Origin of the sequence: Dyadobacter flavalbus (genome assembly GCF_006149045.1) — a bacterium.
Taxonomy (GTDB): Bacteria; Bacteroidota; Bacteroidia; order Cytophagales; family Spirosomataceae; genus Dyadobacter; species Dyadobacter flavalbus.
On the sequence record NZ_VBSN01000006.1, the window covers coordinates 57,672 to 115,342 of the forward strand.

Consider the following 57,671-nt stretch of genomic DNA (forward strand, 5'->3'; position numbering starts at 1 on the left):
CCCGAAGAAATTTATACCTTACTGCCTGCAGACAGACTGAAACCTTATGACATGCTTCCCGTTCTGGAATGCATTGCGGATGGCTCCGAACTGGACGAGTACAAGCCGGATTATGGAAAAACTTTAATTTGCGCTTATGCACGCGTGGATGGCTGGGCTGTCGGGATTGTAGCCAATCAGCGGAAAATGGTGCGGTCCGGAAAAGGTGAAATGCAGATGGGCGGCGTTATTTACAGCGAATCTGCAGATAAGGCTGCCCGTTTTATCATGAATTGCAACCAGAAAAAAATCCCGCTTATCTTTTTTCAGGATGTAACCGGATTTATGGTCGGGAGCCGGGCAGAACAGGGCGGGATTGTGAAAGACGGTGCTAAAATGGTCAGTGCGGTTGCCAATTCGGTTGTTCCCAAATTCACTTTTATTGTCGGAAATTCTTACGGAGCAGGCAATTATGCCATGTGTGGGAAAGCGTATGATCCAAGATTGATATTTGCATGGCCAACGGCTCAAATGGCAGTCATGAGCGGAGCCACGGCGGCCAGAACACTGCTTCAGGTGCAGACGGCAACGTTGAAAGCCAAAGGTGAAATCATCTCGCCGGAAGCAGAAAAAGCCTTGCTGGAAGAAATCACAGAACGTTACAACCGCGAACTGTCTCCGTATTATGCAGCCGCACGGCTCTGGGTTGACGGCATTATTGATCCGGCTGAAACCAGAAGAATCATTTCTGCAGGCATTGCAGCCGCAGATCAGGCCCCGATTGAAAAGAAATTCAATATGGGCATCATGCAGGTTTGATTTTTTAGGAAAATTTCAGACAGATTTTTATACTTCAGACTTCAATTTACTTCAACCCGATATTATGTCCGAAAAAATAGCATTTCTGGGTTTGGGAAACCTGGGAACACCCATTGCCGAACGCCTGATCAATTCCGGCTACGAACTGACCGTATGGAACAGAACGATTTCCAAAACCGAGGAACTTGCCAGACTTGGCGCCAAAGTGGCTCAAACTCCGGCGGAAGCTGTTACGCCCGGCGCTTTTGTAATTTCCGTATTGTCCAATGATGCGGCCGTAGAAAAAACTTTCACAAACGAACTTCTTGAAAAACTGGGCAAAGGCGGCATTCATATTTCCATGAGCACAATTTCACCCGAAACATCAAGAAAGCTGAGCGGGAATCATCAGGAGTACGGCGTTGCATATGTGGCAGCACCTATTTTCGCAAGGCCCGAAGCTGTAAGATCCGGCGTCGGCAACATCTGCATTTCCGGAAATGCAGATGCAAAAGAGAAAGTAAAGCCTGTTGTGCAGACACTCGTTAAAGGCGTTTTTGATTTTGGCGAAGATCCCGGCGCTGCCAACGTCATCAAGCTTGCAGGAAATTTTATGATCGCGGCAAGTATGGAAATGATGGCCGAAGCATTTACGATGGCTGAAAAAAACGGTATTCCGCGCCAGAACATTTATGAAATGCTTACGCAGACTTTGTTTGCAGCTCCTATTTTCCAGAATTACGGCAAGATCGTTGCGCAGCATACGTACGAACCCGCTGCTTTCAAGCTGCCGCTTGGACTTAAAGACATTAACCTTACCTTGCAGACTGCAGCAAGCGTGAATGTTTCCATGCCCATTGCCGATCTGCTTCGCAACCGCTTTGTATCCGCTCTGGCAAAAGGCCGCGAAAACCTCGACTGGGGAGCACTTGCCATGGGCGCTTCCGATGATGCCGGATTATAACAAAACAAAAAAGCTGCTTTTTAGCAGCTTTTTTGTTCATTAAAACACTGAATAGAACTACTCTCTTATTTCAAGCAACATCTCATCAGTAATATTGTTCTTTGCCTTGAAGTCGGCAACCGTTTCCGTAAATGAAGTCTGAAGATCTTCTACATGCTGAAGGTTCTGATATACGCCGTCGTAAATATCATTTAAGGATTTATCAAGATTTTCAACATTCAGATTCATGTTTTCTGTCTCAATCTGTCCGATTTTCTTGATGACCGCAGTCTCGCTGTTTTTCAGGTCTTCAATTTCACGGAGAATCTTCTCCATGCTTTTATACTTTTCTATATTGTTCATAAAATCTGTTTGAGGTTCTCAAATACGAGTTCAATTATCGTACCAATGCCAAATGACCAATCGGTAAATCATGCCGGAATACTGCTTTGACGTTGTATGAAAACGAATCGTAAAATCTGGTTTTGTGCCCTGATGCTGTGGATTGCAGGAAATCCGGTGTTTGCACAGCTGCAAGAAAATATTTCAAAATGGAAAGGGTTTGATAAAGTCGAATTCACTTTTGAAAACAGAAAAGCCTGGTTTGTAAAGCCGCGGAAAGTCGTTGCAGGCAATCCGTGGGTATGGCGCGCACATTTTCCCGACTGGCATACGGAAATGGACAGCATCCTGCTTTCCAGAGGATTTCATATCGCTTACGTAAATACAAATGATCTTTTTGCACATCCTTCGGCCATGCAGGTCTGGGATTCTTTCTATGATTATCTTGTAAAAGAAAAACAGTTTTCTCCAAAACCGGCATTGGAAGGCGTAAGTCGCGGCGGATTATATGTGTACGGCTGGGCAAAGCGAAATCCCGATAAAGTAAGCTGCATTTACGCCGAAGCGCCGGTTTGTGATCCGAAAAGCTGGCCCGGCGGCAAAGGAAAAGGGCTGGGTTCGGAAAAAGACTGGGCGGCATTTCTGAAAATTTACGGATTGTCGGAAGAAGAAGCTGTAAAGTTCAGTGATATTCCGCTCAACGATCTGGCAGGACTGGCTGCATTTAAAGTACCGATTCTGCATGTTATTGGTCTAAACGATAAATATGTGCCTGCGGCTGAAAACAGCGATTTGCTTGTGCAAAATTACATGAAGCTTGGCGGCCCGATCAGTGTATACCCGATGACGCGCGGCGAACAGACACTGGAAGGCCATCATTTTCCGATTGAGCATCCGGAGTTCTTTGCCAGTTTTATTGAACAAAACAGCGTTCCTGTAAAAAAGCCATTACCGCATTTGCCGTATATTGAAATCAATAAAGGTTTGGGCAATGCGTACGAAAAATTCAGAACGTTGAAAAAAGGGACTGTCGCATTTCTGGGCGGTTCCATTACGCATAATCCCGGCTGGCGGAACAAGACTTCACAATATCTGCAGGAACATTTCCCTAATACTGAATTTACTTTCATAGCTGCCGGGATTCCTTCGCTTGGCAGCACGCCGCATGCATTCCGTTTCAGCAGGGATGTTCTGGCAAAAGGAATCCCTGATTTGCTTTTTGTGGAAGCGGCCGTAAATGACCGTGTAAACGGATTCGGTGAAAAGGCGCAGGTTCGCGGATTGGAAGGCATTCTTCGCCAGATGTATGCTGCAAACCCAAAGGCAAATGTTGTCATGATGGCCTTTGCAGATCCGGATAAGAGCGCTGATTATGAAGCTGGCAAAGAGCCTGTTGAAGTTGGAGTGCATCAGAAGTTGGCAAAGTATTACGGAGCTGCTTACATGAATCTGGCGCGTGAAGTTTACGACCGGATAAAAACGGGAGAATTTTCATGGGAATACGATTTTAAAGACCTGCACCCTTCGCCATACGGGCAGGAATTATATTTTCAGACGATAAAAGAACTGCTGAAAACAGAGCCGTCTGCCGCATTTAGTGACACAAAGCTGCCTGTTCCGCTGGATAAATTCTCGTACGAAAAAGCAGGTTATCATTCCATTAGCGAAGCCAAAAGTCTGAAAAGATTTACGCTGATTCCGGCATGGAAGCCTGAAGATAACGTTTCTGCAAGAGAAGGATTTGTAAATGTTCCGATGCTCGTCGGTGAAAAAGCAAATGCAGCATTAACGCTCGATTTCAAAGGCCGGGGAATCGGCATTGCCATTATTTCAGGGCCGGATGCAGGAAAAATTACTTATACGATTGATGGCAAAAACCTGCGTACGCTCGACTTGTTTACGGAATGGAGCACGCAGCTGCATCTGCCGTGGTATCTGATGCTTGACGATGAACTCAAAGCCGGACGGCATACGTTGCAACTGACCATTTCCAGTGACAAAAATGAAAAAAGTACCGGTACCGCATGCCGGATCGTGCATTTTCTGGTCAATGAGTGAATTGCAAATCGCTTTGAACTTTCGGCACGACAATCGGTTAAGCGTAAAAGAAGCCTGTATGTTTGTTGATGAAGTTTTAGGTTGGCTAGCCTTTGGATAACTCTGAAGACCGGATTTGTGCCGCAATAATTCCCTGTTTCAGGGTTTCGTCCAGCTTTCCGGTTTCAAATTGTTTCAGAGCTGCTTCCGTCGTTCCGCCTTTGGAAGCCACTGCTTTTATAAGCTCGTCCAGCGACTTGTCGGCAGTATTTATCAGATGAAAGGAGCCGAGCATGGTTTGTTTTACGAGTAAAGCCGCAACGGATTCTTCAAAACCCATTTGTTTTCCGGCTTCGATCATGGCTTTTACTACATAGAAGAAATAAGCAGGCCCGCTTCCGCTCAGCGCCGTAACGGCATTCAGTTGTTCTTCATCTTCCAGAAATACCGAACGGCCCGTCGCATTGATCAGGTTTTCTATTTTCCTTAATTGATTGATATCTACTTCCGGAGAAGCGGAGTAGGCGGTAATGCCCATTCCCAGCATGGCCGGCGTATTGGGCATCGCGCGGATCACGGCTTTATGGTCCAGCGCATTTTGTATGATCTGAATTGTAACACCAGCCATAATGGAAAGCACAACCTGATTTGGCCGCACAACTTCGCGCAAAGCCTGAGAAACGGATGTGAAATCCTGTGGTTTTACAGAAAGGATAATCAGGTCGTAACTGCTGATCTGCGGGCCGATAATGCCGGTAATTACGCCGGGCTGAAAGCTGTTGAGGCTTTCCATACGATCTTCACTTTTCTCGACAAGCAGAAAGTCTTCTTTCTTTACAAGATCAAATTTCAGGAAAGCGCGGGCAAAGGCCATGCCCATATTGCCGCATCCGATGATTGCAATTTTCATTTCAGATAAGATTGGTATTTCAGGTTTTAAGCGAATTACGCAACTTTTAAACAAATATTAACGGAAAGATCGCTTAATATAATTTGTTCCGAAATCACCGGAAAGATCGCTTAATATAATTTGTTCCGAAATCACCGGAAAGCTGCTGACTCGCTTGTTCCGATGTAATACTTCTTGCATCAAGAAATGTCAGGATTGCTTTGAAAACGTGAAATGCTTGTTCAAAATGGGAAATTCGGAAGTAAGCAGGCACATGACAAGCAGGAATTTCATGACGCCTCTCCGGAAAGTATACTCAATGTTCATCAGACTGAAATGATGCAGCATGATAAAGAAGCAAATGTAAATAAGCAACGGCCAGCCAAGATTCGCCCATGCTTTTCCATTGCGGGAAATAAAGAAATTGATCAGCCAGAGCAGGATAAAAAGGTACAATGTACATCCCCAGTAATCCATGCTGAAAAGAAAGAAGTTCATGCCATTGAAAATCATGCTGGTTTTCTCGTAAGAGTATAATCCTTTCCAGATAATCTGTTCCCTGACCTGCGGTGTGACGGGGAAATAGAATTTGAAGAAAATGACATTCCATAAAAAAGTAGATGCCGCAGACGCAGCCAGATAAATGGAAGCAAGTTTGATTACTCTGAACTTCATTTCCGAGTACAGCAAAACAGCCAGGACCAATGTAATGGCAGCTACGATGATAATGGTTTCCGTACGCGTCCAGCATGCCGCTGACATAAAAATGGCCGCGAGCGTAAAATGCTGCAGATTTCCTGATCTTAAAAAATTAACCGTAAAGATCATTCCGATGGCAAAGAAAACGGCATTGGAAAAGTCGGTTTGAAGCAGAAAGGTGTATGCGTATAATTCAGGAGCACATAACAGAAGAAGTATGCAGAAACCTGCAATAATTGGATGTACTTTTTCACACATCTTGCTGTAAGCAAACACAAAAAAGCAAACCGTAAGCAGCCCAAGCCAGACTTGTCCGAACGGCAAACCGACAGACCGGTAAATGATCTGCATAAGCATCGTGAACGGCGCATAATAAGGCTGTGTTGACAGATAAGGCCGGAAATCCTCGCGAAAAAACAGGGAAGAAACAATGTGACCTTCTTTAAGCGCCCGCCGGGCAACCAGATCAATGCCGACGATGGAGTCATAAGGCGTAACCGGAATGCTGTATGTCCGCCAGAAGCTGAAAAACAGAAGATATGCAATCGCAGTCAGGAAAATGATTTCATATATTTTAATGGAGACATTTTCCTGAATTACAAGCAGTTTAAGGCTTTTAATAAGTTTGGCCGGATTGTAATTAATAGCCGCAGCAAGTAATGCGTTTCCGGTCATTACAGAAAATGCCGAAATGGGCAGATGCAGTATTTCCAGCACATAAACGGCCAGTGTTGAGAGAAAGAAGCCAATCAGTATGGATAAGGAAATTTTCTGGGCCAACCGCGTAATGACAGAAAACCGGTCAACAATTCCAAAACCGGCCAGAAATTGCAATACCAAAATACAGATGAACAGCATCGGAAAGGGAAAAATTGACAGAAAATGACCGCTTATTTCTTTGGCGTATAAGGAATGTCTTCCAGGAAGAGATTTTTCGCAAAAGCGAGTTCTTCGCTGTTTGTGATCTTCAGCGGATAGCAATTGCCTTCGGCATCGATCAAAATGGTGCAATTTGCTTTGGTATGATCCTTGCTTTCCAGCGAAACCGTCCGGATTTTATCATTCATATAGAACATGTAAACCGGATTGGTAAGTGAAAAAGAGGATGAATTCCTGATGTATTTTTTGGTGTAAGCCGGGGGCGGAGTAAGCAGTATAACCGGCTGGGGCTTCATGATTTCAGTCAGATATCTGGGCAGCAAATAATCCAGACCGAATCTTTCGCCCATCAGCAAATCGGTGTCAATGGCTTTTCTTCTGGCATTGAACTCTTCTTTGTAAAACTTCACTTTTTCAAACACCGCTTTTCCCAGAAAATTCTGAATCAGAAGAAATAAAGCCAGTGCTGCCAATGTAAGCAGGCCCTGAACGGCGTAATGAGATGCATTCTTGTCTGTTTTCGGGTTTACAGAAAGTTCATCTTCGACAAGCACGTTTATCTTTCTATCCGGGTTATCCTTTTTATAGTGTGGTTCAGATTTCATTTGGTCATTGGTTACACCGCCTGGTGCAACAAACAAAACAGAAGATTTCTGATTTATATACAGCCAATGAATTACCGGCTGAAGTCAGTTACCGATTGGTTAAATGAATATGAAAATACAAAGTGCAGTTAATGTTCATTTAATCATAATATTGCACCTGAGCTAATTTCCATTATAAATAAGAATTTTACGAAAATGTATTTGAGTGAAATTTAATAGTACAAAAATCCTGTTATGCAAAATTTAAATACATTATAAGGGTATGTTTTCAAAAAATTTAGTATAATACCATTTTTTCGGCTCTGGCATTTTTCCGGTTCTCAAATCATTCAAGACTATCGTTTTACTCCAATTATGGCTATAAAAGTTGCAATTTCACATAAAACAAAATACCAGTTTGACCGGAGTGTTTCGCTTTCACCGCATATTTTCCGACTTCGTCCCGCGCCTCATTCCCGGACTGCAATTGAAGGATACTCGCTGAAAATCCAGCCTGAAAATCATTTTATAAACTGGCAGCAGGATCCGTTCGGTAATTATCAGGCAAGGGTTGTTTTCCCGGAAAAGACAACAGAACTGAGCATTGAAGTGGAAGTAATTGCCAAAATGCAGGTTATCAACCCGTTCGATTTTTTTGTAGAAGAATATGCCGAAAAATACCCGTTTGATTACGAGCCTACATTAAAAAAAGAACTCGGTCCGTATCTCGAGCCGCGCGAATCGGGCCCGAAGCTGATGCAATGGATTGAAAAAACCAAAGTAAACCGCGACATCAAGATTGTTGATTTTCTTGTTCATCTTAATCAGGAACTTTACAAGGCCATTCATTACAATATCAGAATGGAAGCCGGCGTGCAGACCTGTGAGGAAACGCTGGACATCCAAAGCGGTTCCTGCCGGGATTCGGCATGGCTGCTTGTTCAGATACTCAGGCATCTGGGCATTGCTTCCCGTTTTGTTTCCGGCTATCTTGTCCAGCTTACATCCGATATCAAGTCGCTGGACGGCCCGTCCGGCCCGGAAGAGGATTTTACAGACCTTCATGCGTGGACAGAAGCGTATGTGCCCGGCGCCGGCTGGATCGGGCTTGATCCGACTTCCGGCCTTTTTGCAAGTGAAGGCCATATTCCGCTTTGCTGCACGCCCGATTATGCAAGTGCGGCGCCGGTTTCGGGCGCTACGGATATTTGTCAGGTTACTTTTGAATTTGACAATAAAGTTTTCCGCATCCATGAAGATCCGCGCGTTACAAAGCCATATACCGAAGAGCAGTGGGCGGCTGTCATGGAAGTAGGAAATGCAGTGGAAAAGGATCTGCAGGAAGGCGACGTGCGGCTGACTATGGGCGGCGAACCGACTTTCATTTCCATTGATGATTTTGAATCCCCGGAATGGAACACAGCAGCGGACGGGCCTTTGAAAAGGCAACTCGCGTACGACTTGTCGCTGAGGCTTAAAAAGCGTTTTGCACATGGCGGGCTGCTGCATTTCGGTCAGGGAAAATGGTATCCCGGTGAGCCGTTTCCACGCTGGCAGTATGCTTTGTACTGGAGAAATGACGGCGTTCCCATGTGGCGTAACGATGAACTCGTCGCCAAGGAAAACCAGACAAAATATACTTTCCGCGAGGCAGAACTTTTTACAACGGAACTGACAAAGTATCTCGGAATTGATACCAACAATATTACCCCGGCATACGAAGACCCGATTTACTGGGCCATGGAAGAAGGCAAGCTGCCCGTGAATGTGGACCCGCTGAAAGTGAATCTGAAAGATTCCATTGAAAGAAGGACACTTGCAAAGTTGCTGGAAAAAGGGCTGAACAATCCGGCGGGATTTGTGCTGCCGGTCAAATGGAATGAAAAAGGAAAACACTGGTCAAGTTCTGCGTGGCAGTTCAAGCGGAATCATTGCTTTCTGATCCCGGGTAATTCCGCTATGGGCTTCCGGCTGCCGCTGAAATCGCTTCCTGAAGTAGCCAAGGAAAACCGCGAACAGCCCGTTGAACGCAGCCCTTTTGAAGATTTGCCGGCATTGACGGATTACAAACCGATTGTAGAATCACGTTATGGTTCGGTTGCACCGGCCTATGAACTGCCTGTAAATGCCATTGTGGAAGAAGAGGAAAAAGACGGTAAAAAGAATAAAAAAGAAGAAGCAGAAGATCCGCTGCTGTTTCAGGTTCCGGTTATCAAAACGGCACTCTGCGTAGAAGAGCGCGACGGCATTATTTATGTTTATCTGCCTCCTACGGATTATCTGGAACATTATCTGGATCTGATGGCGTCCATTGAAGCGACTGCGGAGAAACTGCAAATACCCGTTCGCATTGAAGGCTATCCGGCTCCGTCCGATTATCGTGTGCAGAAACTGATTGTTACACCGGATCCGGGCGTGATTGAAGTAAACATCCATCCGGCCAGAAACTGGCAGGAACTCGTTGATAACATCAGTGCGCTTTACGAAGAGGCATTTTTTTCAAGGCTTGGAACCGACAAGTTTATGGTGGACGGGCGCCATACCGGAACCGGCGGCGGAAATCACGTAACCATTGGCGGTGCAAAACCTTCCGACAGCCCGATTCTCCGTCGTCCCGACCTGCTGAGAAGCCTGCTTACTTACTGGCAGCACCATCCGGCACTGAGCTATTTGTTTGCCGGCCCATTTATTGGCCCAACAAGCCAGGCACCGCGCATTGACGAAGGCCGTGACGAAAGGCTTTATGAAGTTGAAATTGCTTTTGAACAGATTCCGGAGGACCGGGAAGTGCCGTTCTGGATGGTGGACAGGATTTTCAGGAACTTACTTGTTGATATTACAGGAAATACGCACCGTTCCGAATTTTGCATGGACAAGCTTTATTCGCCGGATTCTTCGACCGGAAGACTGGGAATACTCGAATTCCGCGCTTTCGATATGCCGCCGCACAAGCATATGAACCTTGTTCAGACGCTGCTTGTACGTGCATTGATCGCCAAATTCTGGAAAGAACCTTACAAACACAAGCTGATCCGCTGGGGAACGGAGCTGCACGACCGGTTCCTGCTTCCGCATTTTGCTTATCTGGATATGGTGGACGTTGTAAATGACCTGAAAGACGCAGGCTATAACTTCGATATTTCTTGGTTTGATCCGTTTTTTGAATTCCGGTTTCCGCATTACGGCGGTATCAAAGTCGATAATATCCAGCTTGATCTTCGGCTTGGGATTGAACCCTGGCATGTACTGGGTGAAGAACTTTCCAATTCGGGCACGGCACGGTTTGTGGATTCTTCACTGGAACGGCTGCAGGTAAAAGTAAGCGGTTTTGTGGAAGGACGACATATCCTGGTGTGTAACGGCTGCCGCGTTCCGCTGCGCAGTTCGGGCATTAAAGGCGAGTATGTTTCCGGGATCCGCTACAAGGCATGGAACCCGCCATCGGCATTGCACCCGACGATCGGGGCGGATGCGCCGCTGGTTTTTGATATTGTTGACACCTGGAACAACCGCATACTCGGCGGCTGTACTTACTTCGTTTCACATCCGGGCGGACGCAGCTTTGACACTTATCCTGTAAACAGTTTTGAAGCAGAATCGCGGAAAATAAGCTTGTTTCAGGGCTTCGGGCATACGCCTTCTGCCAGGCAGGAAGTTCCGGTTCTGGAAAAAACGACCGGAAGCGTTTCCCGTTTCGTAGCCGAAACGAAAAAAGAAATGCGAAGCGACACGCCGATAGAACTGATCAATCCGGAATATCCGAACACGCTGGATTTGCGTAAATTCTGGAAATCTAAAGAACCGCAGAACAGCTGAAATCCTGGTTAAATAAAGTATTTTCCGAAATGTTGCCGGGAATGCCATGCAGTGGTATAATTATCGCATGCGTGCATTCCTGACAATATTTTCTCTTCTTTCAGAACGCACAACCGTTAATCAATTATGCTTGCCGAAGCTTCCGTAAACCTGCTGCAGTCTTATCAAAGCGGACTTAGTTCTTATGACGAAGTCCTGGATCTGAATGGAAGAATCAAACCTTACTGGAAAGCACTTTTTTCCACACTGGAAAAGCTGGGAATTGACGAACTTAAAAACAGGAACAAGGATATTGTAAACAAGCTTCGGGAAAACGGCGTTACTTATAACGTGTACGGAACACCCGACGGCCTGAACCGTCCGTGGCAGCTGGACCCGATCCCTTTTTTAATTGAACAAAAAGAATGGAACGGAATTGCAAAAGGTCTTCAGCAAAGGGCAGTGTTGCTGGATCTGATATTAAAGGATCTTTACGGACCAAGAAACCTGATTAAGGACGGTATCATTCCGGCCGAACTTGTATTTGATAATACCGGATTTTTCAGGCCGTGCACAGACATAAAACTTCCTTCTGATAAACAGCTCACTTTATTTGCCGCTGACATGGCGCGCGGGCCGGACGGACAAATGTGGCTCGTCGATAACCGTACGCAGGCTCCGTCAGGTTCCGGTTATACGCTGGAAAACAGGATTGTCATGAGCAAGCTGCTGCCCGAGCTTGCGGATGGCATGTATGTAAGCAAACTGTCGCCTTACTTCAACAGCCTGCAGAATACAGTCCTGAAACTTTCGGACAAAAACAAGGAAGCGCCCAATATCGTTTACATGACGCCGGGCCCAAATAATGAAGCGTATTTTGAGCATGCATATCTGGCTTCTTATCTTGGATATACACTGGCGCAGGGCGACGATCTGCTTGTGCGCAACGGCTGCGTATGGCTCAAATCCATTGAAGGCTTACAGAAAGTAGACGTCATTATCCGCCGGATTGATGACGACTGGTGCGATCCGCTTGAACTGCGCGAAGATTCCCGTCTCGGCGTTCCCGGCTTGCTTCAGGCCATTCGCATGGGAAATGTTCAGGTCCTGAACTCGCCGGGATCAAGCGTATTGGAAAATCATGCGTTTCATGCCTTTATGGGTAATATCTGTACGTATTTCCTGGGAGAAAAGCTGATTATGCCTTCTGTTGCTACATGGTGGTGCGGCCATACGAAAGAACTGAACTACGTGCTTGCACATATAGATGAACTGATTATCAAGAAGGCGAACCGAAAAACAAAGTTCAGGTCTATTTACGGCCGGCTGCTGTCTGCCGCCGAAAAAGACGAGCTGAAAAAAATGATTTCCCGGCGGCCGCACGAATTCATTGCCCAGCAGGAAGTAAGCCTTTCCACAACACCGTCATTGATCGACGGGAACATTGTACCGCGCTATGCCGCATTGCGGGCATTTATGGTGGCAAATGGCAATGAATATCATGTCATGCAAGGCGGGCTTACAAGAAGTTCGCCGGTTAAAGACCGGTTCGTGATTTCCAATCAGTACGGCGGCTTATCAAAAGATACCTGGATCGTTTCGGACAAAACCGGTGAAGCGCCTGAGAAAGTTGTTTACACAGCACCCTCTTCAGTCAACAAGCATATTTCCCTGCCAAGCCGCAGTGCTGAAAACCTGTTCTGGATCGGTCGTTACTGCGAGCGGACTATGGCAGTGATCAAGTTCATGAACATTACGATCAATGTGCTTAATCTGGACCGGAACTTCGGCGGCTCGGCAAAGCAGGAGCACATTAAAATTCTGCTTCAGTCCTTAACCCATCTTTCTGCAACTTACCCGGGTTTTCTGGAAGAGGAAGAGCTGATGTCGGACCCTTACAAGGAAATTATTGACCTTGTTTCAAATACAAACCGTCCGGGAAGCATTGCATCCAGCATCAGTTCGTTCCTGCATGCTGTGAGCGCGGTACGCAATCAGTGGAATATGGAAACATGGCGCATTGTGGACCTGATCGACAACGGTTTTCAGGAAATCAGGAATGCCGTTCACATGAACAGCAACAACATTCAGAGAATGCTGGACGGATTGTTCAACAACATGTTTACATTTCTGGGCGTAATAGCCGAAAGCATGCCGAGAGACAACAGTTTTTTACTGCTTGAAACCGGAAAGCTGATTGAGCGCATTTTATCAAGAATCAGTGTGATACAATCCAATTTTGGTGTAAAAAATTCGGCGGGAGTTGAAAACGAACTGATCGAGGCAACGCTGATCAATCATCATCTGCTTGTCAATTACCGTCAGATCTACAAATCACATCTGAGTGTGGAGGCCATGCTGGATATGATTTTGCTGGAAAAAACATTGCCGTTTTCACTGGTTTATATGCTGGACGAACTGAAAAACAATCTGGCCAGATTGCCGTCCACAACACGCGGAGAACGGCTGAACGACGCACAGAAATACGTATTGAAAGCATCTACGCTCGTGAAACTTGCAGATATTCCTGCACTCAGCAAAAGCAACGGAGAATACGACAGAACGGAGCTTTTCGAATTGTTGTCAGAAGTATCCAGGCTGATCAGTTCCGTTTCCGTTAATCTGACCAACATGTATTTCAGCCATACAATCATGCATCATTCTTTTTTCGAACCTGTGGATTATAATAAGGATGAAATATAAGCTGATTCATAAAACAGAATACAAGTATGCCGAGCCGGTAAGCAATTATCACAGCTTGCTATGCCTTACGCCAAGAACTTTGCCGGATCAGGTATGCACGGAATTCAGGATAGAAGTAACGCCCGAACCAAGTCAGATTTTTGAAAGAACCGATTTTTACGGCAATAAAACGCACTATTTTTCACTTCATTCCCCGCATAAAAAACTGACTGTGCTCACGACCGGAGTGGTGGAAAGACAGAGCGAAATGACCGGATCTTTGTTCATTCCTTCCGTCGTGACCTGCCGGGAAGCCAGAAACCGCATGCTGAGCGAACGGTCGCTGAAAATTGCCTTTCTGGAATATATGCTTCCAAGTCCTTTTGTAAAATGGGATCAGGAAATAATGGATTTTGCAAAAGACTGCTTTCCGGATGACAGGCCGCTTTATGAATGTGTGGAGCTGCTATGCAGAAAAATATATACCGAATTCAAGTTCGTTTCCGATTTTACTACGATTCATACGCCGATCAAAGAAGTGCTTGCTGCCAGAAAGGGTGTTTGTCAGGATTTTTCGCATCTGGCCATTGCATGTATCCGGAGTTTCGGGTTTGCAGCGCGTTATGTAAGCGGTTATCTGGAAACGCTGCCGCCGCCCGGAAAGCAGAAAATGCAGGGATCGGATGCTTCGCATGCATGGATTTCGGTTTACATTCCCGATTACGGCTGGTGCGATTTTGATCCGACGAATAATGTTGTGCCCGGAGAAAGGCATATTGTTACAGCCTGGGGCCGTGATTACAACGACGTTCCGCCGCTGAAAGGCATTATTTTCAGTTACGGCAAACACACGCTTTCCGTTGAAGTGGATGTAATTCCTTTATAGCAGATAATAAGTTGCCTATTTAATTCCATTTTATTGGAATGCTTACCTTAAAGATTTGAGAATTGGCCTTGTTTCTCTAATTTTACCAGATCATTTTTGAAATAAGCATACAAACCTGTTTTAATAAACCGCACAGGTTTATATCCGTTTGGATATCAGAATTTTGTGATGGTTTCTTCTAGAATTAAATAATTATAAAATTACGGATGAAAGAATTAGCATTCAGAGATGCCATTCGCGACGCCATGTCGGAAGAGATGCGCCTTGACAAAAGTATATTTCTTATGGGCGAAGAGGTTGCGGAATATAACGGCGCCTACAAAGCCAGTCAGGGAATGTTGGATGAATTCGGACCTGACCGTGTCATTGATACGCCCATTGCAGAGCTTGGTTTTGCCGGGATCGCAGTAGGAGCAGCCGGAAACGGACTTCGCCCGATCGTGGAATTCATGACTTTCAACTTTTCTCTGGTTGCCATTGACCAGATTATCAACAGTGCGGCCAAAATTCTTTCCATGTCGGCCGGACAATACGGCTGCCCGATCGTTTTTCGCGGACCGACGGGGAACGCAGGACAGCTTGGAGCACAGCACTCACAGAACTTTGAAAACTGGTTTGCAAACACGCCCGGCCTGAAAGTAGTGGTTCCTTCCAATCCGTATGATGCCAAAGGACTTCTGAAATCTTCTATCCGCGACAATAACCCGGTTATTTTCATGGAATCAGAAGTAATGTACGGCGATAAAATGATGGTTCCGGAAGAAGAATATCTGATTCCGCTGGGAAAAGCAGACATCAAACGTCCGGGTAAAGATGTAACCATTGTTTCATTTGGTAAAATGATCCCGAGAGTAGTAATGCCGGCCGTACTTCAACTGGAAAAAGAAGGCATTGATGTAGAAGTTCTTGACCTCAGAACGGTTCGTCCGATTGATTATGCCGCAGTGATTGAATCGGTGAAAAAAACCAACCGCTGCGTAGTTGTGGAAGAAGCCTGGCCGCTGGCATCCATTTCAACAGAAATTACATATCACATTCAGCGTCATGCGTTTGATTATATGGATGCACCGGTGATCCGGGTTACAAACCGCGATGTGCCGCTTCCGTACGCACCAACATTGATAGAAGAAATTTTGCCAAGTACAAAGCGCGTTGTTGAAGCAGTAAAATCGGTTTTGTACAAGTAGTTCGCTAAATATTCAAGTAAAGCCATAACCGTAAAGGTTGTGGCTTTGTCATTTTATAGAGGTTTAAGCAATTTCAACAGTTACTTTCGGAATAGAAAGCTATATTGATAAAATACTATTTCGAAATAAAGAGAATACTAGTACTTTTGTATTTTAAAACGCTCCTTCATACTGATAACAAATTCAATTAAGATTATGCAAGAAGAACGTACAAGATATTCCGAAGAAGAATTGAAGGAATTTGAAGAGCTCATCCGCGGGAAATTGCAGGCGACAATGAGCGAGCTGAATTATATCAAAGGAGGTTTGAGCAAAAAAAATGACAGCGGTACGGACATTACCGCGGGTTCTGCCAAGCTTGTGGAAGACGGTGCTGATGCCAGTGAGCGTGAGAATTTGAGTCAGTTGGCCGCCAGACTTCAGAAGTATTCCATTCAGCTGGAAAATGCTTTGGTAAGGATTAAAAACGGAACTTACGGAATTTGCATCGATACCGGAAAACTGATCCCGAAAGAAAGGCTGAGAATTGTGCCGCATACGCAGCAAACCATTGAAGCAAAACTGAAAAGAGCGAGTTAAGCATTTTAATATAAATATTAACTGAAAGCCTGAAAGTTGCCTGCATTCCGGACAGCTTTCAGGCTTTTTGTATCCTAATCTTCTTCGCTTCCCAGCACTTCCCTGAACACATCCATTAAACCTTCTGAAGGTTCCTGGCCTTTGTTTTTGCTTTTAAAATATTCAAGAAACAGTTTTTCAACGCTTAACGACAGATCAATTTGTGCAGCGGATTCTGAAAGTTCGTCTTTTTTGATCTGGGGAATAATCTGGATCAGGCCGGAATGCGCTTCTGTCAGCCGCTTTTTATCAGCCGCTTCCAGATAGTGGTCCGAAACAATGGTTAATTCCACCAGGTCTTCCGAATTTTCTTTGAGCCAGACAATGGCTTTTTCAATATCCTGAAAACTTTTTCTGCGCAGTTTCTTTCCATTCTGCAGCTCAATCGGCCTGTAACCGGCCAGTTTTCCGGCTTCTGCTTCTATAATAACGACGTATTTGGATTGATTCGCTTCGGAAAAACTGTAAGCAAGCGGACTGCTGGAATAAATGACCGGAGCCGGATTTGCAGAAATTACATGATAGCGGTGCAAATGCCCGAGCGCGACATAATGAACTTGCTTTGGAAAATTTTCGGTATAAATGGCCTGCGCACCTCCGATATGAAGGATCGGGCGTTCGTCGTCCGGTTCTTCCGGCATCGGCTCGCCTTTCTGCATCACAAACAAATGCGTAGTCAGCAGATTAAAGCCTTCGCTGTCAAGAAACTGATCAGCCAATTCCTGCCAGTGATTCTGAAGATGGATTCTTAACGCTTCCTCTGAATCTTCGGTACCCAGAAAAGTTTTAAGGCGCTGTTCATTCGCATAAGGCGTATGTATGATCCGGAGCGGAATATCGGAATTGGGCAGTTTAAGTTCTATAAATCCTTTTGCTGAACGAATAATTTCCACCTTTTCCTGCGTACAAAAAGGCAGAATTTCTGTATTCGGAAAACCGACGAAAATAATCCCGCAGACTTTCGCCAGCGCATCCGGAACCTGAATGCGCTCTGGAGAATCGTGATTGCCGGCAATGGCTACAACGGCCCTGCTTCCATTGGCCGAAAGTCGATGCAAAGTGCTGTACAGCAATTCAGTAGCTTCGGAAGAAGGATTGAAATTGTCAAACAGATCCCCGGCAACAATAACGGCATCCACCATTTCCCGTTCTGCAATAACGCATATTTCGTCCAGTACAAGCCTTTGTTCGTCAAGACGGGAATAGTTGTCAAGCTTTTTGCCGATATGCCAGTCGGCAGTATGGAGAATTTTCATTTTGTGTAATTAATTTAGCGAAATTAACATTTCGTCCGCTAAGTATTGGAATATTCAACGATAAGGCCGGGGTTCCTGTTTTTCCGGAAAGCCATTTTCCTGTTCATGAGCATGCTGCTGATTTCCTGCCGGGAAAGTTCGGAAAATCATGAAAACAGCGGAATAGCGATTTCTTTTGATGATCATTTTATCAATGAATGGCATGCGCTGCGGCCTTTGTTTCAGAAATACAATGCAAAGGTTACGTTTTTTGTCACCTGCGGAAAAAGCCTGACGAAAGATGAAATTCATAAATTGAAGGAGTTGCAAAATGACGGTCACGAGATCGGCTTTCACGGAACCATTCATGGAAAGTCTACCGAACTTATCGCATCACTGGGCCCCCAAAAGTATGCTGAAACGGAGCTTTTCCCCGGCCTGAAGTATTTATCGGAGGCCGGCTTTTACCCGAAATCCTATGCGCATCCGGGCGGCAACCATAATGATGAAGCGGATTCTGTTCTGTTTGCCAATGGTTTTAAAATACTTCGGGACGTGGCCATTTCCAGACGAAAGTTATACGGAATTCCGGTTTATACGCTGGCTCCAAGAATCATGAGCTGGATTTTTTATCCTTTCGGACATGAACGGAAAGTGGACGCGCTTCTGATTGATACGGATGCGGAGTTGAAAGAAGAAGAAATGAATGAAGCCATTGAAAAAGCAAAACAGACCAATTCGGCTTTAATGCTGTTCGGACATGAGCCTTTACATTCGGCTCCGCAAAACGGAGAATATGGATTTGATGTACGCTTTTTAGAAAAAATACTTAAAGAAGCCAAGCGGCAGAAACTGAGATTTTATACGATGTCACAGCTTCCGGATGTAAACAAAACTGCATTCTGAAATTCAGCGTCCGAACCGTTTGTCTTTAAATGCCAGCAACGGTTTTTCAAGGAAAGAATAGGAAAATGAAGCGACCAGAACAGATCCGGCAAAACTTAAAATATACAGTCCGATCTGATAATAAATTCCGGTAAAATCAGGAAAATAGTTCTTCAAAAAGTTTATAATCAAAACAATGACGAAAACATGATAAATGTAAAGTCCGTATGAAATTTTGCCAAGATGATTCATGACCCGATTTTCCAGACTGACAATCGTGTTTTTATTACAGGAAACATTCAGCACAAAAAAGGCGAAGAAAAAGGCGTAGACTTCCAGAAAACCAAAAAAATGAAGTCCTGAAAAGAACAGAACGGCAAGCATGCTATAAGCTGCAATCTGGATGTCTTTTCTGAAAACAAAATCCAGAAAACGCGTTTTGCGATTGTAGACAAGCCATGCGCAAAATCCGCCTAACGCCATCGTCTGTATTCTGAACTGGCCCAGAAATGTAGTGATCATGGCATTTTGCGTTGGTTCAGGAACATTTACAAGCTGTAATCCCAGAAATAAAAGCCCGGCAGTAATTGCCAGAAACAGCAACAGGATAAAAATGCGCTTTTTGGGATATTTGATCAGCCACGGCCACAGGTAATAAAACTGTTCTTCCACACCGATTGACCATGTTTGCGCGCACCAGTAAGGAAGATCGTAGAGTACAAATGCAAAGTTGGGCAACACAAGGAAAAGCAGCGTAAGCCGTTCGGCAGCGTGCGTCTGCAGTTTTTCGTCTGTTCCGGGAAAGTTGAGCAGCTCTATGTCAGGAAATACAAAAAAGGATAAAATAATGATCAGAAAATAGATCGGCCAGATCCGGAAAACCCTGCGCAGGTAAAATTTTCCTGTATCCACATTTCCAAACCGGCCTTTTTCTTCCAGCAGCAAATAGGTTATCAGGAATCCGCTCAGCACAAAGAAAAGCCCGACGCCCAGCCGCCCGGCATGTTGAACAAGAGCAATTTCGTACAAATTATGAATTCCCATTGCATGCTTGGCCTGTTCCAGATGATGAAAAACTACCAAAAGAGCTGCAATGCAGCGTATGCCGTTCAGGTTTGGGAAGTAACGCTTTTTTTCCACTAATCCGCTTTCCGTTTGCTGCTTACTTCGCCTGATCAAACCATGTCATCCATCTGCCCTGCGCTTTCATCACCTGTTCAATCAGATCGCGGACTGCGCCGTGACCGCCATTTTTCGGAGAAATGTAATCGGCAAGTTCAAGAATTTCATCAACGGAATCAGCCGGACAAGCTTTGAGAACACCGGTCCGCATTACTTCATAGTCGGGCAGGTCATCGCCCATGAAAACAATTTCATCTTCAGTAATGCCGGTTTCTGCCAGGTATTTTCTGAAGATCGGCAATTTTCCGTCGGGAGAAGTTCCTATAAAAATATCTGTAACGCCAAGATATTCGAGACGCTTGCGAACACCAATCTGATTTTGGGCAGAAATGATTGCAACGCGGTAACCCAGTCTGACGGCGCGGTTGATGCCGTAACCGTCTTTAACATTAAAGGTACGCGGCTGCTCTCCGGTTTCAAGCGCAATTACGCTTCCGTCTGTCATTACGCCGTCAATATCAAATATAAAAGTAGTAATACGCCTGAAGCGATCCGTTAATGTAGAATCCATGACCAACCAAATGATGAATTCTGCAAATATAGCCTAACTTTTTTCCGGACTGCAGCCTTAGGATCATTTAGAAATATAGAAGTTCCTGATTTTATCGGTAAGAAGCCTGTAAATTTCAGTCCAGTCCTCATCGGTTTCCTGCAGATACTCCAGATGTCTTCCGGTCGTTTTCCAGTCGCCGCGCTTTGCAGGCCCGGTTTGTCCGAGCGAAGGATCGTCCGACTCCAGTGCTTTCTGGAATGTTGTCTGAATTAGTGGTTTAAGCAGATCGAATTTCAGCTGTTCTTTTTCGAGCAGGCAATGAGAGATGGTCAGAAGGTGATTGGTAAAGTTGCTTGCGAAAACGGCTGCGACATGCAGTATAAACCTTTCATCCGAATCCATCCGGTTTACATTGTTGCTTACCGTCTGCGCCAGCTGAATGAGCTTATTTTCAATCAGTTCGTTTCTGGATTCAATGCAAAAAGGCAGTTCCTTGTAATCCATTTCCACACCTTTTGTAAAAGTCTGAAGCGGATAAAAAACGCCGGTATGAACGTATACGTCGCTGTAAATCTCAACCAGTTTCTGAAATTCCGCCAGTGAACGGGTTCCGGAAGTATGAACAAGGATAACGCCTTCGGGCAGCACAATGCGTTCAATAATGCTTTCGATGGCATCGTCGCTTACTGCAATGACAATCAGTTCCGCTTCGCTTTCTGAGAAATTAAGGTCCGGCTGGATGTCGGTATCATACAAATAAGAAGCAAGCTGACGGGCTTTTTGAGTGTCACGGCTGTAAACTTCGCAAATCCAGTGACCGGCATCTTCAAAAGCCTGAGCAAGATGCCAGGCAACATTTCCTGAACCAACAAAGGAGATTTTCATGTAAAAGGGTTTATAACAGCCCTAAGTTAGATCAGAAAATCAATTTTGCAAATCAATTTACCAAAGGAGCAGTTTGTTCCGCGCTTGTTACGCCATCCGGCAGTTCAAGAATGCGGATATTGCGGAAATGGATTTCGGCACCTTCGGCTTCCAGGCATATGTATCCTCTTTTACGTTCGGAACCGCGCAGCCCGTTCACGAATTTTCCGTTAACGGATAACTTAACTGTTCCGTCCACGCATACGACAACATATTTATTCCATTCACCTTTGCCTTTGCATCTTTTTTCAATGGATTTGCTGCGGGTTCCTCTCGGGTTGTCGGGAATGGCTTTCATGCCCATAGTCGGGAACAGTTCGCCATGCACGTAAGCATCCGTTGCATTATGCTGATTGGCCCAGTCCAGTTCCAGCATTTGTACTTCAATGGCCTTTGTAAGGGGATCGTTTTCGAAAGGAGTGCCTTCGCTCCATATAAAAACGCCCGAATTGCCGCCTGCTTCCATGTGTTTCCATTCAATTTCCAGTACAAAATTCTCGTATTGCCTTTCCGTACGCATGACACCGATCGGTTTTCCGGAACATACAAGCGTACCGTTTTTAACTTTCCAGGTTTCTTTTGAAGTATTTACATCAATCCAGCCGTTCAGGTTTTTTCCGTTGAAAAGCGGTTTGAAAGAAAGTGGTTCGAATGCCTGTGATTTTGCAGACATGCTGTAAAGCATGCAGGAAAGGACAATGGTTAACAGTTTCATAAAGGCTCAGGAAAGGATTTGATTTAAATTTGTATCGAAGATTGTGCGCGGCAGTTGTCTTTTTAAGTTAATGTAAGACGTAAAAAGGACGTATTTACCATGCCTCGGATTAACAGAATTTCTTAACATACTTGTAATTCAATTTGTTAAACTCTATATTTGCACTCCCATTTTGCGATGGACTGTCTTGTTACAGTGTAATATATTGAAAATCAATTAAAATTTTTGTTAATCGTGGATACGTTAAGCTACAAAACCATCTCGGCGAACAAAAACACAGTGAACAAGGAGTGGGTTGTTGTGGATGCTCAGGATGCAATTTTAGGTCGTTTGGCCAGTGAAGTTGCGAAAATTATCAGAGGCAAACACAAGGCAAGTTACACTCCTCATGTGGACTGTGGTGATAATGTTATCATTATCAACGCCGATAAAATCAAGTTGACAGGAAAGAAAATGACGGACAAGATTTATGTTCGCCATACAGGTTATCCAGGAGGTCAGCGTTTTCAGACTCCTCGTGAGTTGCTCGAGAAACACCCGGGTCGTGTAATCGAGAAAGCTGTAAAAGGCATGCTTCCAAAAAACCGTTTGGGACGTCGTTTATTCACAAATCTGTTTGTTTATGCTGATGCACAACATCCGCACAGTGCTCAGCAACCAAAAGAAATCAAGTTGTAATTCATGGAAGTTATCAACACAATAGGTAGAAGAAAAACAGCCGTGGCCCGTATTTATATGACGCCGGGTAAAGGAGATATCAAAGTAAACGGACGCGATTACAAAGAATATTTTCCATTTGAAGTTCACCAGATTGTACTTCAGCAGCCTTTTGCTGTGATCAGCGGAGGAAATGGTTATGATCTTAAAGTAAACGTAAGAGGCGGCGGTATCACAGGTCAGGCGGAAGCCATCCGTATGGCAGTTTCCCGTGCGCTTTGCGAATACAACGGAGAGTTCCGTGGCGCTTTGAAGAAAGAAGGATTTCTTACACGTGATCCGCGTATGGTGGAACGTAAGAAATACGGCCGCGCGAAGGCTCGTAAGAGATTCCAGTTCTCGAAACGTTAATATTGCATTGTCATTTGTGGTCAGTTATAGTCACGAATGGTCAGGTTTAGTCATTTGTTATAACAGTAGTATACTAACGGCAATGACAATCCATGACAACAAATGACAACCTCTGACTAAAAATGACAGAAAGATTGTCCAGACAGTACTTATCGTGCCCGATGTGCTGTGCTGCGTAAATAAAATTATCTTTTTTAAAACTCAAATTTGGCAATGGCACAAATAGAATATAAAGAACTATTGGATGCAGGTGTTCATTTTGGCCACCTTACCCGCAAGTGGGATCCTCGCATGGCTCCGTATATCTTCATGGAGAAAAACGGGATCCACATCATTGACCTGAATAAAACATTGAACTGCATTGATCAGGCAGAAGCCGCATTGAAGCAGATCGTTCGTTCAGGACGTAAGATCATGTTTGTTGCTACTAAGAAACAAGCGCAGGAAATCGTAACGGAAGAGGCAAAACGCCTTAAAATGCCTTACGTAACTGATCGCTGGTTGGGCGGTATGCTTACAAACTTTGGCACGATTCGCAAGTCTTTGAAAAAAATGCAGACTCTTGAGAAGATGCTGAAAGACGAAACCACGGTTAACAACATAGCGAAGAGAGAACGCCTGATGCTTACACGTGAAAAGGACAAGCTGGAAAGAGTACTAGGTGGTGTAGCTGACCTTACTCGCCTTCCTGCCGCACTTTTCATCGTTGATGTAAAACGCGAGCATATTGCGGTTTCAGAAGCAAAAAGACTGAACATTCCTATTTTTGCGATCTGCGACACAAACTCAAATCCGGACCTTGTAGATTTTCCTATACCAAGTAATGATGATGCTTACAAAGCAATTTCATTGATTACACTGGCGATCGGAAAGGCGATTGAAGAAGGTTTGATGGAACGCAAACAAGATAAAGACGATCAGCGCCTTGTTGAGGAAGAAGAAGCCAAACGTCAGGTGGACAGAGGCAATGAAGATGCAGCACCTGCAGCTCGTGCAGAAGTAGCTGAGGAAACAAGCGTAGCTGAAAACACTGAAGAATAATCAGGGCAATATGGACTTGGTTCCAGCAACCTTTCCTGTCTGAACAGATAAAAGTAGCCCATAGCCTTTTTGCTATGGGCTACAGTTTTTTTAATTCAACCGGAAACAGATCAGGACTGTTCATAAACAGGTAACTCCGGTCTTTTCTATCAAACATTAATAAATCATATTTAACCAAATCATGGCAATTACCGCTCAAGATGTAAACAAACTCCGCCAGATGACTGGCGCGGGCATGATGGATTGCAAAAAAGCACTTCAGGAAGCTGATGGCGATTTTGACAAGGCTGTTGATATCCTACGTAAACAAGGTCAAAAAGTTGCTGCGAAACGTGCAGATAATGCTGTTTCAGAAGGAACTGTACTGGTGAAAATCAGTGAAGACGGAACAAACGGCAAACTGATTGCTTTGGCTTGTGAAACCGAACCTGTTTCCAATGTTGAAGATTTCAAAAATCTTGCTCAAAGCATACTGGATAAAGCTGTTGCTGACAACATCGCTGATAAAGAGGCTTTATTGTCTGCTACCTTGGCCGATGGCCGTCCGGTAAGCGAGCATATCGTTGACCTTGTGGGCAAACTGGGTGAAAAACTGGAAATCACTGCTTACGAAAATGTTACAGCGGACCAAGTAGTTCCATATATCCACTCCAATGGCAAACTGGGCGTTCTGGTTGCATTTACAGGCGTAAACGGAACGGATGTGAACGAACTTGGTAAAGACGTTGCCATGCAGATTGCAGCGATGAAGCCGATTGCACTGGATAAAGATGAAGTGGATTCTGTAACGGTTGAACGTGAAATTGAAGTTGGAAAAGAGCAGGCAAGAGCGGAAGGCAAGCCGGAAGCAATGCTTGAAAAAATCGCTCAGGGAAAACTTCAGAAGTTCTACAAAGACAATACACTTTTGAACCAGGAATTTGTAAAAGATTCTTCATTAACTATCCGCCAGTTATTAGAAAAAACTGCAAAAGGACTTACGGTTAAAGCCTTTAAGCGTGTAGCAATTGGTGCCTAGTAATTGCATATAGCAAAATAATATTATCAACGCCTGGTATCTGCTTGTATACCAGGCGTTGTTTTTTAATATTTACAGAAAATTAATTCCGGTTAATTTTTTGAACACACACTATCGGCGACATTGTGAAATCAGAATGGTTAAATCCCAATTAGATAATTATGCACGGCATAATTCAACGGATGAAGAGTTAGTCAAGCTTTTCCTGGAATCGCAGGACAATCGTTATTTTGAAAAGCTTTATGAAAGATACTCCTTTAAGGTGTATCAAAAGTGCCTTTCCCTGATCAAGGACGCTTCAAAGGCCGAAGATCTTACCCATGATGTTTTTCTTAAACTGATATTCAAAATGGATACGTTTAAGGAAGATGCCAAATTCTCAACCTGGCTTTTTTCGATTACTTACAATCACTGTATGGATCTGCTGCGTTCCAACAAAAAGCGGATTGTGACCGTGTATGAAGAAGCAGCCGATCTCGTTGATGACCAGGACATACTGGCTGTTTTTGAAGCGGATGAGGTAAATATGCAAAGTCTCAAACATGCCCTGGATCAGCTGGCTCTGGATGATAAAGCGTTGCTGTTCATGAAATATATGGACGATCTGAGCATCCGCGATATTGCAAAAACATTCAAGCTGACGGAAAGTGCCGTGAAAATGCGGCTGATGCGATCGCGTGAAAAGCTGAAAAGGAAGTATTACGAAGCACTTCTCTTTCAGTGAATATCTTTAAAAAATGAGTGAAAATGTTTTATTTTAGCTGGTTCATGTAACCAGTTTTACATTTACCTGCGAAATTATGGCATTGAATTTTAACGAGCCATCAATTTTGCAAGGCAGGCATGTTCACTAATATTGAAGTAAATGAGTGAGAAAATTCGCAGCAGCTTTCTGTTTATTTTAGTTTTGATTGTTGCAGTTCTACCCGGAAATGCACAACGTATTGTTGATTTTACCAATCCTGTTAATCTTGCCAAGCTCAAAATACAAAAAGATACCGTATGGCAAAAAATAGAATTCGGGGCTAATTTAAATCAGGGATCTTTCAGCTCAAACTGGACGGGCGGAGGTGTAAACTCGGTTGCCGTAGGATTGTTTTTCAATGCATTAAAAGAAAAGAAATCGGGCCGGAATGCATGGCGGAATGACTTTCAGTCGCAATACGGCATTGTCAGGAACAAAGGACAGGAAAGCCGTAAAAATGCAGACAGGATTTTTTTTGATACAAAATATAACCGTGAACTGACTGCAAAATGGAGCTTGTTTACAAACATCAATTTTCTTTCACAATTCGCGCCGGGCTACAATTACTCGGCCGCAACGGATTCTGTTTTTTTCAAAAGAAAAGTTTCCGGTTTGTTTTCGCCGGCCTATGTAACCGAGGCAATCGGTATTGAATTCAGGCCGGCTTCCTATTTTTTTGTTGATTTTGCGCCAGGCGCACTCCGCCAGACCATTGTTATGGACAAAAATTTGTATGTCAATACGCCGGATCAGCAAAATTACGGTGTTCCGATAGGAAAAAGGGTGAGAACGGAAGCTGCATTGTTACAGATCGTCGCCAATTTTGACAAAGACATTGCCAAGAATGTAAACCTGAAATTCAGATACCAGATGTTTTCCGGCTTTGCAAAGCCTTTTAACACGGATAACCGGCTGGATGCCATGTTTACAGCAAAAGTAAACAAATATATAAATGCCAATTTGGGCGCTATTATTGTTTATGATGAAGATCAAAGCCGGAAGATCCAGTTTGCACAAGCACTGAGCATTGGCTTTTTGTACACTTTTAAATAATAATGGTATTCGGGTCGGAAACTTCCAAAAACTGAAATTTGAGAAGCTGATTAACTCAAACTATTTGAAGTCATATATCAAAAAAGTTATCGCGTAAAAACAAACCGGAAAAAAGAGGCGCATTGGCATGTGTCTCTTTTTTATTATAGTTATTCGACAAGAGTAAAAAAAATTTTCTGTAAAAGATTTACCTTCGTATTGAATGATTGTCTTTAACGATTAAATTAAGTCTTGTGCAAAAAAAGGTTATTGTTTTGGGTGGAGGAGAAAGCGGAGTCGGAGCTGCAATTCTGGCCAGAAATAAAGGTTTTGATGTGTTTTTATCAGATCGCGGCCAATTGCACCAGAAATACAGCGATATTCTGACCCGCGAAAATATACCTTTTGAACAGGGAGTCCATTCCGAAGCAAGAATTTTTGACGCAGAACTGGTAATTAAAAGTCCGGGAATTCCGGATACAGTGCCTTTAATCCGGGCATTGAAGGAAAAAGAAATTCCTGTTATTTCTGAGATTGAATTTGCTTCCGGCTATACCGATGCAAAAATAATAGCCATTACCGGCAGTAACGGTAAAACTACTACTACGCTTCTTACTTATCATCTTTTAAAGAATGCAGGCCTTCATGTGGGGCTTGCGGGGAATATCGGAGATAGCTTTGCATGGCAGGTTGCTGAAAAAGATTATGAATATTACGTTCTTGAAATAAGCAGTTTTCAGCTGGACAATATCATTCATTTCCGGCCGCACATTGCCGTTCTGCTCAATATTACGCCGGACCATCTGGACCGGTATGATTATAGTTTTCAAAATTATATTGACTCCAAATTCAATATCATCCGGAACCAGACGGCGGAAGATCATTTCGTTTATTTTCATGACAGTGAAGTTATCAGGAATGAGATTGGAAAGAGGAATATTCCTTCGTCCATGCTGGCCGTTTCTCTGGAACAGGAAATAAAGCAAGGTTCGTATTTTTTTAACAGAAAACTGATCTCGAACATTAGCGGGAAATCTTTTGAAGAGGATTTTGCCGATCTGCCGATTAAAGGTCCGCATAATGCCGTCAATGCACTGGCTGCCATTGCCGTAGCACAGCTTTCGGGATTGGATCCGGTTGCAATACGTGAAGGGTTGCTTACTTTTCAGAATGCTCCGCACAGGCTTGAAGAAGTGGAAACGATCAACAAGGTAACGTATATTAATGATTCCAAGGCAACCAATGTCGATTCCGTATTCTATGCTTTGGGCAGTTTTGAGCAGCCTGTCATTCTAATTGCAGGCGGCGTTGACAAAGGAAATGATTACAGTCAGATTGAAGAACTTGTACGCAACAAGGTTAAAGGGCTGATTATCTTAAGTAAGGATTTTGAAAAGCTTAAAGATTATTTTACGGGGATAGTTTCTCATATATACACCACGCAGGATGTGCAGGATGCAGTGAACAAAGCGCAGGAATGGAGCACTCCGGGCGATGTTGTGCTGCTTTCACCGGCTTGTGCAAGTTTCGATTTATTTAAAAATTACGAAGACCGGGGTAACAAGTTCAAGGCTGCTGTAAGAAATCTTATTCATTCATAATATTTCAGCTTCATCTATTTCAAGCAGTTTGTATGAGTTTTTTGACGAAATCGAGGGAAGATACGCAGGCATGGATCGCAAAGAATCTGAAAGGTGATCCGTGGATCTGGGGAATATGCATTATCATGCTTCTGTGGAGTATTGTAGTAGTATATAGTGCGAGTGTAAAAGATGCGTATAGCCAGATGGGGGGAAATACAGAGTATTATCTTTACAAGCATGTACTGTTGTGTGTCGTTTCCTTGGTTGTGATGTTTTTTGTACACCGAATTCCTTACATACGGTTTGTTTATTTTACGAGGCTGGCTGTATGGAGTTCTATTCTGCTGCTGATTTTTACCATGTTCTTTGGGCGGTCTGTAAATGATGCCGCCAGGTGGATTGAAATTCCGATTATCGGACAGCGTTTTCAACCCTCGGAATGGGCAAAAGTTGCTTTAATTGCACATTTGTCGCTTATTCTGGCACGTCATATCAAAGGTGGCTGGAATACCCGTGAACTTTTCATGGAGCCGCTTGCATTGGTCGGCGTCGTATGCGGACTCATTTTTACCAGTAATGTTTCTACGGCTGTGATGCTTGCGGGTATTTGTTTTCTACTCATGTTCGTAGGAAAAGTTCCTTTGCATTATCTGCTGTTTACGGCGCTTGGATTGGTGTTTTTTGCTACCATTGCAATCCTTCTTAATTCTACGCAGCGCTCGGGAACGGCACAGAGCAGAATTGCCACTTTCTTTGATAAAGATGTTGTCGTTTATCAGTCTCAGCAATCTTACATGGCGATGGCGCGCGGCGGCTTATACGGCGAAGGTGTTTCCAAAAGCAGGCAAAAGCGATTTCTTCCGGAACCTCAGAAGGACTTTATTTTCGCAGTTGCCGTTGAAGAATACGGAACGGTTGGGGGCACGATACTGATTGTATTTTATCTGATTCTGTTATACAGAGGGCTTAAAGCAATTGAAGCTACAAAGAGGCCATTTGGCGGACTTTTGTCTGCTGGCCTGACATTTATTGTGGTTAGTCAGGCGTTTTCTGCAATGGCTGTAACCGTCGGGCTGGTTCCTGTTACCGGTCAAACGCTGCCGTTTTTCAGTCAGGGAGGAACTTCTCTGATTTTTACGGGAATAGCTATGGGAATGATCCTCAGTGTGAGTCGGGGGGAAACGCTTGAAGAAAAAAGGATTTGAAAAAAATGTCAAAACGAGTTATAATCAGCGGAGGCGGAACGGGCGGGCATATCTATCCGGCTATTGCCATTGCAAATGCATTACAGCAGCAGGTCCCTGATCTGGAAGTGCTGTTTGTAGGTGCATTGGGTAAAATGGAGATGGAAAAAGTGCCGCGTGCAGGGTATGAAATTGTCGGGTTGCCCATAGTGGGTATAAAAAGAGAGTTGTCTCTCGACAACCTTGCGTTTCCTTTCAAACTCGTCAACAGCTTGTCGAAAGCCAGGCAGATCATACGCGATTTCAGACCGGATGTAGCAGTTGGCGTTGGCGGCTTTGCCAGTGGACCTTTGCTGATGATGGCTTCGCTCGCCGGCATTCCGACCTTGATTCAGGAACAGAATTCTTATGCGGGAATTACCAACAAACTGTTGGCTAAAAGGGCAAAGAAGATTTGTGTTGCTTATCCGGGAATGGAGGCATTTTTCCCGAAAGAAAAAATTGCGCTTTTAGGTAATCCGGTCAGAAATGATATTGTGGATGTATCCTCCAAAAGAAAAGCCGGATTGGCTCACTTTGGTTTGTCGGATTCAGATAAAACGCTGTTTATCATGGGCGGAAGTCTGGGTGCAAGGTCTATAAACGAAAGCATGGATGCAGGTTTAAGCAAGCTGATTGAAGCCGGACACCAGGTTTTGTGGCAAACCGGCAAAGCATATATCGAAACAGCAAAAGCGGCTGTTGCAAAGCTCGGGACCAATAAAATCAAGGTTTTTGAGTTTATCTATGAAATGGATCTGGCGTATGCCGTTGCAGATGTAGTCATTTCAAGGGCCGGCGCATTGTCCGTTTCTGAACTGTGTCTTGCTGCCAAGCCTGCGATTCTGGTGCCTTATCCTTTGGCTTCGGAAGATCATCAAACCAAAAATGCCTTGACACTCGTATCACAGGAAGCGGCTTTGCTTATCCGTGATTCCAGGGCAAAGGAAGATCTGATTCGGGATGTTCTGGCATTGATGAACGATCTTGTCAAACAGGAAGAACTTAAAACCAATATCAGAAAACTGGCAAGGCCATCAGCTGCGAACGATATAGCTTTGGAGGTATTAAAATTAGTCAAGTAATTATCAGAAATTTAAGTGCTTATGTCATCTTCAATGACGGATTGGAAATATGTTTACTTTGTAGGAATCGGCGGTATCGGAATGAGTGCGCTGGCAAGATGGTTTAAAGCCAACGGCTTTCAAGTTGCCGGGTATGACAAAACACTGACTCCGCTGGTTCAAAAATTGATTGAAGAAGACATAGCAGTTAATCTGGATGATGAAGTTGAAAATATCCCGTCAGCATTTCTGGAAGATTCGGCTCAGACGCTGGTGATTTACACGCCTGCTGTTCCTGTGCAGCACAAGCAGATGAATTATTTCCGTGATGAAAACTTTCTGATCTTAAAAAGATCGCAGGTACTGGGATTGCTCACCAGGAACTTGCGTACGGTCGGTGTTGCCGGAACACATGGAAAAACCACAACTTCATCTCTGGTTGCCCATATTCTTCGCCATGCAAATGTAAACAGCACCGCTTTTCTGGGAGGGATTACACAGAATTATGGTACGAATCTTTTACTCAACGAGCCAACGGACCATTTGGAAGAGGTAATTTGTGTAGTCGAAGCGGATGAATTTGACAGATCGTTTCTGACTCTTTTTCCGGAAATCGCCATTGTAACGTCCACCGATGCGGATCATCTGGATATTTACGGCAAGCACGAAGCGGTACTGGAATCTTTTCGTGAATTTGTGAGCCAGATTGATGATAATGGCATACTATTTATGAAAGACGGGCTTGAAATCGCATCTGCTACCAAAGCGCAGGTTTTTACCTATGGCCTGAACAGCGGTATGTATCATGCATCCAATATTCACATCAGCAGTGCCCGCTTTGTTTTTGATCTTGAATATCCGGACGGCAGGATTGCGGGTATAGCAATGAAAATTCCCGGATATCACAATATTGAGAATTCAATTGCGGCCAGCGCGGTAGCCATGCATCTGGGTGTGAAGCCGGAAAAAATTAAAGAGGCATTAGAGAATTATAAAGGTGTAAAAAGACGCTTTGAGTATCAGGTTGAAAATGATTCTCACATATATATTGACGATTATGCACACCATCCGGCAGAAATTGAAGCGTTTTTGTCCTCCGTTAAAGGATTGTATCCCGGTAGGCATGTTACGGCCATTTTTCAGCCGCATCTTTTTACGAGAACACGCGATTTTGCCGACGGGTTTGCAGAAAGTTTTTCTTTGGCAGACAGGGTAATTTTGCTTGAAATATATCCTGCAAGGGAGCTGCCGATAGAAGGTGTAAATGCCGAGATGTTGCTGAAAAAAATAAGTATTGCAGACAAACAATTAATAGCTAAAGAAAATATTCTTAGTGTTTTAGCTGATTTGAAAACAGATATAGTCGTTACAATCGGGGCCGGAGATATTGATACTTTGGTAGAGCCGGTTAAAAACTTGCTGAATAATCCATTTACGAATAATTAGTGCAAGCATTTTTAATATTACTAAGATGTTACGTAAATTTGACTATCCATGGCTTTTGTTTAAACGTAGTTTGTGGCTCATTATGCCGGTTATAGGCATAGGTATGGCGGAAAATAAGCTTGGTAATCAACGATGTACAAATCTGGTGATAGATATTCAGGGTGATTCGGGTACGCGCTTTTTGAATCAGATGGACGTTCAAATGCTTGTGACAGAGAACGGAGGAGACCCATTGATGGGCAACAAACTGGACGATGTAGCCCTGCATGATCTCGAGAATCGGGTACGTAGAAATAAATTGATAAAGAAATGTCAGGTATTTCGGGATTTAAAGGGTAATATCGTAGTCAAAGTTGAGCAGGAGAGGCCATTAGCACGATGGATCCATACCTCTCAGAACGAAGAATTGCAAAATACATCGGGTTATTATATCAATGAAGAAGGCGTTTTTTTTCCACTTTCAGAAAGTTACTCAGCAAGAACCTTACTGGTATCCGGACCTTTTTTCAAAAATCCTAAGAATCTAGAGACAAAAAAAGGAGCTTCAATGGTAGCTCTGTTACGATTTCTTAATACAGATCCTTTCTGGAAAGCACAAATAGCTCAGCTGGACGTTGACAAAGATGGTGAAATTCATTTTCTGACGGTTTTAGGCGATCAGAAGATAGAATTTGGTACAGCAGAGAATTTTGAGCCAAAGTTCAAAAAACTGAGAATGTTTTATGGAAAAGTACTAAGCCAGGACTGGAGCAGATATAAAAGAATAAGTGTTAAATTTCAAGATCAAATAGTTTGTGAATAATAATTCACCATCAGCATGGCACACGACAAAATTGTAGTTGGAGTAGATATCGGGAGCACGAAAATAGCCGTGGTTGCTGCACAGGGAACATCATCAGGATCTCGCCAAAGCAATATTGAGATTTTAGGTTTCAGCGAAGTTCCTGTGCCTGCAGGAGCGGTCGTTAATGGTTCTGTTGAAAATATAAAACAAGTCGGAAGTGCAATCAGAGAAGCATTGTCAGAAGCATCGTTACGGTCAGATCTTGATATAGGTGTTGTAAATGTCAGCTTCGGAGGTACACAGGTAAAAATCAGTGCCCACAGCGATGGCGTAATACGTCCGTCGGCTTCCTCGGGAGAAGAAGTAACCCAGAGAGATGTAGATCAGCTGGTGGATGATATGTACCGGGCCAAAATCGAACCCAATTACGATGTGCTGCATGTGTTGCCGATGGAATTTGTTGTGGATAATTCCGTGGGTGTTCGTGAGCCTGTGGGAAGAACCGGAATCAAACTGGGCGGAAATTTCCTGATTATATCAGCAAATAACCAGTCCATTCAGCGCACTAAAAAAAGTCTGGCAGATGCGGATCAGAATCTGAAATGCGACAAAATGGTTTTCGGTCCGCTTGCCACAAGTCTTGCAGTTCTTACAGACAATGAAATAAAGGCCGGCATTGCACTGGTTGATATCGGTGATCATACAACGGATCTGATTATTTATCAGGACCGTATAATCCGTCATATTGCATCTTTCCCGATCGGAGGCAGGCATATAACCAGTGATCTGGCCATTGGATGCGGAATTCAGCTTGAAAATGCGGAACAATTAAAGAAAGAGTACGGAGCCGCTGTCTCTGCTGATATTCCTCTGAATATTGAAGTGCTTGTGAATTTCTTGGCCGGCAGGCCGCCAAAGCAGGTACTGAAAAAAAATGTGGCCCTGATCATTGAGGAGCGATTGAAGGAAATCGCTGCAATGGTGTATGCGGAAATTATAAAATCCGGATACCTCGACAAACTTATTGGCGGAATTGTACTTACCGGCGGTTCTGCAAACATTGATGAAATAGAAGTGCTTTTTGAAAAAGTGACCGATATGTCTGTCAGAGTGGGTTATCCGGAAAATCTGGAACGTACCGCCAAGGCAGATGCAGTAAGCAATTCGACATTCAGTACAGCAATAGGGCTTGCGTGGGCAGGCCTTAAACCGATTGATCCCAGAGTAAAATCCGTATGCAAGCCGGCAACTGCTTTCAATACGGGCATTGTTCAGAAAGAAAAACCGAAAGAAGTAAAAGAGCCGGTAAAAAAATCCGGCGGAAGCTTTTGGGATAATATCAACAGCCTTATCGGTAAAAAAGATGACAGCCTGGGAGACTATTGAAAAATATAAAGCATAAGTAGCACCTTATCAACGTCGAAATTATGAATACTAGCTTGTTGCACTCTTTAGATCAGGACTACATTGTGAATGAAATCATAAAAGATCAACCTAATGATGCAAGCCGGAATGAGCCTGCAATCATTAAGGTGATAGGAGTTGGCGGAGGAGGAAGTAATGCGGTTAATTACATGTTCGAGAATAAAATCAAGGATGTGGAATTTGCCGTTTGCAACACAGATCGCCAAGCTCTTGCAAATAGTCCGGTTCCTGTAAAAATTCAATTGGGTGCAACACTGACGCAGGGCCTTGGTGCCGGCACAGATGCGGCCAAGGGAAAGGAAGCCGCTTTGGAAACAATTGAAGAAATCAAAGGTTTGCTGGGAGGTTCTATTCAGATGGTCTTTATTACCGCAGGTATGGGCGGCGGAACCGGAACGGGTGCCGCGCCGGTAATTGCGCAGCTGGCCAAGGAAATGGGTAAACTTACCGTTGCCGTTGTGACTGCGCCTTATACCTGGGAAGGACTTGACAAAAAAGAACAGGCGCTGGAAGGAATTGAGCAGCTTAAGGAGTACAGCGATACCGTTCTTGTGGTTTTGAACGATAAGCTGGAAGAACTGTATGAAGATATGACGCTGACGCAGGCATTTGCCGAAGCAGACGGAATTCTTCTGAATGCAGTCAAAAGTATTTCCGAAATCATTACGACAAACGGAAATATCAATACAGACTTTAAAGACGTTGAAAAAGTTCTGAAAAATGCCGGGCAATCTGTTATGGGAACTTCTGAATCCACCGGAGCTGACCGTGCCCAGACTGCCATCAGGGAAGCACTTGATTCACCGCTGCTTAATGACAGAGACATTCGTGGTGCAAAACGCATACTTGTGACTTTGGCTACCAGCAAGAAAAAAGAAGCGACTATGAAAGAGCAGCGCGAAATCTGGCGTTATGTCCTTTCACAAGTTGGAGGTGAAGCCCGTATGTTCAAGCTTGGAACCATTACGGACGATTCTCTTGGCGATAAATTGAGAGTAACAATCGTAGCAGCAGGTTTTGACAGCATTGAATCTCCGATTCCGGGAATCGAACTGAGAAACGGTAACAAAGGCAAAAAGATCGAGCCGGTTATTGAATTTAATTATGGCACCAAAAACATGATTGATACTGCTGCTCAGGAATTGGTCCTGACCAGTGAGCTGGAAGTAAATACACCCACAAGCACAATTGACCTTGTTATTGAAGAAGATATCGTTTCAACAGGATACAGGCCGGAGAATGTATCTGTTTCTCATCATACCGAAGAGAACAGAGACTGGTCGAATGAAGAAACGGAGAATCTGGAATTAATGATCAAGTCTTTTAAAGACGGACTTGTTAAATACTCGGATCTGGAAGGCCCGGCTTACCGCAGGAGCAGAGTGGAGCTCTGGAAAAGGCCTGCCATCCCGGCCAGCGAAATGGAACAACATTGGTTGAAATAAAAAAAGAGCGCAAGGCGCTCTTTTTTTATTTCAGAAGTGAATTAATTGACCCGCCTGGATTTCCAGCAATTCTTTATACAATGCATTGGAAATAACCTTGTCGCTGTAATGATTACGAATTTGTGCAAGTTTTACCCTAAGCGCTAACGTATTCATGCCCAAATAGCTGAATACATCGTTTAAATGGCTCATGGCAATCGCAGCGCCCTGCATGTTGGAAGATAATCCAACCAATGCTGCTTTTTTGTTTGAAAAACTGTTTGGATAAGGCAATCCATCTATAAATGCTTTTAATACGCCCGGATATGATCCGTTATATTCCGGAACAATAAAAACGAACTTGTCTGTTTGCTCCAGAAGTGATTTCAAGCTGTTGAATTCTTCGTTTTTTCCGGAGTTCTCATACAATGCAGAGACTGTAAAATCGTGCGGAAGGTTGACCAGATCCAGAATTATACTGGGCGCATGAAGCTGATTCAGAATGTCTTGATAATACTCGGCAATTTTTCGCGACATGGAATTCGGTCTGTTTGTCCCGACAATAATCACAATTGGAGAAGTTGGTAATGTCATTTCTGAAATATTGATAAAAGCAGGTATGGTTTATCCGGGTGAGTAGTTATGTTTTAGTAACAATTTATGACCAAATTTGTTCAAACAAAGCCGGATGCTACAAAAACAGAAGTAGATAACACGAACGATAATTGTCATGCTTTCACTTTAGCGAACAATTATTGTTATATTTGAGGTTCTTATTCATTATGAAAATATATTAACGGCTTAGTTTTCAAGCTCTTATTAGTATTAACCCACAGAATAATATGTCCTGGTTTATTCGGAAAGAGAAAGGCATTAATACACCAACAGAAATGAAGCGCGAGGCGCCTGATGGATTATGGTATCAATGTCCCAATTGCAAAAAAATTACACCAACCAGAGAACATAAGCAGAATGCTTTTACTTGTCCGCATTGCAACTATCATGAAAAAGTAGGCTCGGAGGTATATTTCAGCATTCTGTTTGATGATAATCAATTCACCGAGCTGGATGCAAATCTGACTTCCGGAGATCCGCTTCAGTTTGTCGATACAAAAGCGTATCCGGACCGGATCAGGTCAACGATGCAGAAAACAGGCTTGAAAGATGCTGTGCGTTCGGCTTATGGAAAAATGAATGATCTGGAAATTGTAATCGCATGTATGGATTTCAATTTCATTGGCGGATCAATGGGCTCGGTTGTTGGTGAAAAAATAGCTCGTGCCATTACATATGCGCTGGAAAACAAACTTCCGTTTCTGATGATTTCCAAGTCCGGCGGGGCGCGCATGATGGAAGCCGGGTTTTCGCTGATGCAAATGGCTAAAACTTCTGCAAGGCTTGCGCAATTGTCAGAAGCAAAACTTCCATATATTTCTTTACTTACCGATCCGACAACCGGAGGTGTAACTGCTTCTTATGCGATGCTGGGCGATTTCAATATTTCCGAGCCGGAAGCATTGATCGGTTTTGCCGGACCGCGTGTTATCCGCGAGACCATCGGCAAAGATCTTCCGAAAGGATTTCAGAGCGCCGAGTTCGTTCTGGAACATGGATTTCTGGACTTCATTGTTGACCGGAAAGATCTGAAGGATAAACTGACAAGCCTGCTTACCATGCTGCGTTGATATGCGTTTGATTTCTCATCCTGTCCTTTGCAATTACTATGTGACTTACCGCTGCAATGCATCATGTAGTTTCTGTGACATATGGGAAAAACCTTCGCCTTATATTACGGTTGAAAATCTGAGAGAGAACATCCGGGATCTGAAAAGACTCGGCGTCAAGGTTATTGATTTTACCGGCGGAGAGCCTTTGCTCCACCGGCAACTGGATTTACTGCTGAAAGAAGCCAAATCGCAGGGAATGATAACAACCGTTACAAGTAACGGCCTGCTTTATCCCAAGTATGCAGAAAAGCTGAAAGGGCTTGTTGACATGCTTCATTTTTCGCTGGATTCTCCGGATCGCGAGGAGCACGACAAGTCAAGAAACGTGAAGTGTTTTGATAAAGTAATGGAATCCATTGCCGTTGCCAAGTCTCTTGGCGAAAGGCCGGACATTATTTTTACCGTATTTGAAGACAATGTCCATAAAATACGGCAGATGTGGGAAGAAATTTGTCTGCCGAATAACCTGATCTTGATTCTTAATCCGGTTTTTGAATACAATAACGTGGGTTCCAGTCTTTCTCACGAAGCATTGAACGAACTGACATGGTGGGGAAAGCAGAAAAATGTTTATCTCAACGAAGCATTTATCCAGTTGCGGCTCGATGGCGGAAATAAAGTTTCTGATCCGGTTTGCAAGGCAGCCAGTACGACCATTGTAATTTCTCCTGAAAACAAGCTTGTTCTGCCCTGTTATCATTTAGGCTTGAAAGACTTTCCGATTGAAGGAAAGCTTTTCGATCTGTACCATTCTGACGAAGTGCAAAAGCTGGTGGCGCTTGAAGGAAAATTGCCGGCTTGTGAAGGCTGTGCGATCAATTGCTACATGCAGCCGTCTTTCGCCGTAGAAATGAACAAATACTGGTGGAAAGCATTGCCCAGCACAATCAAGTACAACCGTATCAAAGGCACGTGGAAACAAATGGTGCGATTTTAGCTACAAGCATGCTGTTTTTCGGCGTGTATCTTTTATTTCATAAATCTTCCACCCGCTTTTCGTTTTGATCATGGAAAATACATTTACACCGCAATGTGAAAATGTATCGCCAAGATAAAATTTGTACGGAGCCCAGGCCGTTGCCGTCATATCATCCACAAGTATTTTCACATCATAGATTTTTTCATCCCATATTTCCTTGTGCGGCTTTCCTGCTGCTTTGATAAAACTCTCTGCATCACTTCTGTGAATGACAACCGAGTCCTTTTCATTTCTGGAAAAAGAAGTCAGTGAGCAACCGGGATTAAAAACTTTTCGCAATAATGTGGAATCGCCCGTTCTCATCCCGTCAAACAAAAGATCAACGGTCTTGCGCACGTTCGCAGTTTCCTGTGCTTTTGCAACATTTGCAATAAGCATACAGAATAGTACAGGCAGGACAAGGTTCTTTAAAGAACAGGAATGTGTAAATTTCATATGTTGGTATAGTTTTGGCAAAGCGTTAATTTTGCGCCTCTTTGGCTAATAAAGAATTTAATATGTCGGAAAAAATAGTAAAAAAAGTAGATATACGTAACAGACGTGCTTCATTCGAATATTTTTTCCTTGAAGAATTTACCGCTGGAATGGCGCTGACCGGAACCGAGATCAAATCCATACGGCAGGGAAAAGTAAATTTTCAGGATGCTTACTGTCTTTTTATGGACGGAGAGCTGTTTATACGGAGCCTGCATATCTCGCCCTATACAGAAGGAACACATTATAATCACGATCCGATGCGCGATCGGAAGCTGTTAATTACCAAAAGGGAGAAAAAGAGATTGACAGAAAACCTCAAAGATCAGGGTTTGACCATAATTCCCGTAAGGTTGTTTACAAGTGAACGCGGGTTTGCAAAATTGCATATTGCACTGGCAAAAGGTAAAAAGCTTTACGATAAAAGGGATTCTATAAAGGAAAAAGACATTAAGCGGGAGAATGAGCGTATAGGCTACTAAGGTGCAGATTGCCTGATGTTTATTGATAATAATAGAATTTCTGGAGCGTTTTTTATGCTGAAAAATTCTTATATTGTCAGAATTAACACCTAAAGGGCTTATGGGCAAAGTACTGGTTCTTAATCAAGATTATAGTGCGTTAAGTATTTGCACAGTTCCAAAGGCGTTTCTTTTAGTCTATATGAATAAGGCTGAAATGCTCGCCGAATCTCAGAAGCAATATTTGAGAACCGTTAAGGACCAGTATCCGATGCCGGTCGTTATTCGTCTCAACCGTTATATTCACATTCCGTACAGAGGAGTTGTGATGACGCGGCAGAATCTTTTCAAACGCGACGGCAACCGTTGTCAGTATTGTGGAACGCACGACAACCTGACTCTGGACCATGTGATTCCGAAATCAAGAGGCGGCAAAACAACGTGGGATAATCTTGCCACTGCCTGCAAACGATGCAATTCCAGAAAAGGGGATCATACACCGGAAGAAATGGGCATGCCGCTTCGCCAGCGTCCTTTTCGGCCTTCTTTCCTGATGTTTATTCGGGACTTTTCCGGTTTGGCAGACGACGAATGGTTGCCATATCTGGGCGTCAAAGAAAGAACTTACTGATTATCTTTTTCTTCCTCCATGCAGCATTCATCCGAATGCTTTGCTTTTCTGCATAATTTATGTTTTCCCTATCGAAATTATTTGGGAAAAATTGTACCTTTGCACTCTGATTTTTTCAAAAAAAACTTTTTTAACTAATTTTCAGCTATTTAGCTCGGGAGCTGATGTATACAGAGCAATAATTCCTATTTATGTCTAAGGAAATACAAAATCAACCAATTCCTGATTTCGATTGGGATAAAGCAGCAGACAAAGGTTTTGGTACAGGTTATTCAAATGCTGACCGTGACCGTCTGGAACAAATGTATGAAACTACGCTTTCTCCGGTTCAGGAAAAAGAAGTAGTAAAAGGTGTTGTAGTTGGTATTACGGATCGTGAAGTGATCCTTAACATTGGGTTCAAATCTGATGGCATTGTATCATCCAATGAATTCCGTGATTTGCCCGGAATGAAAATCGGTGATGAAGTAGAAGTTTACGTAGAAAACCAGGAAGACGCACAAGGTCAGCTTGTACTTTCACGCAAAAAAGCAAAAGTAATCACGGCATGGGATAATATCCAGAAGTCATTTGACGAGGATGTGGTTATTGATGCGAACGTGAAAAGAAGAACCAAAGGTGGTCTTATTGTTGATATATTCGGCATCGAAGCTTTCTTGCCAGGTTCACAAATTGATGTGAAGCCAATCCGTGATTTCGATATTTTTGTCGGAAAGCGCATGGAGGTAAAAGTGGTTAAGATTAACTATGCAAATGATAACGTAGTTGTATCTCACAAAATACTGATTGAAAAAGATCTTGAAGCACAGCGTCAGCAAATCCTGAACAACCTTGAAAAAGGTCAGGTACTGGAAGGTGTGATCAAAAACATGACCAACTTTGGTGTGTTTATCGACCTTGGCGGTGTAGACGGTCTTTTGCACATTACGGACATTTCATGGGGACGTATCAATCACCCGTCTGATCTGTTGTCACTGGATCAGAAACTGAACGTGGTTGTGCTGGACTTCGATGAAGAGAAAAAGCGTATCTCATTGGGCCTTAAACAACTTCAGTCACATCCTTGGGACTCTCTGGATGAAGATATTCAGGTTGGATCGAAAGTTACAGGACGCATTGTCAATGTTGCTGATTACGGCGCATTCCTTGAAATCAAACCAGGCGTTGAAGGTTTGATCCACGTTTCTGAAATGTCATGGTCTCAGCACCTGCGCAATCCTCAGGAATTCATGAACGTAAACGACGAAATCAGTGCTGTTGTATTGACATTGGATCGTCAGGAGCGCAAAATGTCACTTGGAATCAAGCAGCTTACTGAAGATCCATGGACACAAGGTTCGCTTAAAGAAAAATATGCAATTGGAACACGTCACAAAGGTGTTGTTCGTAACCTTACAAACTTCGGCTTGTTCATCGAGCTTGAAGAAGGTATAGACGGCCTTGTTCACGTTTCTGACCTTTCATGGACCAAAAAAATCAAGCATCCTTCTGACTTTGTAAAAGTGAATGATGAGCTTGAAGTTGTAGTTCTTGAGCTGGACGCAGAAAATCGTCGTCTTGCATTAGGCCACAAACAACTGGAAGAAAATCCATGGGATACTTTCGAAACCATTTTTGAAGTTGGATCTGTTCACAAGAGCACCATTGTAGCAAAAGGTGACAAATTTGCTACGCTTGAACTTCCTTACGGAATTGAAGGTGTTGCAGCAATCAAAAATCTGGCAAAAGAAGATGGAACATTTGCAGAGGTAGGTGAAAGCCTTGACTTTACTGTTCTTGAGTTCCTGAAAGATGAAAAGAAGATTGTTCTTACGCATTCTAAGGTAAAAGCTGCTCCTGCAGTAGAAGAGAAGAAAGAAGATAAATCTGCTAAACCGGCGGCAGCTCCTGCAAAAAGCCCTGCAACAACAGAAAGCTCAAGCAAGGAAGGTGAAAAATCAACTTTCGGTGACCTTAGCGTACTGTCTGCTTTGAAAGAACAGATGGAAGAAAGCGAAAAGAAAGGAAAAAAATAGTTATAAGTGCGGAGTAGAGAAAAATTTTAATACTTTTGCACCCGGATTAGCTGATATCACTGCTGGTAGCAGCTAATCCAAACTGGTTCCGTGGCCGAGTGGCTAGGCAGAGGTCTGCAAAACCTCGTACAGCGGTTCGAATCCGCTCGGAACCTCAGAACGTAAGTATATTCCTGTACTTGCAACGTATATAAAACAAAAGAAAAATGCCATTTGGTAAAAACGGTCTATACGTTTTACAAATGGCATTTTTTCTGTTAAAAGCTTGGCTATAAGGCCTTAAAATGGATAATGTTAATTTAACACAAAGCTCTTAAATTAGACAAATTATAAATAAGTTGGAGGGTCAAAATAGTGCCAAAATACTTTTGTGGATAAAAAATCGTGAGCTAGTTTTGTCTGTTGAAGAATAATGAATAGTTGATTATGTATATACCATTTCGAAAGGACGCTGAGTCTTGTTCCTTCTCAAATTACTCAAAAACTTTTGTAGCTATAGTAATAGCTATGTTATTAAGTTTGCCTGTCTTGGTGCATGCACAAGATAGTACTGCAGCAGCCGGAGCAGCTCCAGCAGGAGGAGCAGGCGGTGGCGATGCTGCAAAAGGTGAAGCTTTATTTAAAAATAACTGTGCGCAATGTCATGCTGTAACGGAGGAGCGGGTTGTCGGACCTGGTCTGAAGGGAGCAAGTGCGCGTCATGATTTTGCCTGGTTGTCAAAATGGGTACGCAACTCTCAGGCTGTAATTGCAGCAGGAGATCCTTATGCGGTAAAAATCTATAATGAATATGCCAAGGCGCAAATGACAAGTTTTCCTAATTTATCGGATGATGATATAAAGGGAATATTTGCTTATATTGATAAAGCAGGAACTGCGGCGCCTGCTGCGGCTGCTGCACCAGCTGCCGGAGGTGCAACTTCCGGTGGTTCTGCCTCTGCTCAAGGTGGCGGGCCCTCTGATTTGTTTGTGCTTGTACTTGCAGCTCTCGTAGTTGTTATGCTATTGGTTCTGGGTGTGCTGCTGGTGATTGTATCCTTGCTTTCAAAAGCGGTTGGTACTGAAACAGAAAATGTTAACAAGGGTGATTTTATGGCAAGGCTAGGCAATTCCCTTAAAGGAATAGCTGGTGATCCTGCTATAAGATCTGCAACCATCTGGATTTTTGTACTGCTGGTGCTTAAAGCGACAATAGACGGCGCTTATAATGTTGGCGTTCAGCAGGGTTATGCCCCGAAGCAACCGATTGCATTTTCACACAAGTTACATGCAGGTGAATATAAAATTGATTGTAATTACTGCCATACAGGTGTGAACAGAGGGAAATCTGCACATATTCCTTCCGCCAACATTTGTATGAACTGCCATGGAGTTATCAAGAAAGAATCTCCGGAAATTCAGAAAATCTATACATCTATTGAAAATAACCAGCCAATCGAATGGGTAAGGGTACACAACCTTCCGGATCTGGCTTATTTCAATCATGCTCAACATGTTAATGTTGGTGGTCTGGAATGCCAGAACTGCCACGGAGATGTTGAAAAGATGGAAGTTATACAACAACGTTCTTCACTGACAATGGGCTGGTGTATTGATTGCCACCGTAAAACTGAAGTAAATACAAAAGATAACAAGTATTACGATAAATTGGTACAGTTGCACTCAGGAGAAAGCAAGGAAGCACTTAAAGTGGCAGATATAGGTGGGTTGGAGTGTTCTAAATGCCATTATTAATTAAAAAATATTAATACCCGAATACAACTCATTGTATTGAAAAGTTTTATGGAAAATACTAATAAAAGATACTGGAGAGGACTTGAGGAGTTGCGCAATGATGAATCGTTTGTTAAAAACGCAAGTTCGGAATTCGGAGACGCTCCTGCTCAAAGCCAGTATAAAAATTTGCTTGACGGATCCGGGACCCACAGACGTGATTTTCTTAAAGTACTTGGATTTGGAATGGCGGCAGTATCATTGGCTGCATGCGAAACACCGGTAAAAAAAGCAATTCCTTACGTTAATAAACCTGAAGGAGAATTTCCAACAATAGCAAACTGGTATGCATCCACTTATTTAGAAGGTGGTGATTATGCCAGCATTTTAGTTAAGACACGTGAAGGCAGACCAATCAAGATTGAAGGAAATGCTTTGTCAAAAATCTCTACCGGAACCAGCGCCAGGGTTCAGGCATCGCTTTTAGGTTTGTATGACAACGAAAAATTAAAAGGCCCCAAAAAAGGCGGTGACATAAAAGTTAGCTGGGATACAGTTGATAAAGAAATTCAGGAACAACTTGGTCAGATTGCAGCAAGTGGCGGAGCGATTCGCATTGTTTCACCAACTGTTGTAAGTCCTTCAACCAAAGCTGTCATTGCAGATTTTACAGCAAAATATCCAACAACGCGTCATATTATGTATGATGCAAATTCTTCTTACGGGATTGTAAGAGGAAATGAGCTTTCATTTGGTAAGGCAGTATTTCCATCTTATGATTTTAGCAAGGCAAAAGTAATTGTTGGCATTGATGCCGATTTCCTTGGTTCATGGGTAATGGCTGACGGATTTGCCAGCAAATATGCAGAAACAAGAAGACTTAGTAGTGCAAAGGACGGCAAAAAGGATATGTCAAGGCATTATCAGTTTGAGACAACATTGTCTTTAACTGGTTCAAATGCAGATTATCGTTCGGGAGTTAAGCCATCACAAATTGGCTCAGTAGTAACTTCTTTATACAATAAAGTTGCTGCTAAATTAGGTGGAAAAAGCATTTCTGGAACGGCACTTCAAATTGCAAATCTGGATAAAGCTGCGACAGATCTGATAGCAGCCAAAGGTCAGGCACTTGTAGTTTGCGGAGTCAATGATCCATCTGTTCAAGTTGTTGTAAATGCATTGAATGCACTGCTTGGCAGCTATGGTTCAACAATCAATCTGGATACTCCATTGAATCTACGTCAAGGTAACGATGTTCAGATGAACGAATTTATTGACGAAGTCAAAGGAGGAAAAGTGGCTGCTGTGATCATATACGGAGCTAATCCGGTTTATGATCATCCACGTGGTGCTGAGTTGGCCAGCTCACTTCCAAAAGTTAAACTGGGAATTTCATTTAATGACCGTGCAGACGAAACTGCGTCTTTGGTCCAATATATCTGTCCGGCACCGCATTACCTGGAAAGCTGGAATGATGCAGAGCCAATGACTGGAATGTACAGTTTAGGTCAGCCAACAATCAGCTTGATTTTCAGTACTCGTCAGGCACAAGCAAGCTTACTTAAGTGGGCCGGTTTGCCTAATGATTATCATGAGTACATAAAATCATACTGGAGAAAAAATATATTTACACAAGGCGGAACCGGTAATTTTGAAGATTTCTGGGTTCAGTCCTTGCATGATGGAGTTTATCAGGCTCAGCAAACGGTAGCTTCTTCCGGAGCTTCATTTGCTGGAAACATTGACGAAGCTGCTGCTGCAATTGCAAGAAATGCCAAACCTTCTACAGGGATTGAACTGGCACTATATGAAAATGTAGCTATTGGAACAGGTGCCTGCGCAAACAACCCTTGGTTACAGGAATTACCTGATCCTGTCACCAAAGCAACTTGGGACAATCATGCTTGTATTTCCCAAAAGACTGCTACTGATTTAGGTTTAGTTCAAGGTGATGTAGTGAAGGTTGATGTTAAAGGTAAATCTGTTGAAGTTCCAGTTATTATTCAGCCTGGACAACCAAGTGGAACTGTTGCTATTTCAATAGGTTATGGCCGTGAGAAATCGGGTAAGTCGGGAGACGGAGTAGGTAAGAATGTTTATCCTTTAGCTGCTATTTCCGGAGGATTCGTTTCACTTTATCCTGGTGAAGCAACAGTAACCAAAACAGGTAATTTCCGTGAAGTTGCACAGACCCAGACGCATGATACGGTTATGGGGCGTAAATCAGTTCTTCAGGAAACCGTATTAGGTCAATTCCAGAAAGACCCGCTTGCAGGCCGGTTCATACCAAAAGTAGAAACTGCAGAAGGTCCTGTTAACGCCACAGATCTTACATTGTGGAATGGACATAAATACAAAAATCACTCTTGGGGAATGATCATTGATCTAAATTCCTGTGTGGGATGCGGATCATGTGTAGTAAGTTGTATATCAGAAAACAATATTCCGGTTGTTGGCCGTCAGGAAATTATCAATAGTCGTGAAATGCACTGGATACGCATTGACCGTTATTATAGTACGGATGCCGAAATTGGTGATTACAAAGCAATGGAAGTGGCTTCGGACAATCCGGAAGTAACTTTTCAACCAATGCTCTGTCAGCATTGCAACAATGCGCCTTGTGAAACTGTTTGCCCGGTATTGGCAACAACACACAGTTCAGAAGGGTTGAACCAAATGACTTACAACCGTTGTGTGGGAACCCGTTATTGTGCAAATAACTGTCCGTATAAAGTTCGTCGCTTTAACTGGTTCAAGTATTTTGATAACGATAACTTTGATTACAACTTCAATAACGATTTAGGCAAGATGGCCATAAACCCTGACGTAACTGTACGTTCAAGGGGGGTTATTGAAAAATGTTCTATGTGTGTACAGCGTATTCAGGAAGGCAAACTTACCGCTAGAAAAGAAAGAAGACGTGTTGCAGATGGAGAAATTGTTACCGCCTGTGCACAGTCATGCCCTACAAATGCAATTACATTTGGAGATATGAATGACCCGGAAAGTAACATTTCTAAAATGCTGGAAGTAGAGAGAGAAGGACGTGCGTTCCACATGTTGGAAGAGATCAATACTCGTCCGCAGGTTTCATATCTTACAAAGGTCAGAAACAAGGATGTTGCCAGCAACAAGCAGCCGGCATAAAGATTGTAGTATAAAGTTGTTGAAGATTAAATCATTATAAATTATAGTAGTATGCATGTTACTTCGCCTGTAAGAGAACCGCTAATTCAGGGTGGAAAAACGTACGCAGACGTGACGGAAGATATATGCCGCCATGTAGAGGGGTCTCCAACAAAGGAATGGAAAATTGCTTTTGGAATCTCGCTCATAGTATTGGCATATGGATCTGTTTGTCTTGCATGGACCTGGTGGGAAGGACTTGGTGTGTGGGGTCTTAACAAAACTGTAGGTTGGGCCTGGGATATTACTAACTTTGTCTGGTGGGTAGGTATTGGTCATGCCGGTACACTTATATCAGCAATTTTGTTGTTATTCCGCCAGAAGTGGAGAACATCCATTAACAGGGCAGCAGAAGCAATGACCATCTTTGCAGTTATTTGCGCAGCTTCCTTTATCCTTATGCACATGGGTCGTCCATGGCTTGCATACTGGGCACTTCCACTGCCAAATGCATTTGGTTCATTGTGGGTTAACTTCAACTCTCCATTGGTATGGGACGTTTTTGCAATCAGCACATATTTCTCTGTATCTCTTGTATTCTGGTACATTGGCTTGATTCCTGATCTGGCTACAATTCGTGACCGTGCCACAAGTAAAGTTTCTCGTTTCATGTACGGAACTTTCGCAATGGGATGGGATGGGTCAGCAAAAACATGGGCCCGTTATGAATACATAAGCTTAATTCTTGCAGGTTTATCTACTCCGCTTGTACTTTCGGTGCATACTATTGTAAGTATGGACTTTGCTACTTCGGTTATTCCAGGATGGCATACAACTATATTTCCTCCATACTTCGTAGCTGGTGCGATTTTCTCAGGCTTTGCTATGGTACAAAACCTGATGCTGATCACCAGAGTAGTTTATCGTCTGGAAGATTATATTACTCTGGAGCACATTGAAACAATGAACAAAGTAATTACGCTTACCGGATCTGTTGTAGGTGTAGCATATATTACAGAGTTTTTTATTGCATGGTACTCAGGAGTTGAATATGAATATTATGCTTTCTTTAACCGTATGACTGGTCCTTACTGGTGGGCATACTGGGCTATGATGACTTGTAATGTAATTTCTCCACAGCTTTTCTGGTCCAGAAAACTTCGACGCAGCATTACTTTTACTTTCTTTATTTCCGTAGTGGTAAACATCGGTATGTGGTTTGAGCGTTTTGTAATCATAGTAACATCCTTGCACAGAGATTACCTTCCATCAAGCTGGACTATGTTCTCTCCGACAAGATACGATATTGGTGATTACATCTTTTCATTCGGTTTGTTCTTCACATTATTCTTATTGTTTTCGAAATATTTACCCGTTGTAAATATGGCTGAAGTTAAAGCTGTAATACGTTCAACATCTGCAAATTTGCCACAAAAAATTGCTGGTGTAGCCAAAGTAAGACAGCGAGGAACAGCTGAACCCGTTTACAATAAGGACAAAGAATAAACAGCAGAAGTAAGGTTTCTAATTATAGTATAACATGGCAGAATTATCTGGTAAATATTTGGTCGGAGTCTATGACGATGACGATACTGTACTTCATGCAGTGCCAAGGCTCAGAAAAGCCGGAGTAAAAATTAAAGAAGTTTATTCTCCATTTCCGATACATGGACTGGATGAAGCATTGGGCCATCCAAGAACAAGAATTGGTATTGCAGCATTCATGTTTGGTGTTACCGGATGTTGTACCGCCTTAACAATGATGATCTGGATGATGGGTATTGACTGGCCAATGATTGTTGGTGGTAAAGATCCAATTTCAATACCGAACTATATTCCAATTACATTTGAGCTTACCGTGTTGTTTACTGCATTTGGTATGGTGATAACTTTCTTTATTTCCAATGGATTAGGACCTGGAACTCATTTTCATCCAAGGTTCGACGTTCGTTCTACGGATAATAAATTTGTTATGGCGATTGATTTGGGAAGAAACTCTATGAGTATTGAAGATATATCAAGAGCACTGAAAGATAGTGGGGCTGAGGAAGTCAACATCAAGCAATTTTAATAGAGTTTGAGAAATGAAATTTAAAGATTTATATAAGTATTTATTGTTAGGCGGAGTAATTATTATAGCGGCCACAAGCTGTAAAAGAGATCCGAATGATCCCGGAAAAGAATATGCTCCAAACATGTATCGGCCGGTTGGGTACGAACCTTACAAACAGGATGCAGCAAATCCGGTAAATCCTATGGGTTTGACCATGCGACTTCCAGTAGCCGGTACAGTATACAGAAGGAATTATCGTACATCATTTGGAGACGGTGATTCTGCTCGAAGAGATCTAATGGTTTATAATATTCCTGCAGACAGTATTTCTGTTTCTGAAAGAGTCCTGAAGAACCCGATTCCGTTAAATGATAATACACTGGCAGAAGGAAAAGTTTTGTATGAAAGATACTGCCAGCATTGCCATGGTGCAACCGGAGCAGGAGATGGAAAAGTTGGTGCTACATATAAAGGGGTACCAAATTATGCAAGTGATGCTTACAAGAATTTAAATGAAGGGCACATATTCCACGTAATTACACACGGAAGAAACCGGATGTGGCCGCACGGATCTCAAATAAACCCTGAAGAACGCTGGAAAATTGTACATTATGTACAAAAGTTACAGAAGGGAGCTTAAATACAATTGATAACAGAGAAATTAATTAGATAATGGCATCAGCACATTCGATTCCTTCTATTGAAGAACGGTTTGAATTTACATCAGGGGCTAAAAGGAACTTACTAATAGGTGGAGGCATTGGCCTTGGATTGGTTTTACTTGGAGTTTATCTTGCAGCAACTGGCGGTAGCGGGCATGAAGCAGCAGCTAGCGGGGCTGAGCATGCAGCAGCTGCTGTTGGCCATGGAGCTGCGGAACATGCAGCAACAGGACACGAGGCAGCAGAAGGACATGGAGCAAACTGGATGACGCGTGTTTGGGCTAACCTTTGGGTAAATGCCGTTTACTTTGCCGGAATTTCGGTTATCGGTATGTTCTTCATTTCCTATAATTATCTTGCACAGGCAGGATGGTCAGCTGTATTCAAAAGAGTCCCTGAAGCGCTTCCTGCATTTCTTCCAATAACCGGAATAGTTATGCTGGTAACATTCTTTCTAGGGGGCCATGATCTTTTTCACTGGACGCATGAAGGATTATACGAAGTCGGTGGTCCAGAATATGACCCCATTATTGCAGGCAAAAGAGGTTTCTTGAATACTCCTTTCTTTGTTTTCCGTTTGGTATTTTACTTTGTTGTATGGTATGGATTGTGGAGGGTAATCCGTAATCTTTCATTGCAAGAAGATGAAATTGGCGGGACCGAATTCTATGAAAAGTCTATCCGTTTCGGAACTGCATTCCTGGTAATTTTTGGTGTAACATCATCTACTTCTGCCTGGGATTTCGTTATGTCAGTGGATACACACTGGTTTAGTACTATGTTTGGATGGTATACACTTGCAAGCTGGCATGTTGCAGGGTTAGCAGTTATTACTCTAACTATTGTGATGTTACGTGAGAGAGGATACCTGAGAGCGGTGAATTCTAGTCATTTGAGAGATTTGGGCAAGTTTGTATTTGCATTCAGTATTTTCTGGACATACGTATGGTTTGCACAATTTCTTTTAATTTATTATGCCAACTTACCGGAAGAAAACATTTATTATATTGAAAGATTCAGAGGTCATGGCGGCTTTTTCAAAGCACCCTTCTTTATCACTTTGTTATTAAATTTCTTCTTTCCATTTCTTGTTCTGATGACAAGAGATGCAAAATTCACGCATTCAATTCTTAAAGTAGCTTGCTGGAGTGTTATTATCGGACATTACATGGACTTTTATACCAATATAATGCCGGGTACACTTGGAGCAAATGCTGGCTTTGGTCCGTTAGAGTGGGGTTTCTTCCTGCTGTTTATTTGTGCATTCGGCTATTCAGTTGCATCTCAGTTAGAAAAGGCGAATTTGATTCCAAGGAATCATCCTATGCTGGAAGAATCTCTTCATCACGATATTGCCTAATTGCTAAACTAGTTAATTATTATGTATATTATTATCGCATTAGTTGCACTTGTTTTTCTGGTTCTCACGGGCGTGGTGGTTGCCAGACTTCAAAATGTGCTTAAAAGTGTAAACAAAACCGATTCTGCTGATGCAGCGCCATCTGGTAACAAGATAAACGGAGCTATGTTTATCGTTGTTCTGATCATTGGAGCTATTGCTATAACCTGGTCTTATCTTCACTCACGTGAGTATTTCCTTCCAGCAGCATCTTCCATCCATGGTAGAAGAGTTGATGATTTATTCTGGTTTTCAATGGGAATTCTTACAATTCCATTCATCATCGTAAACTTTTTGATTTTCTTTTTTTCATGGAAATATCAATATAAGAAAGATCATCGTGCTTCTTTCTATCCTGATAACCACAGATTAGAGCTTATCTGGACTATTGTTCCTGCAATTGTAATGGCTATGTTGGTTTTTACAGGTTGGAAAGCATGGTCGGACATTACCTCGGATGCACCGCGTGATGCAGAAGTAATTGAAATTACTGGTAAACAGTTTAACTGGATAGTGCGCTATGCAGGTGTAAGTGATAACAAGCTGGGTGATTACAACTACAAGTTAATTGATCCTCAAAATGAGGTTGGCATAGATTTGTCGGATGAAAACTCATTTGATGATTTTACAAACCCTAGTGAAATGCACATTCCTGTCAACCGCCCGGTGCTTCTGAAGATCAGAGCACGTGACGTACTGCACAGTGTGTTTATTCCTCATATGCGTGTTAAAATGGATGCTGTTCCAGGTTTGCCGACCAAATTCTGGTTTGTACCGGATAAAACAACAGCAGAAATGCGTTCTGAAACAAACAATCCAAATTTTGATTATGAAATTGCTTGTACCGAAGTTTGTGGACAAGGACATTTTTCAATGAAAATGCGATTGATTGTAGAAGATGAAGCTTCTTATAAAAAGTGGTGCTCGGAACAAGCTACATTCTTGCAAACTTATCCAGAATACCTTGCGAAAGTACCTGAAAGTCTGAAGGCTAAGGCAATGAAATATATTCCTGCTGAAGCTGCAGCACCTGCGGATAGTTCTTCAACAGGTGGCGCTGCTGGAAGCAGTACTAGTTTACGCTAATTTTAATAATTTAAATACATTAAAAGTATATGTCAGCTATAGAAGGATTGGAAACTGCTCATCATCATGATACTGAGCATGAACACCACCATGAGGCACCTAACTTTTGGCAGAAATATATATTTTCTGAAGATCATAAAGTTATAGCAAAACAGTATCTTATTACAGGAATCTTATGGGCTGTAATTGGTATTTCCATGTCAATTGTATTCCGTATTCAGCTAGGATTTCAGGATGCCAATTTATCATGGCTTAAACCAGTCCTGGGTGGGTGGATCAGTGATTCGGGCAAGTTAGACCCTAATTTTTATCTTGCGCTTGTAACAATGCACGGGACTATCATGGTATTTTTCGTGCTGACAGCAGGTTTGAGTGGTACTTTCAGTAATTTCCTGATTCCACTTCAGATTGGAGCAAGAGACATGGCATCAGGTTTCATGAACATGCTTTCTTACTGGTTTTTCTTCTTGGCCAGTGTAATCATGTTTGCTTCGCTATTTATACAAACCGGTCCTGCTGCTGGTGGATGGGTAATTTATCCTCCGTTAAGTGCGTTGCCGCAAGCACATCCAGGTTCCGGACTGGGAATGACTTTGTGGTTGGCAAGTATGGCATTCTTTATCGTTTCGCAACTACTAGGTGGTATCAATTACATTACTACGGTTATCAATTTGCGTACAAGAGGGATGTCCTTTGACAGACTTCCACTTACAATTTGGGCTTTTTTGATTACGGCTGTTCTAGGATTAATTTCTTTTCCGGTTCTTTTATCATCCGTACTGCTGTTAATATTTGACCGTCATTTTGGTACCAGTTTTTATTTGTCCGATATTTATATCAATGGAGAAGCACTTCCAAACGTTGGCGGTAGTCCCATTTTATTTCAGCATTTGTTCTGGTTCTTAGGCCATCCGGAAGTATATATCGTTTTGTTGCCAGGTTTAGGAATTACTTCCGAAATTATTGCCACAAATTCCCGCAAACCAATTTTCGGTTATCGTGCGATGATTGCTTCCATGTTGGGAATTGCATTTCTTGCATTTATTGTTTGGGCACACCACATGTTTGTAACTGGGATGAATCCGTTTTTGGGATCTGTGTTCATGTTCCTTACTTTAATCATTGCAGTTCCTTCAGCAGTTAAAGGTTTTAACTACATTACAACACTTTGGAGAGGTAATATTGTTTTTACACCTGGAATGCTGTTTTCTATTGGTCTTGTGTCACTTTTCGTTTCAGGAGGTTTGACAGGAATTATTTTAGGAAACAGTGCACTGGATATACAACTGCATGATACATATTTTGTTGTAGCGCACTTTCACCTTGTAATGGGGGCTGCTTCAGCTTTCGGTTTGTTTGCCGGAGTTTATCACTGGTTCCCTAAGATGTTTGGAAGAATGATGAACAATACATTGGGACAAATACATTTTTGGCTGACATTCGTTGGTATCTATCTGGTGTTTATTCCAATGCATTATGTAGGTATTGCCGGTTTCCCACGTCGTTATTATCAGTTTACAAGCTATGATTTCACAAACAAGTTCATGGATATGAACATGTTTATTTCAATAGCTGCCATATTCACGTTTGTTGCGCAGTTCATTTTCCTATGGAACTTCTTTTACAGCATTTTCAAAGGAAGAAAAGCACCGCAGAACCCATGGAGATCCAATACTCTTGAATGGACTGCCCCGGTTAATCCAGGTCATGGCAACTGGGAAGGCGAGCTTCCGGCAGTTTACCGCTGGTCATATGATTACAGCAAGCCGGGTGCCAAAGAAGATTTTATTCCACAAAATATACCTTATTCTCAAACACTGGAATCCAACTTCCCACATGAGAATGAATTGATTGCTACTGAAAAAGCAATTGAGTCACAAAATTTTAATGACCAGTTTAAAAACGCACATTGATTCCAAAGCCAATCGCCGATTCCGGCGATTGGCTTTAAATACTGTCATTACACTCTACTTTCTTATTATTGCAGGAGGAGTTGTAAGAAGTACAGGTGCAGGAATGGGATGTCCGGACTGGCCAAAGTGTTTTGGCAGATGGGTTCCTCCTACAGAAATCTCTCAATTGCCTGCCAATTATAAGGAAATATATGGTGCCGAGTTGAAGGGCGAAATCGAGTTTAATCCGGTTAAAACCTGGATTGAGTACGTTAACAGGCTTCTTGGTGCTTTTACCGGAATCATGATATTCCTTACTCTTTTGGCATCTATTCCCATATTGAAATCTGGAAACACCAAAATCTTTTTATTAAGCCTGTCCGCTTTTATTTTGGTCGGATTTCAAGGCTGGTTGGGAGCAAAGGTTGTTTCTTATGAATTATTGCCAATAGTTGTAACTTTACACATGCTTTTGGCAATTGTCATTGTATTTGTTCTTCTGTATTTATTTACCTGGGCATATTATGCCAGCAATCCTTTGAAGTTGAGCATTATTCATGACAGGAGTGTTAACAACTTAGGGTTGATTATACTAATTTTATCGCTTGCTCAAATCCTTTTGGGAACACAGGTTCGTGAGTTAATGGATGAAGTGATAATAAAACTGGGATATGATGCCCGGAATGAATGGATGGATTCTCTTGGATTTGAATTTTACATCCACAGATCATTTTCGTTAATAATCTTTGGAGTCAATATCTATTGGATCTGGCAAATTCTGAAATCAGAAAGCAAAAATTCAGTTGCCGGTAGGATTGCCACAGCTTGTTTGTGGATACTCATTACAGAAATTGGAACGGGCATATTAATGGCTTATTTTGGAGTTCCTCCATTTGCTCAGCCAATCCATTTGACACTTGCCATTTTGCTTATCGGATTGCAATTTGTAATCTGGCTTTTAACGAATGGAAGAAAGTACCTTGTTTATAAAGAGAATTTGGAAGTTAAGCATACTACAATTTAGTTAAAGTTAATCGAATGACATCAGCGGAAGGTAGCTTAGAAGGAGTTGGTAAGATTAAAGAAAAAATAGGTGTTTTGTTTGAGTTGTTGAAATTCAGATTGGCTGCACTTATTGCATTTTCCGGTGCTATGGGTTATAGTCTCGGAGCAAAAGAGGTGGAATTTTCCAAAATGGTTCTCTTCATCCTTGCTTCAATCGGAATTACAGGCTCAGCTAATATTATCAACCAGATTCTGGAAAAGGATCTGGATAAAATGATGAAAAGAACAGCTTCCAGGCCAATACCAAGTGGAAGGATTACAAAAGAACAGGCAGCGATTTGGGCGGTTATATTGGGAGTAACATCACTGTTTATATTTATATCAGTTTTCAATTTAAGTACCGGATTAATTTCCCTGCTTTCACTGGTGCTGTATGGCTTTGTTTATACACCACTTAAAAGAGTAGGGCCGGTTGCAGTATTTGTCGGAGCATTTCCGGGCGCATTTCCCCCAATGATTGGCTGGGTTGCAGCAACGAATCATTTCGGGCTTGAACCGGGTATTCTGTTCGCTATACAATTCTTCTGGCAGTTTCCACATTTTTGGGCCATTGCATGGGTTCTGGATGAAGATTACAAGAGAGCAGGTTTCAAGCTCTTGCCAGCAAACGGCCTGAAAGATCTGGATACGACCATGCAGATCATGATTTATACGCTGTTTCTGCTGCCTGTCGGTTGGTTGCCGTATAAACTGGGCATGACAGGAATCAATTCTGCTTTCATTGCAACAGTTTTTGGAGTTTTGTTTCTGGCCCAGACGTTTCATTTGATGAGAACTTGTACGGACAAGACTGCACGTCAGCTGATGTTTGGTTCGTTTATATATTTGCCGATTGTACAGATCGCATTTTTGTTAGATAAAATTTAATGTTGAAAGGAAAGTGAGAAATGGAAAGTATTAATTATAAAGTAGAAAAAGAGCCACAGGAAACATTGGCCATGGATCCAATGAAATTTATCCTCTGGCTGTTTCTGGTGAGCATTATTATGTTGTTTGCTTCGCAGACAAGTGCATATCTCGTAAGAAGGGCAGAAGGCAACTGGCTGGAATTTGAAATGCCACGTATTTTCTGGTATAGTACGATTGTACTGCTGATCAGTAGCATTGCCATGCAGTGGGCTTACTTCTCAGCAAAAAAAGATCAGTTCAAACAATTGAAAATAGCAATTTCTATTACATTTGTACTTGGTCTGGCATTTCTGTGGATGCAGTTTGAAGGATGGAAGCAACTGGTCGCCATGAACGTTTACTTTGTCGGCAATCCTTCTGGATCGTTTTTTTATGTATTTACAGGATTACACGGTTTTCATATTATTAGTGGTCTGATTGTACTGTTATTTTCATGGGCTGCAGCTTTTCGCTTGAAAGTGCATGCCAAGAATTTAAGACGCATTCAGATTTGTGCTACATACTGGCATTTTTTAGATATACTCTGGTTATACCTTTTTGTTTTTTTATTGACCTTTAATTAATATTTTTTTATCAATGGCTGCAAATGTAACAACACCAGGTGCAATAGAACCCAAAATGTGGATGGGGGGAATTGAGCCGATGAAAGCAAGTTACGGTAAACTGATGATGTGGTTTTTCCTTATCTCGGATACCTTTACTTTCTCCGCCTTATTGGTGGCATATGGCACAGCACGGTTTAGTTTTCCAGCATTTTCCGGAAAAGCGGAGGACTTTACTTTCTCAAACATGTACTGGCCGATACCTGAAAAAGTATATGAAGCCGTGCCGTTTCTTCATGGTGTTACGCTGCCGTTGGTGTTTGTTGGTATTATGACGTTTATTCTTATTGCCAGCAGCGTTACAATGGTTTTGGCAGTAGAAGCAGGACACAGAATGGATCGTGAAAGTGTAGAAAAGTATATGCTTTGGACCATACTTGGAGGATTTACATTCCTGGGGTGCCAGGCATGGGAATGGAGCCACTTTATTCATGGTACAGATACCGGAAGCGTAATGAAAGTACTTCAGGATGGTGTGTGGGTTAATAAAACTGTTTTTGGTGCAAATCTTACAGAAAACCAATACGGCCCTCCGGCATTTGCAGATTTCTTCTTCTTTATTACAGGTTTCCATGGTACGCACGTTTTTAGTGGAGTTATTCTGAATATTCTTATTTTCTTCCGTTCCGCAACCGGCTTTTATGATAAAAGAGGAAGTTATGAAATGGTTGAAAAAGTAGGTCTTTACTGGCACTTTGTAGATCTGGTTTGGGTATTTGTATTTACGTTCTTTTACCTGGTTTAAAATATTTAACAAGATTTATCCTAACTCAAAATGGCAGAAGTACATCATATTCATAATCAGGATCCCAATGCAGGCGCTGAACAGCGTAAAGCTATTTGGAAAACTTTCTGGATACTATTGATATTAACCGCAGTCGAATTCTTGATTGCATTTACAGTTCCTCACGGACTCCTGAAAGTCACCATATTTATTGTAATGACGATTGTAAAGGCATTTTACATCGTTGGAGAATTTATGCACTTGAAACATGAGACAAAATCATTGATATGGTCAATTCTGGTGCCTGTTATTTTTGTCGCATGGTTAATACTTGCACTTCTTCTGGAAGGTAATGCAATCTTTGATGCAGTATTCGATTAAGTAATAATATGAAGAATTTTCCCAAGGCCGGATTACTGATTTTAACATTAGTAACTCCGGCTTTGATTTTTGTGTTTCTGAAATTTTTTGGTACAAACCATTACGTACTTCCGTACTATAATCCGCAAATCAATTCAGAGGGTAAGGTTGTGGTTGAAAATGGAGAT

51 protein-coding genes and 1 tRNA gene (1 of these 52 only partly in view) are annotated in these 57,671 nt (G+C 42.7%); 41 read left to right on the top strand and 11 right to left on the bottom strand.

The window, feature by feature from the left end:
• Both FEM33_RS00310 and FEM33_RS00315 read left to right on the top strand, forming a co-directional pair.
• A protein-coding gene (locus FEM33_RS00310; protein WP_139010137.1) for an acyl-CoA carboxylase subunit beta crosses the window boundary here: on the top strand, positions 1–798 show its 3' end. 816 nt of this gene lie to the left of the window's left edge; 798 of the gene's 1,614 nt are visible here — the last part of the coding sequence; the start codon falls outside the window, past its left edge; its stop codon occupies positions 796–798.
• Positions 761–1,741, top strand: a complete 981-nt coding sequence (locus FEM33_RS00315; RefSeq protein ID WP_262711949.1) for an NAD(P)-dependent oxidoreductase — start codon at positions 761–763, stop codon at positions 1,739–1,741. Before FEM33_RS00310 ends, FEM33_RS00315 begins: the two co-directional genes overlap by 38 nt.
• Positions 1,742–1,798: 57 nt before the next feature.
• Here FEM33_RS00315 and FEM33_RS00320 read toward each other — a convergent pair whose 3' ends face one another.
• Complete coding sequence (locus tag FEM33_RS00320) at positions 1,799–2,083, bottom strand: hypothetical protein (protein ID WP_139010139.1); 285 nt, start codon at positions 2,081–2,083, stop codon at positions 1,799–1,801.
• Positions 2,084–2,179: 96 nt separating this feature from the next.
• Here FEM33_RS00320 and FEM33_RS00325 point away from each other — a divergent pair, with 96 nt between their 5' ends.
• A complete protein-coding gene (locus FEM33_RS00325; protein ID WP_139010140.1) occupies positions 2,180–4,120 on the top strand; it encodes an SGNH/GDSL hydrolase family protein in 1,941 nt (646 codons plus the stop codon).
• 85 nt (positions 4,121–4,205) lie between these two features.
• On the opposite strand, the gene proC is transcribed toward FEM33_RS00325, so the two are convergent.
• The 3 genes from proC to FEM33_RS00340 all read right to left on the bottom strand — a co-directional run bounded on the left by proC (position 4,206) and on the right by FEM33_RS00340 (position 7,171).
• Complete coding sequence (gene proC, locus FEM33_RS00330; RefSeq protein ID WP_139010141.1) at positions 4,206–5,009, bottom strand: pyrroline-5-carboxylate reductase; 804 nt, start codon at positions 5,007–5,009, stop codon at positions 4,206–4,208.
• Positions 5,010–5,198: 189 nt separating this feature from the next.
• A complete protein-coding gene (locus FEM33_RS00335; protein ID WP_139010142.1) occupies positions 5,199–6,545 on the bottom strand; it encodes a hypothetical protein in 1,347 nt (448 codons plus the stop codon).
• Positions 6,546–6,577: 32 nt separating this feature from the next.
• A complete protein-coding gene (locus FEM33_RS00340; protein ID WP_139010143.1) occupies positions 6,578–7,171 on the bottom strand; it encodes a hypothetical protein in 594 nt (197 codons plus the stop codon).
• Between the two features lie 354 nt (positions 7,172–7,525).
• Here FEM33_RS00340 and FEM33_RS00345 point away from each other — a divergent pair, with 354 nt between their 5' ends.
• The 5 genes from FEM33_RS00345 (at position 7,526) to FEM33_RS00365 (ending at position 16,279) form a co-directional block, all read left to right on the top strand.
• On the top strand, positions 7,526–10,966 hold the full coding sequence (locus FEM33_RS00345) for a transglutaminase family protein (RefSeq protein WP_139010144.1): 3,441 nt from the start codon (positions 7,526–7,528) through the stop codon (positions 10,964–10,966).
• 126 nt (positions 10,967–11,092) lie between these two features.
• On the top strand, positions 11,093–13,648 hold the full coding sequence (locus tag FEM33_RS00350) for a circularly permuted type 2 ATP-grasp protein (protein ID WP_139010145.1): 2,556 nt from the start codon (positions 11,093–11,095) through the stop codon (positions 13,646–13,648).
• Entirely contained in the window at positions 13,638–14,513 is an 876-nt protein-coding gene (locus tag FEM33_RS00355; RefSeq protein WP_139010146.1) for a transglutaminase family protein, read from the top strand. Before FEM33_RS00350 ends, FEM33_RS00355 begins: the two co-directional genes overlap by 11 nt.
• A 206-nt stretch (positions 14,514–14,719) precedes the next feature.
• Positions 14,720–15,700: a pyruvate dehydrogenase complex E1 component subunit beta gene (locus tag FEM33_RS00360; RefSeq protein ID WP_139010147.1), complete on the top strand. Its 981-nt coding sequence runs from the start codon at positions 14,720–14,722 to the stop codon at positions 15,698–15,700.
• A gap of 192 nt (positions 15,701–15,892) precedes the next feature.
• On the top strand, positions 15,893–16,279 hold the full coding sequence (locus tag FEM33_RS00365; protein ID WP_139010148.1) for a TraR/DksA family transcriptional regulator: 387 nt from the start codon (positions 15,893–15,895) through the stop codon (positions 16,277–16,279).
• Between the two features lie 74 nt (positions 16,280–16,353).
• Here FEM33_RS00365 and FEM33_RS00370 read toward each other — a convergent pair whose 3' ends face one another.
• Positions 16,354–17,574 carry a metallophosphoesterase family protein gene (locus FEM33_RS00370; protein ID WP_139010149.1) on the bottom strand — a complete coding sequence of 407 codons (1,221 nt, stop codon included), beginning with the start codon at positions 17,572–17,574 and terminating at the stop codon, positions 16,354–16,356.
• A 45-nt stretch (positions 17,575–17,619) separates the two neighbouring features.
• Here FEM33_RS00370 and FEM33_RS00375 point away from each other — a divergent pair, with 45 nt between their 5' ends.
• Entirely contained in the window at positions 17,620–18,459 is an 840-nt protein-coding gene (locus tag FEM33_RS00375) for a polysaccharide deacetylase family protein (RefSeq protein WP_229214007.1), read from the top strand.
• 3 nt (positions 18,460–18,462) lie between these two features.
• Here FEM33_RS00375 and FEM33_RS00380 read toward each other — a convergent pair whose 3' ends face one another.
• From FEM33_RS00380 to FEM33_RS00395, 4 genes are all read right to left on the bottom strand, one after another.
• The gene (locus tag FEM33_RS00380; RefSeq protein WP_229214008.1) at positions 18,463–19,578 is read right to left on the bottom strand and encodes an acyltransferase family protein; all 1,116 of its coding nucleotides are present in this window, start codon (positions 19,576–19,578) and stop codon (positions 18,463–18,465) included.
• Positions 19,579–19,600: 22 nt separating this feature from the next.
• Positions 19,601–20,131, bottom strand: coding sequence for a KdsC family phosphatase (locus tag FEM33_RS00385; protein WP_139010150.1), 531 nt, complete (start codon positions 20,129–20,131; stop codon positions 19,601–19,603).
• Positions 20,132–20,194: 63 nt separating this feature from the next.
• Positions 20,195–20,998 (bottom strand): Rossmann-like and DUF2520 domain-containing protein, encoded by an 804-nt coding sequence (locus FEM33_RS00390; protein WP_139010151.1) that lies wholly within the window; start codon positions 20,996–20,998, stop codon positions 20,195–20,197.
• 52 nt (positions 20,999–21,050) lie between these two features.
• Entirely contained in the window at positions 21,051–21,752 is a 702-nt protein-coding gene (locus FEM33_RS00395; RefSeq protein ID WP_139010152.1) for a 3-keto-disaccharide hydrolase, read from the bottom strand.
• A gap of 234 nt (positions 21,753–21,986) precedes the next feature.
• On the opposite strand from FEM33_RS00395, the gene rplM reads away from it, so the two are divergent.
• The 13 genes from rplM (at position 21,987) to ftsZ (ending at position 35,626) form a co-directional block, all read left to right on the top strand.
• Positions 21,987–22,430: a 50S ribosomal protein L13 gene (rplM, locus tag FEM33_RS00400; protein WP_139010153.1), complete on the top strand. Its 444-nt coding sequence runs from the start codon at positions 21,987–21,989 to the stop codon at positions 22,428–22,430.
• Positions 22,431–22,433: 3 nt separating this feature from the next.
• Positions 22,434–22,820, top strand: a complete 387-nt coding sequence (gene rpsI, locus FEM33_RS00405; RefSeq protein WP_138283237.1) for a 30S ribosomal protein S9 — start codon at positions 22,434–22,436, stop codon at positions 22,818–22,820.
• Positions 22,821–23,033: 213 nt separating this feature from the next.
• Entirely contained in the window at positions 23,034–23,861 is an 828-nt protein-coding gene (rpsB, locus tag FEM33_RS00410; RefSeq protein ID WP_139010154.1) for a 30S ribosomal protein S2, read from the top strand.
• A gap of 181 nt (positions 23,862–24,042) precedes the next feature.
• Entirely contained in the window at positions 24,043–24,879 is an 837-nt protein-coding gene (gene tsf / locus FEM33_RS00415; protein WP_139010155.1) for a translation elongation factor Ts, read from the top strand.
• A 136-nt stretch (positions 24,880–25,015) separates the two neighbouring features.
• Entirely contained in the window at positions 25,016–25,603 is a 588-nt protein-coding gene (locus FEM33_RS00420) for an RNA polymerase sigma factor (RefSeq protein ID WP_139010156.1), read from the top strand.
• A 141-nt stretch (positions 25,604–25,744) separates the two neighbouring features.
• Entirely contained in the window at positions 25,745–26,677 is a 933-nt protein-coding gene (locus tag FEM33_RS00425) for a DUF3078 domain-containing protein (RefSeq protein ID WP_139010157.1), read from the top strand.
• A gap of 233 nt (positions 26,678–26,910) precedes the next feature.
• Positions 26,911–28,257: a UDP-N-acetylmuramoyl-L-alanine--D-glutamate ligase gene (murD, locus tag FEM33_RS00430; RefSeq protein WP_229214009.1), complete on the top strand. Its 1,347-nt coding sequence runs from the start codon at positions 26,911–26,913 to the stop codon at positions 28,255–28,257.
• Positions 28,258–28,289: 32 nt separating this feature from the next.
• Positions 28,290–29,444, top strand: a complete 1,155-nt coding sequence (locus FEM33_RS00435) for an FtsW/RodA/SpoVE family cell cycle protein (RefSeq protein ID WP_139010159.1) — start codon at positions 28,290–28,292, stop codon at positions 29,442–29,444.
• Between the two features lie 5 nt (positions 29,445–29,449).
• Complete coding sequence (gene murG / locus FEM33_RS00440) at positions 29,450–30,547, top strand: undecaprenyldiphospho-muramoylpentapeptide beta-N-acetylglucosaminyltransferase (RefSeq protein ID WP_139010160.1); 1,098 nt, start codon at positions 29,450–29,452, stop codon at positions 30,545–30,547.
• 21 nt (positions 30,548–30,568) lie between these two features.
• A complete protein-coding gene (gene murC / locus FEM33_RS00445; RefSeq protein ID WP_139010161.1) occupies positions 30,569–31,972 on the top strand; it encodes a UDP-N-acetylmuramate--L-alanine ligase in 1,404 nt (467 codons plus the stop codon).
• A 25-nt stretch (positions 31,973–31,997) separates the two neighbouring features.
• On the top strand, positions 31,998–32,774 hold the full coding sequence (locus FEM33_RS00450; RefSeq protein ID WP_139010162.1) for a cell division protein FtsQ/DivIB: 777 nt from the start codon (positions 31,998–32,000) through the stop codon (positions 32,772–32,774).
• A 15-nt stretch (positions 32,775–32,789) separates the two neighbouring features.
• Complete coding sequence (gene ftsA / locus FEM33_RS00455) at positions 32,790–34,142, top strand: cell division protein FtsA (protein ID WP_139010163.1); 1,353 nt, start codon at positions 32,790–32,792, stop codon at positions 34,140–34,142.
• Between the two features lie 41 nt (positions 34,143–34,183).
• On the top strand, positions 34,184–35,626 hold the full coding sequence (gene ftsZ / locus FEM33_RS00460) for a cell division protein FtsZ (protein ID WP_139010164.1): 1,443 nt from the start codon (positions 34,184–34,186) through the stop codon (positions 35,624–35,626).
• A 30-nt stretch (positions 35,627–35,656) separates the two neighbouring features.
• Here ftsZ and FEM33_RS00465 read toward each other — a convergent pair whose 3' ends face one another.
• Positions 35,657–36,199, bottom strand: coding sequence for an NADPH-dependent FMN reductase (locus FEM33_RS00465; RefSeq protein WP_139010165.1), 543 nt, complete (start codon positions 36,197–36,199; stop codon positions 35,657–35,659).
• Between the two features lie 248 nt (positions 36,200–36,447).
• Between FEM33_RS00465 and accD the strand changes: the two genes are divergently transcribed.
• Positions 36,448–37,290, top strand: coding sequence for an acetyl-CoA carboxylase, carboxyltransferase subunit beta (gene accD / locus FEM33_RS00470; protein WP_139010166.1), 843 nt, complete (start codon positions 36,448–36,450; stop codon positions 37,288–37,290).
• Between the two features lies 1 nt (position 37,291).
• Positions 37,292–38,269: a radical SAM protein gene (locus FEM33_RS00475; RefSeq protein WP_139010167.1), complete on the top strand. Its 978-nt coding sequence runs from the start codon at positions 37,292–37,294 to the stop codon at positions 38,267–38,269.
• Here the strand turns inward: FEM33_RS00475 and FEM33_RS00480 are convergent, their stop codons facing one another.
• On the bottom strand, positions 38,270–38,689 hold the full coding sequence (locus FEM33_RS00480; protein WP_139010226.1) for a nuclear transport factor 2 family protein: 420 nt from the start codon (positions 38,687–38,689) through the stop codon (positions 38,270–38,272).
• A gap of 119 nt (positions 38,690–38,808) precedes the next feature.
• Here FEM33_RS00480 and smpB point away from each other — a divergent pair, with 119 nt between their 5' ends.
• The 17 genes from smpB (at position 38,809) to FEM33_RS00565 (ending at position 57,504) form a co-directional block, all read left to right on the top strand.
• A complete protein-coding gene (gene smpB / locus FEM33_RS00485; protein WP_139010168.1) occupies positions 38,809–39,267 on the top strand; it encodes an SsrA-binding protein SmpB in 459 nt (152 codons plus the stop codon).
• Positions 39,268–39,367: 100 nt separating this feature from the next.
• Positions 39,368–39,877, top strand: a complete 510-nt coding sequence (locus FEM33_RS00490; RefSeq protein ID WP_138283220.1) for an HNH endonuclease — start codon at positions 39,368–39,370, stop codon at positions 39,875–39,877.
• 191 nt (positions 39,878–40,068) lie between these two features.
• A complete protein-coding gene (gene rpsA, locus FEM33_RS00495) occupies positions 40,069–41,892 on the top strand; it encodes a 30S ribosomal protein S1 (RefSeq protein ID WP_139010169.1) in 1,824 nt (607 codons plus the stop codon).
• Between the two features lie 84 nt (positions 41,893–41,976).
• Positions 41,977–42,047 (top strand) — tRNA-Cys (locus FEM33_RS00500).
• Between the two features lie 271 nt (positions 42,048–42,318).
• Entirely contained in the window at positions 42,319–43,626 is a 1,308-nt protein-coding gene (locus FEM33_RS00505) for a c-type cytochrome (RefSeq protein ID WP_139010170.1), read from the top strand.
• A 48-nt stretch (positions 43,627–43,674) separates the two neighbouring features.
• Positions 43,675–46,752 (top strand): TAT-variant-translocated molybdopterin oxidoreductase, encoded by a 3,078-nt coding sequence (locus FEM33_RS00510; RefSeq protein WP_139010171.1) that lies wholly within the window; start codon positions 43,675–43,677, stop codon positions 46,750–46,752.
• A gap of 51 nt (positions 46,753–46,803) precedes the next feature.
• Entirely contained in the window at positions 46,804–48,237 is a 1,434-nt protein-coding gene (gene nrfD / locus FEM33_RS00515) for an NrfD/PsrC family molybdoenzyme membrane anchor subunit (protein WP_139010172.1), read from the top strand.
• A gap of 34 nt (positions 48,238–48,271) precedes the next feature.
• Positions 48,272–48,802, top strand: coding sequence for a DUF3341 domain-containing protein (locus FEM33_RS00520; protein WP_138283215.1), 531 nt, complete (start codon positions 48,272–48,274; stop codon positions 48,800–48,802).
• A gap of 13 nt (positions 48,803–48,815) precedes the next feature.
• Entirely contained in the window at positions 48,816–49,424 is a 609-nt protein-coding gene (locus FEM33_RS00525; RefSeq protein ID WP_139010173.1) for a c-type cytochrome, read from the top strand.
• Positions 49,425–49,456: 32 nt separating this feature from the next.
• Positions 49,457–50,806 (top strand): quinol:cytochrome C oxidoreductase, encoded by a 1,350-nt coding sequence (locus tag FEM33_RS00530; RefSeq protein WP_139010174.1) that lies wholly within the window; start codon positions 49,457–49,459, stop codon positions 50,804–50,806.
• Positions 50,807–50,827: 21 nt separating this feature from the next.
• A complete protein-coding gene (locus FEM33_RS00535) occupies positions 50,828–51,931 on the top strand; it encodes a cytochrome c oxidase subunit II (protein WP_139010175.1) in 1,104 nt (367 codons plus the stop codon).
• 29 nt (positions 51,932–51,960) lie between these two features.
• Complete coding sequence (locus FEM33_RS00540) at positions 51,961–53,844, top strand: cytochrome c oxidase subunit I (RefSeq protein ID WP_139010176.1); 1,884 nt, start codon at positions 51,961–51,963, stop codon at positions 53,842–53,844.
• A complete protein-coding gene (locus FEM33_RS00545) occupies positions 53,819–54,847 on the top strand; it encodes a COX15/CtaA family protein (protein WP_139010177.1) in 1,029 nt (342 codons plus the stop codon). The genes FEM33_RS00540 and FEM33_RS00545 overlap by 26 nt, the downstream gene beginning before the upstream one ends.
• 14 nt (positions 54,848–54,861) lie before the next feature.
• A complete protein-coding gene (gene cyoE, locus FEM33_RS00550) occupies positions 54,862–55,755 on the top strand; it encodes a heme o synthase (protein ID WP_229214011.1) in 894 nt (297 codons plus the stop codon).
• Positions 55,756–55,775: 20 nt separating this feature from the next.
• On the top strand, positions 55,776–56,360 hold the full coding sequence (locus tag FEM33_RS00555) for a cytochrome c oxidase subunit 3 (protein WP_139010178.1): 585 nt from the start codon (positions 55,776–55,778) through the stop codon (positions 56,358–56,360).
• Positions 56,361–56,373: 13 nt separating this feature from the next.
• Complete coding sequence (locus tag FEM33_RS00560; RefSeq protein ID WP_139010179.1) at positions 56,374–57,144, top strand: cytochrome c oxidase subunit 3; 771 nt, start codon at positions 56,374–56,376, stop codon at positions 57,142–57,144.
• Positions 57,145–57,174: 30 nt separating this feature from the next.
• Complete coding sequence (locus FEM33_RS00565; RefSeq protein ID WP_139010180.1) at positions 57,175–57,504, top strand: cytochrome C oxidase subunit IV family protein; 330 nt, start codon at positions 57,175–57,177, stop codon at positions 57,502–57,504.
• Positions 57,505–57,671: the final 167 nt, after the last annotated feature.

What these genes read in the sequence shown, in the direction of transcription:
- ftsA (WP_139010163.1), top strand. Translation starts at nt 32,790, where the DNA reads ATGGCACACGACAAAATTGTAGTTGGAGTAGATATCGGGAGCACGAAA.
- FEM33_RS00520 (WP_138283215.1), top strand. Translation starts at nt 48,272, where the DNA reads ATGGCAGAATTATCTGGTAAATATTTGGTCGGAGTCTATGACGATGAC.
- FEM33_RS00385 (WP_139010150.1), bottom strand. Translation starts at nt 20,131, where the DNA reads ATGGATTCTACATTAACGGATCGCTTCAGGCGTATTACTACTTTTATA.
- FEM33_RS00345 (WP_139010144.1), top strand. Translation starts at nt 7,526, where the DNA reads ATGGCTATAAAAGTTGCAATTTCACATAAAACAAAATACCAGTTTGAC.
- FEM33_RS00540 (WP_139010176.1), top strand. Translation starts at nt 51,961, where the DNA reads ATGTCAGCTATAGAAGGATTGGAAACTGCTCATCATCATGATACTGAG.
- FEM33_RS00545 (WP_139010177.1), top strand. Translation starts at nt 53,819, where the DNA reads ATGACCAGTTTAAAAACGCACATTGATTCCAAAGCCAATCGCCGATTC.
- proC (WP_139010141.1), bottom strand. Translation starts at nt 5,009, where the DNA reads ATGAAAATTGCAATCATCGGATGCGGCAATATGGGCATGGCCTTTGCC.
- accD (WP_139010166.1), top strand. Translation starts at nt 36,448, where the DNA reads ATGTCCTGGTTTATTCGGAAAGAGAAAGGCATTAATACACCAACAGAA.
- FEM33_RS00560 (WP_139010179.1), top strand. Translation starts at nt 56,374, where the DNA reads ATGGCTGCAAATGTAACAACACCAGGTGCAATAGAACCCAAAATGTGG.
- rpsB (WP_139010154.1), top strand. Translation starts at nt 23,034, where the DNA reads ATGGCACAAATAGAATATAAAGAACTATTGGATGCAGGTGTTCATTTT.
- FEM33_RS00465 (WP_139010165.1), bottom strand. Translation starts at nt 36,199, where the DNA reads ATGACATTACCAACTTCTCCAATTGTGATTATTGTCGGGACAAACAGA.
- FEM33_RS00525 (WP_139010173.1), top strand. Translation starts at nt 48,816, where the DNA reads ATGAAATTTAAAGATTTATATAAGTATTTATTGTTAGGCGGAGTAATT.
- FEM33_RS00335 (WP_139010142.1), bottom strand. Translation starts at nt 6,545, where the DNA reads ATGCTGTTCATCTGTATTTTGGTATTGCAATTTCTGGCCGGTTTTGGA.
- rpsA (WP_139010169.1), top strand. Translation starts at nt 40,069, where the DNA reads ATGTCTAAGGAAATACAAAATCAACCAATTCCTGATTTCGATTGGGAT.
- FEM33_RS00490 (WP_138283220.1), top strand. Translation starts at nt 39,368, where the DNA reads ATGGGCAAAGTACTGGTTCTTAATCAAGATTATAGTGCGTTAAGTATT.
- FEM33_RS00350 (WP_139010145.1), top strand. Translation starts at nt 11,093, where the DNA reads ATGCTTGCCGAAGCTTCCGTAAACCTGCTGCAGTCTTATCAAAGCGGA.
- FEM33_RS00395 (WP_139010152.1), bottom strand. Translation starts at nt 21,752, where the DNA reads ATGAAACTGTTAACCATTGTCCTTTCCTGCATGCTTTACAGCATGTCT.
- FEM33_RS00360 (WP_139010147.1), top strand. Translation starts at nt 14,720, where the DNA reads ATGAAAGAATTAGCATTCAGAGATGCCATTCGCGACGCCATGTCGGAA.
- murC (WP_139010161.1), top strand. Translation starts at nt 30,569, where the DNA reads ATGTCATCTTCAATGACGGATTGGAAATATGTTTACTTTGTAGGAATC.
- cyoE (WP_229214011.1), top strand. Translation starts at nt 54,862, where the DNA reads ATGACATCAGCGGAAGGTAGCTTAGAAGGAGTTGGTAAGATTAAAGAA.
- FEM33_RS00435 (WP_139010159.1), top strand. Translation starts at nt 28,290, where the DNA reads ATGAGTTTTTTGACGAAATCGAGGGAAGATACGCAGGCATGGATCGCA.
- ftsZ (WP_139010164.1), top strand. Translation starts at nt 34,184, where the DNA reads ATGAATACTAGCTTGTTGCACTCTTTAGATCAGGACTACATTGTGAAT.
- FEM33_RS00425 (WP_139010157.1), top strand. Translation starts at nt 25,745, where the DNA reads ATGAGTGAGAAAATTCGCAGCAGCTTTCTGTTTATTTTAGTTTTGATT.
- FEM33_RS00535 (WP_139010175.1), top strand. Translation starts at nt 50,828, where the DNA reads ATGTATATTATTATCGCATTAGTTGCACTTGTTTTTCTGGTTCTCACG.
- FEM33_RS00320 (WP_139010139.1), bottom strand. Translation starts at nt 2,083, where the DNA reads ATGAACAATATAGAAAAGTATAAAAGCATGGAGAAGATTCTCCGTGAA.
- FEM33_RS00420 (WP_139010156.1), top strand. Translation starts at nt 25,016, where the DNA reads ATGGTTAAATCCCAATTAGATAATTATGCACGGCATAATTCAACGGAT.
- FEM33_RS00325 (WP_139010140.1), top strand. Translation starts at nt 2,180, where the DNA reads ATGAAAACGAATCGTAAAATCTGGTTTTGTGCCCTGATGCTGTGGATT.
- FEM33_RS00340 (WP_139010143.1), bottom strand. Translation starts at nt 7,171, where the DNA reads ATGAAATCTGAACCACACTATAAAAAGGATAACCCGGATAGAAAGATA.
- FEM33_RS00530 (WP_139010174.1), top strand. Translation starts at nt 49,457, where the DNA reads ATGGCATCAGCACATTCGATTCCTTCTATTGAAGAACGGTTTGAATTT.
- FEM33_RS00450 (WP_139010162.1), top strand. Translation starts at nt 31,998, where the DNA reads ATGTTACGTAAATTTGACTATCCATGGCTTTTGTTTAAACGTAGTTTG.
- nrfD (WP_139010172.1), top strand. Translation starts at nt 46,804, where the DNA reads ATGCATGTTACTTCGCCTGTAAGAGAACCGCTAATTCAGGGTGGAAAA.
- FEM33_RS00510 (WP_139010171.1), top strand. Translation starts at nt 43,675, where the DNA reads ATGGAAAATACTAATAAAAGATACTGGAGAGGACTTGAGGAGTTGCGC.
- FEM33_RS00475 (WP_139010167.1), top strand. Translation starts at nt 37,292, where the DNA reads ATGCGTTTGATTTCTCATCCTGTCCTTTGCAATTACTATGTGACTTAC.
- FEM33_RS00370 (WP_139010149.1), bottom strand. Translation starts at nt 17,574, where the DNA reads ATGAAAATTCTCCATACTGCCGACTGGCATATCGGCAAAAAGCTTGAC.
- murG (WP_139010160.1), top strand. Translation starts at nt 29,450, where the DNA reads ATGTCAAAACGAGTTATAATCAGCGGAGGCGGAACGGGCGGGCATATC.
- FEM33_RS00555 (WP_139010178.1), top strand. Translation starts at nt 55,776, where the DNA reads ATGGAAAGTATTAATTATAAAGTAGAAAAAGAGCCACAGGAAACATTG.
- tsf (WP_139010155.1), top strand. Translation starts at nt 24,043, where the DNA reads ATGGCAATTACCGCTCAAGATGTAAACAAACTCCGCCAGATGACTGGC.
- FEM33_RS00480 (WP_139010226.1), bottom strand. Translation starts at nt 38,689, where the DNA reads ATGCTTATTGCAAATGTTGCAAAAGCACAGGAAACTGCGAACGTGCGC.
- FEM33_RS00565 (WP_139010180.1), top strand. Translation starts at nt 57,175, where the DNA reads ATGGCAGAAGTACATCATATTCATAATCAGGATCCCAATGCAGGCGCT.
- FEM33_RS00355 (WP_139010146.1), top strand. Translation starts at nt 13,638, where the DNA reads ATGAAATATAAGCTGATTCATAAAACAGAATACAAGTATGCCGAGCCG.
- rpsI (WP_138283237.1), top strand. Translation starts at nt 22,434, where the DNA reads ATGGAAGTTATCAACACAATAGGTAGAAGAAAAACAGCCGTGGCCCGT.
- FEM33_RS00505 (WP_139010170.1), top strand. Translation starts at nt 42,319, where the DNA reads ATGTATATACCATTTCGAAAGGACGCTGAGTCTTGTTCCTTCTCAAAT.
- FEM33_RS00390 (WP_139010151.1), bottom strand. Translation starts at nt 20,998, where the DNA reads ATGAAAATCTCCTTTGTTGGTTCAGGAAATGTTGCCTGGCATCTTGCT.
- smpB (WP_139010168.1), top strand. Translation starts at nt 38,809, where the DNA reads ATGTCGGAAAAAATAGTAAAAAAAGTAGATATACGTAACAGACGTGCT.